This is a genomic window from Mangrovibrevibacter kandeliae, from assembly GCF_024519155.1.
GTDB classification, from domain to species: domain Bacteria; phylum Pseudomonadota; class Alphaproteobacteria; order Rhizobiales; family Rhizobiaceae; genus Mangrovibrevibacter; species Mangrovibrevibacter kandeliae.
Genome location: NZ_JANIFJ010000002.1, coordinates 452300 through 509209 on the forward strand (window position 1 = coordinate 452300; position 56910 = coordinate 509209).

The following is a 56910-nucleotide window of genomic DNA, read 5'->3' on the forward strand; positions in this document are numbered from 1 at the left end:
TCGGTGCAGCGCCGGCGCGAGATGAACGCCCGGCGCCTCGCGTCCTGATCCTCCCTCGCGCGCGGGTGCCGGCCGGAGTCCAGCGGCGGCAGGCATGCCGTCGGCGGGCGCAGTGAACATCCGGAGCCGGCCTCGCGTTGACACGGTGCGGCGCTATTTCTAGAAGGCGCCACCCGATCCCGACGCGGGATGGGTCGAGGATGGACGCGTCGCACGTGGCGCTGCGGCAGACGACAGGAGGACCGGCACGGCTTCCGCTCTCTTCGACGAAGCAGGCCCGATCCGCAGCGATCGGGACGCCGGCAACTATTCCAGGGAGATGTTCACATGAGCCTTCGCATTACCGGCAAGCACATGGATGTCGGCGACTCGCTCCGTGTGCGGATCCAGGATCGTCTCGATGAGTCGGTTGCGAAGTATTTCGATGGAAACTTCTCCGGCACCGTCGTCATGTCGAAGGACTCGAGCCGCTTCTCGACCGACTGCACGCTCCACCTCGACACGGGCGTCATCTTCCAGGCCACAGGCACCTCGCAGGATCCCGAAGCGAGCTTTAGCGACGCCGCCGAGCGCATCGAGAAGCGCCTGCGCCGTTACAAGCGCCGGCTGAAGGACCACCACGCCGGCCAGAACGGGCAGCAGCAGCCCGAAATCGCGTATGCCGTCGTCGAGGCCATCCCGGACGAGGACGAGGAGCTGCCGGAGGACTACGCGCCGGCGATCATCGCCGAGACGTCGCTGCGCATGTCGACGCTCAGCGTGGCCGGTGCGGTGATGGAGCTCGACCGGCGGGACAGCCCGGTGGTGGTGTTCCGCAACGCGGCAAGCGGTGCGGTGAACATCGTCTACCGCCGCAGCGACGGAAATTTCGGGTGGGTCGACCCCGCCACCTGTCGGGACGCTTGAGTCGCGACAGGTATCTGGGGTCTAAGCTGGTCGCGGCGACGGTCGGCGCGGCAGCACGAGGCGGGATGCGATGGATTTCGGCGACCTGATCGACCAGGAAGCGGTGCTTCCCGCCCTGAAGGCGAATTCGAAGAAGCAGGTGCTGCAGGAGCTGGCGGAGGCTGCGGCCGAGCGCACCGGCCTGCCCGAGCGCGACATCTTCGACACCATCTTGCAGCGCGAGCGGCTCGGCTCGACCGGCGTCGGCAACGGCATCGCGATCCCGCACGGCAAGCTAGAGGGTCTCGATCGTCTCTGGGGCATCTTTGCACGGCTGACCAAGCCGGTGGAGTTCGACGCGCTCGACGACCAGCCGGTCGATCTCGTGTTCCTGCTGCTGGCGCCCGAGAACGCCGGCGCTGATCACCTGAAGGCGCTCTCCAAGGTCGCGCGCCTGCTGCGCAATCCGGACATGGTGGAAAAGCTTCGCACCTCGCGGGACGCGAGCGCGATCTACGCGCTGATCACGCAGGCGGCGGCGACGCCGCCGCACGCTGCGTGAGGCTTGAGGAGGTCAGTCAGTGGAGACTGACGGTCTGAAGTTCGTTCTCGGAGGCACTGGCAAGGATGCTGCCCCGATCGTCGGACACGGCGAGCGGCGTCCCGTCGGCGGAGAACAGCGCCCACAGGCTGATGCCCGGGCGGATCGACTGCGCGGCGGGAAACTTCGCGCGGATGTCGTCGGAGGACATCTGGCGCAGATAGGCGATGTGGCCTTCCCCGAGCGCGGCGAAATCGGTGTGAGAGAAACTGGATTGATTACGCATACCTCGTCTCCTTGATAGGCAAACGCAGACCGTGTGTCATTCGACGACGTCGATCTGAATTTTCTTGACCACCCGCTCGGGCTCCGGCTTGGCCAAGTCGATGAAGAGAAGTCCGTTCTTGAGCTGCGCGCCGAGGATCCGCATGCCGTCGGCCAGAAGGAAGCACTTCTGGAACTGGCGCGCCGCGATGCCCCGGTAGAGGAACTCGCGCTCGCGGTCCTCGCTCTGCCGGCCGCGGATCACCAGCTGGTTCTCCTCGGTCGTCACGTCGAGATCGTCCGGCTGGAAGCCGGCGACGGCGAGCGTGATGCGCAGAAAGTCGCCCGGATCACCGTCGACGCCCGGCTCGCCGCCGCGCACCCGCTCGATGTTGTAGGGCGGATAGCCGTCCCCGCCCTTCCCGATGCGCTCCAGCGTCTTCTCGACGCTATCGAAGCCGAGAAGCAGCGGACTGGAAAACGGCGGCATTCGACTCATAGCAGCAAGCCCTTGAACAAGCGACTTTTTCGTCGGAGGCCCATGGCACGGCACCTCCGCTCTCTTCGCTCCTTCAGATGGGATGCGCCGGCGGGCAGTTCAATGGAATGAGCCGGGTAGCGGAGGGAGGCCGGGTGCGGGGACACCGAGGCAAGTGTCCGGCCGAATGATGAAGATTGTCTTCGCGTTCGCTCGCGCGGCAAGGCCCGCACGGCAACGGTCGGGGCAGCCTTATGTAAAGCGCCGCCGCCGCGGGGGAGCGGCCAGCGGAGCGGCGGCCGGCCCGAGCCTCTCAGGCGGCCGGCTTCACGAGGCGGCCGGCCCGGCCTTGAAGCTGAGTGCGACCCCGTTGATGCAGTGGCGCATGCCGGTCGGCTTCGGGCCGTCGTCGAAGACATGGCCGAGATGGCCGCCGCAGTTGGCACAGTGCACTTCGGTGCGCGGATAGAGCAGCTTGTAGTCGCTCGAGGTCCCGACCCCGCCCGCCACCGCCTCCCAGAAGCTCGGCCAGCCGGTGCCCGAATCGAACTTGGTGGCGGAGGAGTAGACCGGGTGGTCGCAGCCGGCGCACGTGTAGAGGCCGGCCTCCTTGTTGTGGTTCAGCGGGCTGGTGAAGGGCCGCTCGGTCCCCTCCTGGCGCAGCACGGCGTACTGCTCGGGCGTCAGCCGCTTCTTCCACTCCTCGTCCGGAAGGCTCAGCGGGAACTTGCCCTCCTTGCCCTGGGCCTGCCCGCCGCCGAAGAGCGAGCCGAAGCCGGCGGCGAGACCGGCGAACACCGTGCCGGCTGCGAGAATCTCACGACGCGTCATAAGGCACCTTTGCGATCGAGTCCGATGGGCTTCACATAAGCAGCCCAGGCGGCCGTGTGGGGTCACGTCGGCGCTTGCGCGCGCCACTTTTGCGTGACGAGCGCCAAGTCCGTGCTCCATACCGCGCGAGCACCCCGTGTCCCGAGGTGCTCAGTCGTCGATCCGGCCGCGCATCTTCTTGGTGTCGGCACGCCCACGCTTCTGCTTCAGCCGCCGCTCGATCGCCGAGCGGGTCGGACGGGTCGCCTTGCGCGGCGGGGGCGGCGGGACCAGCGCCCGGCGCACAAGCTCGGCCAGCCGGTCGCGCGCGTCCTCGCGGTTGCGCTCCTGGGTGCGGAAGCGCGAGGCTTCGATGAGGATCTCGCCGTCCTTCGTGGCGCGGCTGCCGGCAAGCTTGAGGAGGCGCTGCTTGACGTCATCCGACAGGGCGAGGGAGGCCGCCGCGAAAAAGCGCAGCTGGACGGCCGTCGCCACCTTGTTGACGTTCTGGCCGCCCGGCCCGGAGGCGCGGATGAACGCCTCCTCGAGCTCGGCATCGGGGATTATGACGCGGCGGCTGACGCGCAGGCCGGATGTTTCGCTCATGGAGGGATCGCGCGACCAGGTGAACGTTCCGGTCGAGGATGCAGCACGGCGCGCCACCCGGGCGCAAGAGCCGGCGCGGCGCGAGGGCGCCGCCTCTGCCTCCTTAAACAGGAATGGCCCGCGACCGGAGCCGCAGGCCTATTCCTCCCGAGGACGCCTGGTGACGGCTGGGCCCCGGGCGTCTACTCCGCCGCGAGGGCCGTGACCGGCGCCGCCTCGAGCACCTCGACGTCCACGTGCTCGGCGAACTTCTCGAAGTTGGCGCGGAACATCGAAACGAGCTTCTCGGCCTGCCGATCGTAGGCGTCCGGGTCCGCCCAGGTCGAACGCGGGTCGAGGATCGACGGATCGACGCCCTCCACCGCGACCGGCACGGAAAAGCCGAAATTCGGGTCGGCACGGAATTCGGCATCGGCGAGCGAACCGTCGAGCGCGGCACCGAGCAGCGCCCGCGTCACCTTGATCGGCATGCGCCGGCCGGTGCCGTAGGCGCCGCCGGTCCAGCCGGTGTTCACCAGCCAGCAGTCGACGCCGTAGGTCGCGATCAGGTCGCGCAGCAGGTTGCCGTATTCCGACGGGTGGCGCGGCATGAACGGCGCGCCAAAGCAGGTCGAGAAGGTCGCCTCCGGCTCGGTCACGCCCTTTTCGGTCCCGGCGACCTTGGCCGTGTAGCCGGACAGGAAGTGGTACATCGCCTCGGCCGGCGTCAGCCGGGCGATCGGCGGCAGCACGCCGAAGGCATCGGCGGTCAGCATGATGATGTTCTTCGGATGGCCGGCCCGGCCGCTGCGGCTGGCGTTCGGGATCACGTCGAGCGGATAGGCCGAGCGGGTGTTTTCGGTCAGGGAGCCGTCGTCGAAATCGGGCACGCGGTCGGCGTTCAGAACGACGTTCTCGAGCACCGTGCCGAAGTGGCGGCTCGCGGCATAAATTTCCGGCTCGGCTTCGGCCGACAGGCGGATCGTCTTGGCGTAGCAGCCGCCCTCGAAGTTGAAGACGCCGTTCTCGCTCCAGCCGTGCTCGTCGTCACCGACGAGGGTGCGGTTGGGATCGGCCGACAGCGTCGTCTTGCCGGTGCCGGACAGGCCGAAGAAGACCGCCGTGTCGCCATCTTGGCCGACGTTCGCCGAGCAGTGCATCGGCATTACGCCCGCCTCCGGCAGGAGGTAGTTCAGCATCGTGAAGACCGACTTCTTCATCTCGCCGGCATAGGAGGTGCCGCCGATCAGAACGATCTTGCGGGTGAGGTCGCAGGCGATGATCGTTTCGGTGCGGCTGCCGTGGCGCACCGTGTCGGCCTTCAGCGACGGCAGGTCGATGATTGTCATGTCCGGCACGAAGTCCGCCAGGTCCTCGACCGCCGGGCGGATCAGCAGGTTGCGGATGAACAGCGAGTGCCAGGCATATTCGGTGACGACGCGCACCTTTATGGCGTGCGCTCCGTCGGCGCCACCGATCAGGTCCTGGACGAAGAGGTTCTTGCCGTCGGCCGCCGCCTTGAAGTCGGCATAGAGGCGCTCGAAGGCCTCCGGCTCCATCGGCTTGTTGTTGTCCCACCAGACACGCGGGTCGGTGTTCTCGTCGCGCACGACGAACTTGTCCTTCGGCGAGCGCCCGGTGTGCTGACCGGTGGTGACACAGACGGCGCCGTCGGCGGTCAGGCGCGCCTCGCCGCGCCGGATGGCGATCTCGGTGAGTTCGGCCGCCTGCAGGTTCCAGCGCAGCGACGCCGGGCCGGCGAGCCCCGTCGATTCAATTCCGCAGTGCGGATTGCGGCTGCCGATTTCGTCCATTCTTCTTCCACCCGTTGATCGCGATGACCTGTCGCAGACCGAACTAAATACGGGTCATAAAACTGTGAGGCAAGCAGTTTCAAACGTAAAAGTTAAAGCCGCTCAATGTATTAATCGGTTTAAAACTGTCACGTAGCCTTTCAATCGGTTTGGTCTGCCTCTGATGCTTGACGTGGATCGAGCGTGCATCGGGTCTGGCACTTTTGCCGCAGCGCTGCATTTCAGCCGAAAGCGCGGCCCGGCCGCACAGCAGTGACGCGAAGGAGACTCCAAGCCGATGACGGAGAGCAACAGCCCCCAGCTGTTCTGGGACCTTGTGAAGGACTTCGACACCTCGATGGTCGTCACCCGCGACGCGGGGCGCATGCGGGCACGGCCGATGGCGCCGCGCATCTCCGCCGACCAGCGCGAGATCCTGTTCCTGACCGACCGCAACTCGCACAAGGTCGAGGAGATCGAGGCGAACAGCGAGGTCGTCTGCACCTTCGCCAAGCACGGCCGCTACGCTTCGGTGACGGGTCGAGCGCGGGTCAGCGGCGACCGCGACCTCGTCGCCAGCATCTGGAATGCGGAGGCCGAGGCCTGGATGCCGAAGGGCAAGGAGCATCCGGACGTCGTCGTCCTGGCGATCGCCCCCGAGCAGGCCGAACTCTGGGACGTGAAGACGAACTCGGTGACGAAGGCCTGGGAGTTCGCCAAGGCCTATCTCGGCGAGAAGCCGCAGCCCGACATCGGCGAGCACCGCAAGGTCGGCTTCTGAGTCTCACCGGTGAGCCGGGTCTCGGTCCGCGGCGGGGTGCCGCCTGTTTCGGCGCGAGGCGTCCCGGCTGGCCGCGGCCGCTGACCGAGCCGCTCACCGTTGCGATCCTGCCACATTCGCCGCCGATTGCTGTCCCGCGCGATTTGGCGCAAAGCTGGGGCAAAGCCCGCCGGTTCGGGCGCGCCGCGTTCGCCGCCGCCTTGCGCATCGGATGCCCGGGCCGCACATGCAGCCTGAAGGGCTGCCACCATCGGCGGCCGCGCCCTGCGCGGCCCCGGCCACAAGGAGAATGACGACATGCCCACCATCGCGCTGGTTGACGACGACCGGAACATCCTGGCGTCGGTCTCGATCGCGCTCGAGAACGAGGGGTATCGGGTCGAAACCTACACGGACGGCGCCTCGGCACTGGAAGGGCTGCAAACCCGCCCGCCGAACCTCGCCATCTTCGACATCAAGATGCCGCGCATGGACGGGATGGAGCTCCTGCGCCGGCTGCGCCAGCGCTCCGATCTGCCGGTGATCTTCCTGACCTCGAAGGACGAGGAGATCGACGAGCTGTTCGGGCTGAAGATGGGCGCCGACGACTATATCCGCAAACCCTTCTCCCAGCGCCTTCTGGTGGAGCGGGTGCGGGCGATCCTGCGGCGCAGCGCGGCGCGCGAAGCCGGGCCCGCTGCCGTCAAGGCCGGCCCCAACGTCGACACCTCGCTCGAGCGTGGCCAGCTGGTGATGGACCAGGAGCGTCACACCTGCACCTGGAAGAGCCATCCGGTGACTCTGACGGTGACCGAGTTCCTCATCCTCCACTCGCTGGCCCAGCGGCCGGGCGTGGTGAAGAGCCGCGACGCGCTGATGGACGCGGCCTATGACGAGCAGGTCTATGTCGACGACCGCACCATCGACAGCCACATCAAGCGGCTGCGCAAGAAGTTCAAGGCGATCGACGACGACTTCGACATGATCGAGACGCTCTACGGCGTCGGCTACCGGTTTCGCGAGATCTGACAGACGCTCGAATGGTCGCGAACGCGGAGATGGAGGCAGCCCACGGCGCGCCGGACCGGCGACGGCGGCGCGAGGCGGCGTTGCGCGCCCGGCGCTGGCGTCGCTTTCCGCTGATCCGCCTGACGCTGTCGCGCATCCGCTGGCTGCTCGGCCACACGATCTTCTCGTCGCTGACGCGGCGCATCGTCTTCCTCAACCTCGTCGCGCTGATCGTCCAGGTCTCGGGCATCCTCTACCTCAACCAGTTCCGCGCCGGACTCATCGACGCGCGGGTGGAGAGCCTGCTCACCCAGGGCGAGATCATCGCGAGCGCCATCGCCTCCTCGGCGACGGTCGAGACCAACTCGATCACGCTCGATCCTGAAAAGCTGCTCGAGCTGCAGGCCGGCGACACCCTGAGCCCTGGCGCGGAGACCTCCGACAGCCTCGACTTCCCGATCAATCCGGAGCGGGTCGCCCCGCTCCTGCGCCGGCTGATCTCCCCGACCCGCACCCGCGCCCGGCTCTACGACCGCGACGCCAACCTGATCCTCGACTCCCGCCACCTCTACTCGCGCGGCCAGATCCTGCGCTTCGACCTGCCGCCCGTCGCCGACGAGGAGCCGAGCCTCTTCGAGCGCGCCGAGGACTGGGTGCGCCGGCTGCTGCAGCGTGGGGACCTGCCGATCTACCGGGAGACGCCGGGCGGCTCGGGCACCACCTATCCTGAAGTGATGAACGCCCTCACCGGCGGGCCTGCGACGGTGGTGCGCGTCACCGAGCACGGCGAGCTGATCGTCTCGGTGGCGGTGCCGATCCAGCGCTTCCGGGCGGTGCTGGGCGTGCTTCTCCTGTCCACCCAGGGCGGTGACATCGACAAGATCGTGCAGGCGGAGCGCATGGCGATCATGCGCGTCTTCGCCGTCGCCTCGCTGGTGACGATCGTGCTCTCGATCCTCCTCGCCTCGACCATCGCGACGCCGCTGCGGCGGCTGTCGGCCGCCGCCATCCGCGTGCGGCGCGGCGTCAAGGCACGCGAGGAGATCCCCGACTTCGGCGAGCGCGCCGACGAGGTCGGCAATCTCGGCAGTGCGCTGAAGGAGATGACCAACGCGCTCTATGCGCGGATGGACGCGATCGAGTCCTTCGCCGCGGACGTCAGCCACGAGTTGAAGAATCCGCTGACCTCGCTGCGCAGCGCCGTCGAGACGCTGCCGCTGGCCCGCAACGAGACCTCGAAGACACGGCTCCTCGAGATCATCGAGCACGACGTGCGCCGGCTCGACCGGCTGATCACCGACATCTCCGACGCCTCGCGGCTCGATGCCGAGCTGGCACGGGAGGACGCGCAGAAGGTCGACCTCGCGCCACTGCTCGCCTCGCTGCTCGATGCCGCCCGGAGCCACGCCAAGAGCGGACGCCGGCCGGAGATCAGGCTCGAGGTCGCGCCGGCGGCTGCCGCCGGCGCACGGCCCTACCTCGTCTCCGGCCACGACCTGCGGCTGACCCAGGTCTTCACCAACCTCGTCGAGAACGCCCGCTCCTTCGTGCCGGAGGACGGCGGGCGCATCCAGGTGCGGATGCGCCGGCGGGCGAGCGTCGTCGTGGTGACCGTCGAGGACAACGGACCCGGCATCCAGGCCGAAAAGGTCGAGCGGATCTTCGAGCGCTTCTATACCGACCGACCGTCGAACGAGAGCTTCGGCCAGAACTCCGGCCTCGGCCTGTCGATCAGCCGCCAGATCGTCGAGGCGCACGGCGGCACGCTGACCGCCGAGAACATCGTCGACCCCGCCGCGCCGGGCGGGGTGTCCGGCGCCCGCTTCACCGTCACCCTGCCGGCCGAATGAGCTCGTTCGTCAACGTCCACGCCACCGCGATCCGGCTCGGCGGCTTCGGCATCCTGATCCGCGGGCCGGCCCGCAGCGGCAAGTCCGCGCTGGCGCTCGCGGCGCTGCGCCGGGCCGAGGCGGCCGGCCTGACGGCGGCGCTCGTCTCCGACGACCAGGTGTTCGTCGAGGCGGAGGGCGACGCGCTCCTCGCCCGCGCGCCGGAGACGATCCGGGGCCTCATCGAGGTCTCGGGGGTCGGCATCCTGCGCCAGCCGACGGTCGACGGCGCCCGGATCGAGCTTCTCGCCGACCTCGTCCCGACCGAGACGATCGACCGCCTGCCCGATCAAACCCATGTGCACGTCTGCGGCATCATGCTGCGGCGCATCCTCCTGCCGGCCCGCGAAGCCGCCTTTGCCGCCGACGTGCTCGTAACCCTGACGCAGGAATTTTGTGCGACAGCGAGAGCGACGCGTTGAATCCGCTTGCCTATCGCGCCGGCGATGACAAGATGCGGCCCTTGAAAGTATGTATGCCGTTGGCAGGACACCCGCATGATCTCGACCGGCGCTGCGGCGACGGCAGTGCCCCCCGATGGGCACAGGCTCCGGCAAGATGCGGAGGCGATACTGTGCCTCGTCGGCTTTCCTGTTTGATCGGAGCGTTCACCGTATGATCGGACTGGTGCTCGTCACCCATGGCCAGCTCGCACGCGAGTTTCTCCATGCCGTCGAGCATGTCGTCGGCCCCCAGGAGGCGTTCGAGACCATCTCGATCGGCCCGGACGACGACATGGAACAGCGCAGGATGGACATCCTCGCGGCGGTGAAGCGCGCCGAGCGCGGCGACGGCGTGATCATCCTCACCGACATGTTCGGCGGCACCCCGTCAAATCTCGCCATCTCGGTGATGGACGGGGAGCGGGTCGATGTGCTCGCCGGCGTCAACCTGCCGATGCTGATCAAGCTGACCAAGGTGCGCGACGACAAGCCGCTCGCCGAGGCGCTCACCTTCGCACAGGAGGCCGGGCGCAAGTACATCAACGTCGCCAGCCAGATCCTCACCGGCAAATGACTGTTCGACCTTCGGACGTCCCTCCGTCCCCCGACCTTTCGAGCAGCGTCGAGCGATGACCGCAGACGCCTCCGCCGTGGTCGAGCGGACTCTCACCATCGTCAACAAGCGCGGCCTGCATGCGCGGGCTTCGGCGAAGTTCGTCCAGGTGGCCGAGCGCTTCGACGCCGAGATGACCATCGTGCGCGACGGGCTGTCGGTCGGCGGCCAGTCGATCATGGGTCTGATGATGCTGGCGGCGGCTCAGGGCTCGAACATCCACGTCAGCGCCACCGGCCCGGAGGCGGCCGCTGCGGTGGAGGCCATCGCCGCGCTCGTTGCCGACCGCTTCGGCGAAGAGGCCTGAGCCGGCAGCGCCGCCGTGTCGCGCTCGACACCTCCGACGCACCGTCCGGCCCATGCGTCCTACTGCGCCGGTGCGGCCGGCGTCGGCGCCTGCGGCTCGGCGTGTCCCGCATCGGCGGGGGCCGGCGCCACGGCCGCGTCCTGCTTCAGGATCAGCGCCCACAGGCCATTGGCGATCACCCGCGCCCGGGTCACCGGCAGATCGATGCGGCCGTCGCTGGCCGCCTGGTTGAGGTCGTCGCGCAATGCCGTCGCCGCCGCATCGCCGCCAGCGGCCGCGATCAGCGACCAGCCATAGGCGCGCGTCAGGTTGCGCGGCACGGCGTCGCCCTCGTAATAGGCGAAGGCGAGCTTGCCGATCGTCGACCAGTTCCGCGCCGCCAGGGCCTCGGCCTCCTGCCGGCGATGCGCCTGGCCCGCGTCCGTCTTCATCCAGGCGTCGAGCGCCTCGTCCTCGGCCGCCGCGGCCGCCTCGCCGCCGATGCTGGCCCGCAGGCCCGACAGGAGATCCTCGGGCAGTGCGACGCCGTCGGCATGGGCGAGGAGCAGCGTCACGTAGGAGCGCTGGCCCGCACCGTCGGCCACCGCGAGCGCCGGCTGGCGCGACAGCGCGTCAGAGACGAGGCGGAGCGCGGCGTTGTCGCCCTTCGCCGCCTCGGGCAGCGCCAGTTCGAGGCCGCGGGCGACGTCCTGCGGAACGCCGACGCCCTCGATCAGCTGGCGCGCCGCGGCCACGGCCTCGCTGCCCGAGGCGGCGGCCGGAAAGCTGTCGGCCGCGACGAGCGGAACGCTCGGCGCCGCTTCGAGCCCGACCTGCGGGTTCAGCGCCGCGATCGCCGCCTCGACGTCCGGCTCGCCCTGCAGCCAGCTGAGCTCGACCGGCTCGGGCGGCGCCAGTGTGACCTCCAGATGCGACGGATGGGCGATGAAGGTCTGCAGCGTGCTCGCCCAGCCCTGCGCCCGCGCCTGGAGCGCCGGGGAGACCTTGCCCGCCGCGTCGCCGAAGGCGCCTGCGATCCCGGCGGTCGCCAGCATCGACGCCATGCCGGCGAACTGCGTACCGCTCAGCCCCTGCTGGGCCCCGTAGACCTCGAACACCGCCGGCAGAAGGCCCTTGTCGTCATAGGCGATCCGCCCGCTCTGGAGCCGCCCGGCGACCACCGGCTCGTCGCTCGCGCCGCCGGCCGGGTCCGCCTCGTGGAGCGGCATCAGGATGTGGAAGCCGGCAACGTCGAGGCTGACGGCGAGATCGGCGATCCCATCGAGCTGCAGACCGAGATCGAGACGATAGTCGGCCGCCGCCGCGTTGCCGCCGGCCGATGACAGCGAGACGTCGCCGGTGACGGTCTCCCGTCCGAGCTTCTGGAGCGTCTGGCGCACCGCGGGATCGAGCGGAAGCGCCCGCGTGTCGACCGCCACGCCCTCGAGCCGTTGCACGCCGCCGCCGATCCGGATGCGTGCGATCGTCGCGGAGAAGGCGTCGCGGTGAATGGCGACGCCGGTCGCCACGAAGTCGCGCGTCACCGGATCGTAGCGGCGCGAGGCGTAGGTGACCTCGGCGAAGTTGCGCCCGCTCAGCACCGCGAGGTCGAACAGGTAGGGTGCGTAAGGCATCAGGAGGTCGGCCAGCGTCTGCGGCGCGGCATCGACATGCGGCACCGCACCGGCCGGAGCCGGAGCCGGAGCGGCCGGCACCGCCACCGACGTCAGCAACAGCGCAAGCGATGCGATCGCGCACGTGCACCCCCGTCGCGCTTGCCGCGACCCGCTCGATCCCTGTGCCATGACGTCCTCCACCCCGCGCTCGGCTCAACTTAAACCACTCGTTTGCCACCGCGAAGACAATCCGCGCCAAGGGACATAAAGAAATGTTTATGTCTTCTTGTCTCCCGCTTCTTGGACTGGTAGAGCGGCGGCAATGCGCCGAGCCGGCGCCTGAGCGGAAGGACACGATCAATGGCAGTCGAACAGGATTACCTCGTCCGGGATCTGTCCCTGGCGGACTGGGGCCGCAAGGAGATCACCATCGCCGAGACCGAGATGCCGGGCCTGATGGCCTGTCGGGAGGAGTTCGGCGCCGATCAGCCGCTGAAGGGCGCGCGCATCACCGGCTCGCTGCACATGACGATCCAGACCGCGGTGCTGATCGAGACGCTGCAGGCGCTCGGGGCCGACGTGCGCTGGGCGTCCTGCAACATCTTCTCGACGCAGGACCATGCCGCCGCGGCGATCGCCGCCAAGGGCACGCCGGTCTTCGCCGTGAAGGGCGAGACGCTGGACGACTACTGGACCTACACCGACAAGATCTTCCAGTGGCCGGACGGCCAGCCGTCCAACATGATCCTCGACGACGGCGGCGATGCCACGATGTACATCCTGCTCGGCGCGCGGGCCGAGGCCGGCGAGGACGTCCTGTCGAACCCCGGCAACGAGGAGGAGGAGATCCTCTTCGCCCAGATCAAGAAGCGCATGGCGGCGACGCCCGGCTTCTTTGCCCGCCAGCGGGACGCCATCAAGGGCGTGACAGAGGAAACCACCACCGGCGTCAACCGGCTCTACCAGTTGCAGAAGAAGGGCCTGCTGCCCTTCCCGGCGATCAACGTCAACGACTCGGTGACCAAGTCGAAGTTCGACAACAAGTACGGCTGCAAGGAATCGCTGGTCGACGGCATCCGCCGCGCCACCGACGTGATGATGGCCGGCAAGGTCGCCGTGGTCTGCGGCTATGGCGACGTCGGCAAGGGCTCGGCCGCCTCGCTCGCCGGCGCCGGCGCCCGCGTGAAGGTCACCGAGGTCGATCCGATCTGCGCGCTGCAGGCGGCGATGGACGGCTTCGAGGTGGTGACGCTCGAGGATGCGGCGCCGACCGCCGACATCTTCATCACCACCACCGGCAACAAGGACGTCATCCGCATCGAGCACATGCGCGCGATGAAGGACATGGCGATCGTCGGCAACATCGGTCACTTCGACAACGAGATCCAGGTCGGCGCGCTGCGCAACCTGAAGTGGGACAACATCAAGCCGCAGGTCGACATGATCGAGTTTCCGGGCGGCAACCGGATGATCCTGCTCTCCGAGGGGCGCCTGCTCAACCTCGGCAATGCCACCGGCCATCCGAGCTTCGTGATGTCGGCGTCCTTCACCAACCAGACGCTGGCGCAGATCGAGCTCTTCACCAAGAGCCAGAACTACTCCAACCAGGTCTACGTCCTGCCCAAGCACCTCGACGAGAAGGTGGCGCGCCTGCATCTCGGCAAGCTCGGCGCGACGCTGACCGAACTCTCGACGGAACAGGCCGCCTATATCGGCGTCACACCGCATGGCCCCTACAAGCCGGAGCACTATCGCTACTGACCGGTTCGCCGGTCGGCGCGGGACCTTCGAGGCTGCGGCAGGCTGAAGCTTGCCGCAGCCTTTTCTTTCGGGCGCCCGACGCAAACGCATCCTTGCCGCCGATTCACCAATGCTTACAGTTGCCGAATCACGTCCGGCTAGGCTTGGACGGGACTGCGGGGACGGGCGGTCTTCTCTCGAAGCGGCTGAGAAGGACAGGCATTTGCGCGATCTGGCCAAGGATTGCAGGCGGCGCACGGGCGCCGACGGCCGTGAGCGGCGGGCGCCGCCGCGGGGGCGGCGCGCGGGGGCAGCGCGACCCGCTGTGCTGCCGCTTCTCCTGACGGTCGTTTGCTTCTTCATGTGGCGCGGCGTGGCATTTTCAGCGCCCGGCGAGCCCGCCGACACGCTCGCGCTTCGCCCGGAAGAGCTGCTCTATCTGTCGCTGCTCGCCCTGACCATCGGCAGCGCGATGCTCGCCGCGGTGTGGCTGATGCGACAGCGCGCGCGCATCGCGGCGGAGAACGAGAGCCTGCGGGCCGAACTCGCCGAACGCTCGGACGAGCTTCATCTGCGCACCGCCATGCTGCGCGCCGAGGAACAGCGCTTCGTCGTCTACGCGGCGCACCGCGCGCCGGAGGTCGTCGGCACCCTGCCGCTGTCGAGCGGCGTGCCGAATGCGCCGGACCGCTTTCTCGCCTTTGACGAGTGGCTGACCCTGACATCGGCGAGTGCGCTGGTGCAGGCGATCGAGCGGCTGATCGGACGGGCCGAAGCCTTCCATCTCCTGCTCGAGCTGCCGAACGGCGAGAGCCTGGAGGTCACCGGACGCACGCTCGGCGCGATCGCCTTCGTGCGCTTCGCCGCGCTCGAGGGCATCCAGAGCGAATTCGCAACGCTTCAGAACGATCATGCGCGCGTCGTCTCGACGCTGGAGACCGTCCAGAGCCTGTTCGACGCGATGCCGATGCCGGTCTGGCTGCGTGACGCCGAGCATCGGCTGGTCTGGGTGAACACCGCCTATGCCGACGCCGTGGACGCGGCCGGGGTCGGCGATGCGACCGAGCGGCAAATGGAGTTCCTGAACCAGGCCGACCGCGCGCGCATCGCGGCTGCGACGGCCGGGGGAGAGGTCTATCGCGAGCGGCTGACGGCGGTCGTCTCGGCCGATCGCCGCAACTTCGAGGTCATCGACGCGGCGGGTCCGCTCGGGTCCGCCGGCATCGCGACCGACGTCTCGGAGGCCGAGGCGATCCGCATGGAGCTGCGCCACACCATCCAGAGCCACTCGGAGACGCTCGACCACCTGACAACGGCGGTGGCGCGTTTCGACGAGAAGACGCAGCTGCGCTACTACAACGCCGCCTTCCAGAAGCTCTTCGACTTCTCCTCGAGCTTCCTCGACGGTGCGCCCGACCATCTGTCGCTGCTCGACCAGCTGCGCTCGCGTGGTGTGATGGCCGAGGACCGGCCGCTGCGCGACCTCAAGGACGAGCTCCTGCGCGCCTACCGCGCGACCGAGCCGACCGACACGATGCTGCACCTGGCCGACGGCCGCACGCTCCACGTCTTCGCCAGCCCGCAACCGCAGGGCGGCGCGACCTGGGTCTACGAGGACCTGACCGAGAAGCTGCAGCTGGAAAGCCGGCTGAACGCGCTGGTCCGCCTGCAGGGCGAGACGCTCGACTGCCTCAACGAGGCTGTCGCCGTGTTCGGCCCCGACGGCCGCCTGCGTCTCTCCAACCCGGCCTTCAGCGAGATGTGGGCGCTGACAGACGAGTTCCTCAAGGCCAAGCCGCACATCCGCACGCTGCAGGAGCATGCCGGCGTCGGCTTCAAGCCGGCCCGCCTGGACGAGGGCATCACCGGCACCGACTGGCTGACCCTGACCCGCGCCGTCACCGCCTTCGACGACGGCCCGCGCGAGCCGCTGTCCGGCGAAGCCGACCTGTCGAACGGCAACGTCGTCAGCTACGGCGTGGTGCCGCTGCCGAACGGCCAGACGATGCTGACCTTCATCGACGTCTCCGACTCGCGTCAGGCCGAGCGGATGCTGCGCGAGCGCAACGATGCGCTGGAGGAGGCGGACCGGATCAAGACCGACTTCGTCAAGCACGTGAACTACGAGCTGCGTTCGCCGCTGACCAACATCATCGGCTTCTCGGCGCTGCTGCGCTCGGTCGACACCGGGCCGCTCAACGAGCGCCAGAGCGAGTATCTGAACTACATCTCGACCTCGACGGCCGCGCTGATGACGATCGTCAACGACATTCTCGACCTCGCCTCGGTCGATGCCGGAACGATGGAGCTGGAGCCGTCCGAGGTCGACATCGCCAAGGCGACGGAGACGGCGGCCGAGGCGATCCGCGACCGGCTGCAGGAGAACGACGTCGCGCTGCACGTGGACGTCGCCGCGGCGGGCCCGCGCTTCCGGGCCGACGAGCACCGGCTGACGCAGGTGCTGTTCAACCTTCTGTCCAACGCCGTGAATTTCGCGCCCGGTGGCTCGACCGTCGAGCTGAAGGCCTGGCGCGATGCGGAGTGGGTGTGCTTCTCCGTAGCGGACAAGGGGCCCGGGATTTCGTCCGAGCAGCTCGCCCGGGTATTCGACCGTTTCGAGGCCGATGCGGCGGGCGGACGCCAGTCCGGCGCCGGTCTCGGCCTTTCGATCGTCAAGACCTTCGTCGAACTGCACCAGGGCCGGGTCGAGATCGACAGTCGACCCGGTGGGGGCACCACAGTCACCTGCCGCTTCCCGTCCCACCGCGCCGACTACGAAGACGCCGCGGAATGACGCCGAAACTCTCCGCAAAGGCGCTGGCAGGCGGTCCTTCGGGCGCAGCGACGTCAACCGCTCCGTCTCTCGTCCTGCCCCTCGCCGACGATGCCGCGACACGCCGGCTCGGCGAGGACCTCGCGATGGCCGTCCGGCCGGGCGAGGTGGTGGCGCTCGCGGGCGATCTCGGCGCCGGCAAGTCGACGCTCGCCCGGGCGCTGATCCGCACCCTCGCCGCCGATCCCGAACTCGAGGTGCCCTCGCCGACTTACACGCTCGTGCAGAGCTACGACACCCTGCCGCCGGTCGCCCACTTCGACCTGTATCGCCTCAGCGAGCCTTCGGAGCTCGACGAACTCGGTTTCGAGGAAGCGGCGCAGGCGAGCGTCGTGCTGGTCGAGTGGCCCGAGCGGGCGGAGGCAGTCCAGACGCGGGCGGACCTGCGCGTCGCGCTGGAGATCGAGGGCGACGGACGCCGTGCCACCATCACCGGCGACGACGCGCCGATGCAGCGTCTCTCCCGCTCGCTGGCGATCCGCGCCTTCCTCGAGCGCAGCGGCATCCCCGTCGCCAACCGGCGGCGTTTCCAGAACGACGCCTCGCCGCGCCGCTACGAGACCGTCGAGCGAGACGGGCGGACGGCGATCGTCATGGACGCCCCGCGGCTGCCGGCGGGCGTGCCGGTACGCGACGGCCTGCCCTACACGCGTGTCGCCCACATCGCGGAGGACGTCCTGCCCTTCGTGGCGCTGGCGACGGCGCTGCGCGAGCGCGGCTTCGCCGCGCCGCGGATCTTCGATGCCGATCTCGACGCGGGGCTGGTGCTGCTCGAGCATCTCGGCGCGGACGGACCGCTCGACGCCGAACGTCGACCGCTTACGGAGCGCTACCGCCAAGCCGCCGTTGTCCTCGCCGAGTTGCACGCCACCGCATGGCCGCGGGACCACCTCCTGCCGGGCGGCCTCACCCATCGCGTGCCGGACTTCGACCGCGGCGCGCTGACAATCGAGGTCGAGCTGATGCTCGAGTGGTACTGCCCGTTCGGCTTTGGCCGTCCGGCGACGGCCGCCGAGCGCGAGGCCTTCGCGGCGGTGTGGTCGAGCCTCTTCGACCGGCTGGAGACGGCCGACCGGAGCCTCGTCCTGCGCGACTATCACTCACCCAACATCATCTGGCGGCCGGCGGAGAGCGGGCGGGAGCGCATCGGAATCCTCGACTTCCAGGACTCCATGATCGGACCATCCGCCTACGATCTCGCCTCGCTGGCCCAGGACGCGCGCGTCGACATGCCGCCCGAGCTCGAGGCCACGCTCTATGCCGACTATGTCGCCGCGCGCACGGCCGCCGGCGTCTTCGACCCGGCCGGGTTCGCCGAAGCCTACGCGATCACGGCGGCACAGCGCGCCACAAAGCTCCTCGGGATCTTCGTGCGATTGAAGCTGCGGGACGGCAAACCGCAATATCTCGGTCACATTCCCCGGATTAAGGGCTATCTCGACCGCACGCTCGGTCATCCGGTGCTTGCCGAGCTCCGCGCGCTCTACCGCGCCTGGGGCATCGTCGAGCGCGACGCTCGTTAGAGGATCAGCACCGCCCGCCATGACGCACGATGCGAACACGCCCTCCTTCCGCCCGACACGGGCGATCGTTCTGGCGGCCGGCCTCGGCAAGCGGATGCGCCCGATCACCTCGACCATCCCGAAGCCGCTGATCGAGGTGCGCGGCAAGGCGCTGATCGACTACGGCCTCGACGCGCTGGCGCGCAACGGCGTCGAGACGGTCGTGGTCAACGTCCACTACCTCGCCGACCTGATGCAGGCGCATCTGAGGAAGCGCCGCGACATGGAGATCCTGATCTCGGACGAGCGCGACGCGCTCCTGGACTCCGGCGGCGGCGTGGTGAAGGCGCTGCCGCTGCTCGGGTCCGACCCCTTCTACCTCCTCAACGCCGACACCTTCTGGATCGACGGCTACCGCGACAATCTCGACCTGATGCACCAGCACTGGGATCCCCGGCGCATGGACATGCTGATGCTGATCGCCGACATGCGCCAGGCGACCGGCTACGAGGGCCGCGGCGACTTCGTGATGGACGCCGACGGGCGGCTCGCGCGTGTGGCCGAGCGCAACATGTCGCCCTTCATCTATGCCGGTGCGGCCATCGTGAAGCCCGAACTCTTCGCCGGGCTGCCCGTCGAGAAATTCTCGCTCAACCGCGTCTTCGACCAGCTGATCGAGGCCGGCCGCCTCCACGGCGTTCGGCTGGGCGGCCTCTGGCTCACCGTCGGCACGCCGGCGGCGATCGCCGAGGCGGAGGCCGCCTTCGTCGCCAGCGCGGCGTAGGGGGCTTGCGCCTGTTCTGCGTCGGCCCGTACGCATAAGCGGTTGCGAGAGCAGCACCGATGTTCCGTCATAGACCTCGCACTGGCGGTCAATGTCGAGCCCTCCGTCTCGTCATCCCGGCCTTGAGCCGGGATCCATGCCTCGGCGGATCAACCGGTAGCCCGGCTGCGGAAAAAGGGCGGCGAGCGTATGGCCGTTTTCGCCTCACAACTTCCCTTATGCTGATGATTGCTCGTTCAGCGGCTTGGCATGGATCCCGGCTCAAGGCCGGGATGACGACTATAAAGTCGAGCCCGGTGCAACGGCGTCCGAATCCCGCTAGATCATCGCCATGCCCCGCGCCTCCGTAGTCTCGATCCCGCCCGGCCTGCCCTTCCTGCCGACGCTGGCGGACAGCCTGATCGCCGGGCGCGTGGTCAAGGGCTTCCATCCCGAAGGCGATCCCCTCGCGCTCGCGAGCCTCACCGTCTACGTGCCGACCCGGCGTGCCGCGCGCGGCCTCGCCAGCGCCTTCGGCCAGGCGCTCGGCGGTGTCAGCGCGATCCTTCCAGCGATCCGCACGCTCGGCGAGGAGGACGAGACCGCCCTGTTCCGCGCCGAGGGCGCGCTGGACGGCCTGACGCCGGTGGCCGATCCGGTCGAGCAGCGGTTGCTGATCGCGAGCCTGGTGCGCCAGTGGCGCCGGCAGATCCGCGAGGAGACGCTGCGCGCCATCGGCAGCGAGGCCCTGAGCCTGCCGGCCTCGGCGGCCGACGCGGTCTGGCTCGCCGGCGATCTCGTGCGCCTGCTCGCCGAGATCGAGACCGAGGAAGCCGAGATCGCCGGCCTCGCCGGCCTCGCGCCTGATCGGCTGGCGCACTGGTGGCAGCTGACGCTGACCTTCCTCCAGATCCTCACCGAGCACTGGCCGCAGATCCTCGCCGAGCGCGGCCATGTCAGCGACACCGAGGCGCGCAACCGTCGCCTGCGGCGGCTGGCGGCGCAGTATCGGCAGGAGGGCGCGCCGGGACCGGTGGTGATCGCCGGCTCGACCGCGACCGCGCCCGCGGTCGCCGAGCTGATGCGCGCGGTCGCCGGGCTGCCGAACGGCGCGCTGGTGCTGCCGGGACTCGACCGCCACCTCTCCGACGAGGACTTCGCGACCATCGACGCGGCCCGCTCGCTCGCGACCGTCGGCCATCCTCAGCATGGCCTGAAGCGCATCCTCGCCCGGCTGCAGCTGCCGCGCGAGGCGGTGGATCACCTCGACCTCGGTCTCGACCCGGTGCTCGCCGCCCGCGAGGCCTTCGTCGCCGACGCCCTGCGTCCGGCCGAGACGACTGCCGCCTGGGGCGACAGCCGCAACGCACATCCGCCGGCGGCGCTCGACGGGCTGGCGCTGATCGAGGCGGACGACGAGCGCGAGGAGGCGCTGGCGATCGCCTGCGCGATGCGCGCCGCGCTCGCCGATCCCGAGAAGACCGTCGCGCTGACGACCCCGGACCGCAAACTCGCGCGCCGCGTCACCGTCGAGCTGAAGCGCTTCGGCATCGAGGCGAACGACTCGGCCGGCCGGCCGCTGACGGGCACGGCGCCCGGCACCCTGATGCTGACGGCGGCTGAGGTGGCGCTGCGCCCCGGCGACCCGGTGCGGCTCGTCGCGCTCCTCAAACACCCGCTGCTGCGGCTCGGCCGGACGGCCGGCGAGGCCCGACGCGCGGCGCGCACGATCGAGATGGTGGCGCTGCGCGGTGGCGTCGGCCGAGCCGACCTCGTCGGCCTTGCCGCGCTCTACGGGCAGCGCCGACGCGCCTTCGAGGGGAAGGACGCGGAAACCGGCGAGCGCGTCTTCGTCGCCCGCCCGGTGCAGCTGCTGCCCGAGGAAGATCGCGATCTTGCCGCCGACGTCGCCGAAGCGCTGGAGAAAGCCTTCGCGCCGCTCACCGCGCTGCGCGGCGCGCCCGCGGCGGAGATCGGCGCCTACGCGACGGCATTGACGCAGGTGCTGGAGGCGCTGTGCCGCGATCCCGAGGGCGATGCGTCCGAGCTCTATGCCCAGGAGGCCGGCGGCTCGCTCGCCGCCTTCCTGTCGGGCCTCGTCGCCTGTCCGCCGACCGGCTTCGCCTTCGACGCCGTCGAACTGCCCGACGTCCTCGTCGCGCTCGCGGCCGGCGAGACGGTGAAGCCGCGCGGCGGCCTCTCGGCCCGCGCCTTCGTCTGGGGCGCGCTCGAGGCGCGGCTGCAGAGCGTCGACACCATGGTGCTCGCCGGCCTCAACGAGGGCACCTGGCCGGGCGCCGCGCGGTCGGACGCGTTCCTGTCGCGCATCATGCGGGCCGAGATCGCGCTCGATCCACCGGAGCGGCGCATCGGGCTCGCCGCGCACGACCTTCAGATGGCGCTCGGCAGCCGGCGTGTGATCCTGACCCGCTCCCGGCGCTCCGGCGGCGCGCCGAGCGTCGCCTCGCGCTGGCTGCAGCGGTTGCTGACCGTGGCCGGCGCGTCGGGCGAGGCACAGATGCGGGCGGAGGGCGACGTCTACCGCGCCCATGCGCGCGCGCTCGACCGTGGACCGACGGAGTCCTACGCACTCGATCGGACGCCGGCGACGGACCGCGGTCGACCGTTCCCGCGCCCGCCGCTTTCGCTGCGCCCGCGCCAGGTCTCGGTGACCGAGGTCGAGCGGCTGATCCGCGATCCCTACGCGGTCTACGCCCGCCGCATCCTGAAGCTCGAGAAGCTGCCGCCGCTGCTGCGCGACCCCGGCGCGGCGGAGCGCGGCACCCTCTACCACCGCATCCTCGCCCGCTACGTCCTCGACGGCAACGACCCGACCGTCGCGGACGCGATCGCCCGGCTGATCGACGTTGCGGCGCAGGAGTTCGAGCGCGAGGCGCTGCCGCCGGAGGTTCACGCCGTCTGGTGGCCACGGATGGAGACGCTGGCACAGAACTACATCGCCTGGGAGCGCGAGCGCGATGCCGGCATCCGCGCCCGCATCGCCGAATGCCGCGGCGAATGGGATTTTCCAGACATCGCCACGCGCCTCACCGGCTATGCCGACCGCATCGACGTGACCGTCGACGGGCGGCTGCAGATCATCGACTTCAAGACCGGCACGGAGCCTTCGGTGAAGCAGGCGCGCGCCCTGCTCGCCCCGCAGCTGCCGCTGGAGGGCGCGATGGCGCGGCTCGGCGCCTTCGCCGGCGACCTTGCGACGCCCGGGCCGCTCGCCGACCTCCTCTATGTCCGGCTGCGCGAGAAGGCGTTCAAGGAGGACGGGCTCGCCGGGACTGAGAAGGGTGGGCTGGACTACACCGCCGACGGGCTCGCCGATGCCGCGCTCGAGAAGTTCCGGCAGCTCGTCGCCGCCTACAAGGACGAGCAGATGGGCTACCGGTCTCGTGCGCGGCCCTTCAAGGCCGGCGACTTCTCCGGGGACTACGACCATCTCGCCCGGGCCCGCGAATGGTCGATCGGCCTCGACGCCGCGGAGGACGCGCCGTGACGAGCTTCACCATCTCGGAGACGACCCGCCGCGCGCAGGGACTGGCCTCGGACCCGCGCCATTCGGCCTTCGTCGCCGCCAATGCCGGCTCCGGCAAGACGCACGTGTTGACCGAGCGGGTGCTGCGCCTGCTGCTCGCCGGCGCGGTGCCCTCGAAGATCCTGTGCCTGACCTACACCAAGGCGGCCGCCGCCGAGATGGCGAACCGGGTCTTCGCCCGGTTGTCCGCCTGGGCGGTGATGGAGGAGACGGCGCTCGCCGCCGAGCTCGCCCGCTTCGACGGGCGCCGTCCCGATGCGGATAGAATTGCCGCCGCGCGACGGCTGTTCGCCGAGGCGCTGGAAACGCCGGGCGGCCTGAATATCCAGACCATCCACGCCTTCTGCGAGGCGATCCTGCACCAGTTCCCGCTCGAGGCGGACGTGCCCGGGCATTTCGAGGTTCTGGCCGACGCGGAAAGCGCCCTCCTCCTCGCCGAAGCCAAGCGCCTGCTGATTACCGGCGCCAGCGCCACCGGCGAAGACGACTCCCGCCGCGTGCTGCCCGCCTTCGAGACGGCGCTGGATCTTGCCGGGGAATGGGGGCTCGACGCGCTGCTCTCCGAGATCGTCGCCCGACGCGACGCGATCCGCCGCTACCTCGTCGAGGCCGGCGGCCTCGACCCGGCGCTCGACCGCCTGCGCGCGGCGCTGGAGCTCCTGCCGCACGAGGACAGCGCCGACAGTCTGCTTGCTTCCCTGTGGCCCTGCCCACATCTGACCGAGGCGGTCTGCCGCAGCCTCCTCGCCGCCGCGCGTGCTGCCGCCGGGCCGACAGACGCCAAATTCGCGACCCGACTGACGGCGCTCCTCGAGGCGCCGAGCGCAGCGCTGCGGCTGGAGGCCTTTCAGGCGATCGTCTTCGATTCCAAGGGCAACCCGCGCAGCGCCTACAAGGGGCTGTGTACCAAAGCGGTCGCCGAGAGCGTGCCCGATCTCGACGTCCGGCTCGCCCGCTCGGCCGAACGCGTCGCCGAAAGCGCCGAGCGGCTGGCGACGCTGCGGCTCTACGAGGCGAGCGCCGCCGCGCTCACCATCGCCGACCGGCTGGAGCGCGACTACGCGACGCTGAAGCGACGGCGCGGCCGGCTCGACTTCGAGGACCTGATCGTGCGCACCGCCGACCTGCTGCTGCGCTCGGAGGCAGCGGACTGGGTGCATTACAAGCTCGACAAGGGCATCGACCATGTCCTGATCGACGAGGCGCAGGACACCAGCCCGCGCCAGTGGCAGGTCGTGCGGGCGCTGATCGAGGAGTTCTTCACCGGCGAGAGTGCCCGCGACACCCTCCGCACGGTGTTTGCCGTCGGCGACGAGAAGCAGTCGATCTACTCCTTCCAGGGCGCCTCGCCGGCAATGTTCGCGCAGGAGCGGCGGCGGATCGAGCGGCAGGCCGAGGCCGGCAGCCTCAGTTTCCACCGGCTCGAGCTGCACCAGTCCTTCCGCTCGGTGACACACGTGCTGCAGGCGGTCGACCACGTCTTCGCCGATCCGGACAACCGGCGCGGCCTGTCGAGCGGCGACGAGCCGCCGGTGCACGAATCGGCCCGCGCCGCCGAGCCCGGTCTCGTCGAGGTGTGGCCGCCGGTCCGCGCTGAACAGGCACCGCAGGACGAGGACTGGCTGAAGCCGATCGACCACCAGCCGGAAACTTCGCCGGCTAATCGACTGGCGCGGCGCATTGCCGCGCAGATCGCCAGCTGGATCGGCCAGCCGCTGACCGTGAAGGGCGTCACCCGCCCGCTCGGTGCCGGCGACGTCCTGATCCTGGTGCGCAAGCGCTCCGGCTTCGTCGAGGCGATGGGTGCCGCGCTGCGGAGCGCCTGCATTCCGGTGGCCGGGGCCGACCGTCTGGTGATCACTGACCACATCGCCGTACAGGATCTGATGGCCCTCGGCCGCGTCGTCTCCAATGCCGAAGACGACCTGTCGCTCGGCGAGGTGCTGAAGAGCCCGCTCTTCGACTTCTCGGACGACGACCTGATGGCGCTCGCGCTGTCGCGCGGCGACGCCGACACCCTCTATTTCGCGCTGCGGCGGCTGGCGCGGCCCGGCGGCGAGGAGCGGCTGCCGGACTTCGTGCCCCACGGCGAACGGGGGCGTCTGCGTGAGCGAGGCGCCCTTGCCTTCGACCGGCTGGAGGAGCTGCGGCGCCGGAGCGGCTTCGAGGGCGTCTTTGCCTTTTATGCCCGCGTCCTTGGCCCGGAGGGTGGACGCGCCCGGCTGACGGCTCGGCTCGGCGAGGATGTCGGCGAGGTGGTGGACGCGTTCCTGGATCTCGCCCTGGCTGAGGAGAGCGCGGCCGATCCCGGCCTCGACGCCTTTCTCGCCACGCTCGAGGCCACCTCGCCCGAGCTGAAGCGGGAGATGGAGCATGGCCGCAGCGAGGTGCGGATCATGACCGTGCACGCCTCCAAGGGGCTGGAGGCGCCAGTCGTCTTTCTGGTCGATCCCGGCTCGGCGCCTTTCTCGCACAGCCACGCCGCCCGTCTCGTCACCTGGGAGGACATGCCGGGGCTGGTGCCCGGCCAGGCGCCGGCCATCCTGTGGCGGGTCGGCAAGGAGACCGAGAATGCCGTCCTCGCGCGCCTGAAGGAGCTCGAGAAGGCGCGCGCCGAGGAAGAGTATCGGCGGCTTCTCTATGTCGGCATGACCCGCGCGGCCGACCGTCTCGTCGTCTGCGGCACGGCCGGGCTGCGCGCGCCGCACGAAGATGCCTGGCTGCAGCGCGTGCAGGCGGCGCTCGGACCGGTCTCCGTCGAGGTGAAGGACGAGGCGGACGCCGTGATCGCCTGGCGCTTCGGTACGGCCCCCGATTCACGTGAGACGTCGGACTCCGCACCAGCGGCGGCGGCGGCTGCACCAACGGCGGTGCTGGACCTGTCGCCCCTGCCGCCCGAGCCGCCGCCGCCGCGCCCCCTCTCCCCGTCCACGGCCGGCCGTGCGCACGAGGTGGAGCGGCTGGACGAGGAGCCCTCGCCGGCGTCGGGCTTCGTCTCGCCGGTGCTCGCGGGCGGCGCCGAGCCCTCGCAGGCGCTGCGCCGAGGCTCGGTGACGCACCGGCTGCTGCAGGTCCTGCCCGACCTTCCCTTCGACGAGCGCGAGGCGGCCGGCCGCCGCTATCTCGACGGCGTGCCGGAACTGCCGACGCCGGTGCGTGAGGCGGCGCTCACCGCGGCGCTTCGGGTGCTGTCGGATCCGGCGTATGCCGATATCTTCGCGCCCGGCAGCCGCGCCGAAGTGGCTCTGGCCGGCACCATCGACTTCGGCGGCAAGCCCTGGCGGATCAGCGGCCTCGTCGATCGCCTGGTGGTGACCGACACGGTGGTCACGATCCTCGACTACAAGACCAACCGCCCAGCCCCGAGCGCCATCGCCGAGGTGCCGGGCGCTTATGTCCTGCAGCTCGCGCTCTACCGCGAGCTCCTGCGCCCGCTCTATCCGGAGCACGCGATCGTAGCGGCGCTCCTCTTCACCGAGACGCCCGTGCTCATCCCGGTCGAAGCCGCGGCGATGGACGCCGCGCTCGCCAACCGCCTGAACCCGCCGGAGCCCGCCCCGGCGCCTGCGCCGGACGAGGGCTCGGCTTGATTTCGCGCGTGGCGGTTTCTACCTATCGGACGACGTGTTTGAAGGAGCCGATCATGGCCACCAAGAAGATCGACAGCAGCAATTTCGAGTCCGATGTCCTGCAGAGCGCCAAGCCGGTCGTCGTCGACTTCTGGGCCGAGTGGTGCGGCCCGTGCAAGATGATCGCCCCGAGCCTGGAAGAGATCGCCAACGAGATGGACTCGATCGAGATCGCCAAGCTCAACATCGATGAGAATCCGGAGCTCGCCGCGCAGTTCGGCGTGCGCTCGATCCCGACGCTGATGCTGTTCAAGGACGGCCAGCCGGCCTCCGTTCAGGTGGGTGCCGCGCCGAAGTCGAAGCTCGTCGACTGGATCAAGGGCGCCGCCTAAGCCCTATCCGATCGTCGATCGAGATCATCGAGCCCGGGCTTGCCCGGGCTTTTTCGTGTCTGCGCGTCGCCTGGACGGGGAACGAAAAAAACCGCCGGACCACGGGGATCCGGCGGTGGGTAATCAGGACCAGAGCCTCGTTCTAACGGGTGGGGGATGAAGAGTTGGTTGCGCGCCTCGTCCTTTGCCGGCGGATGCTGAACGAAGCGTCGCCGGTTCTTCCTCGTGACCGTCAGCTCGGCGCGAGGCCGCTGAACGCAAGGACGTCGCCGACGAGATAGAGCGAGCCGCAGATCAGGAAGCGCGGAACGGGCTCGCTCTGCCAGTTGGTCGACACGAGCCGGATGGCCTCTTCGACGCTGTCGCAGGGCTCGGCGTCGAGCCCCGCCTCGATCGCCGCGTCGGCGAGGTCGTCGGGATCGAGCCCGGCCTCCGAGGAGGCGATCGGCACGGTGAAGACATGCCGCACCAGCCCGCCGAAGGCCTTGAAGAAGCCGAGCGGGTCCTTGGTGTTGAGCATGCCGACGATCAGGAAGAGCGGGCGCTGCACCCGGTCTTCCATGTCCGCGATGGCCTCCGCGATGGCGACGCCTGCGCCCGGATTGTGCCCGCCGTCGAGCCACAGCTCGGCGCCCGGGACGGCCGCGGCGACGAGCGGCCCCGAGGTGATCTGCTGCAGCCGACCCGGCCAGTCGGCGTTCGCGATGCCGGTCTCACAGGCGGCCTCACTCGGCTCGAAGCCCCCGTGACGCAACGCGGCGATGGCGGTCGCGGCGTTGAACAGCTGGTGGCGGCCCGGCAGGCGCGGCGTCGGCAGGTCGAGCAGCCCGCGCTCGTCCTGGTAGACCAGGCGCCCGTGCTCCTCGTAGGCGAGGAAATCCTCGCCATAGACGAGCAGCGGCGCCGACACCCGGTCGGCCGCGGCCTTCAGCACCTCGAGCGCCACGTCCTCGGTCTGATGCCCGATCACCGCCGGCACGCCACGCTTGAAGATCCCGGCCTTCTCGGCCGCGATGAGCTCGACGCGGTCGCCGAGATAGGCCTCATGATCGAGCGAGATCGTGCCGACGACGCTGACATCAGGGCGTTCGATCACGTTGGTGGCGTCGAAGCGCCCACCGAGCCCGACCTCGATCAGGGCGGCGTCGGCCGGATGCTCGCTGAACAGCAGGAAGGTCACCGCGGTCAGGATCTCGAACACGGTGATCGGCGCGTCGCCGTTGGCCTCCGCGGCCCGGGCCACCGCCCGCGCCAGCACCTCGTCCTCGACCAGCCGCCCCGGTTGGCCGTGCCGCCCGAGCCGGTAGCGTTCGTGCCAGGAAACGAGATGCGGCGAGGTGTGGACGTGCACGGCGCGCCCGTCGGCTTCCAGGATCGCGCGCGCGAAGGCGATGATCGAGCCTTTGCCGTTGGTGCCGGCGACGTGCATCACCGGCGGCAGCCGCAAATGCGGGTTGCCGAGGGTGGCGAGCAGGGTGCGGATGCGGTCGAGCGCGAGGTCGAAGCCCTTGGGATGCCGCAGCATCAGCCGGTCGATCTCGGTGCCTGCGAGGCTGGTAACGGTCATGATCCTGTGCCGCTGTGGCGCCGGCGCGCGGCGAGACGCCTCACTGCGCGGCTTCGGCGACGGGTTCGTCTTCGTTATCGATGATCGCCGGGACCGGCTTCTTGGCCGACGTGGCCGGGGTCCGCGCCACGGCCGATGCCGGAGTCTTCGTCAGGAGCTTCAGAAGATTGGCGATGGTGCCCTTCAGCTCGTGGCGATGGACGACCATGTCCACCATGCCGTGCTCCATCAGGTATTCCGAGCGCTGGAAGCCCTCCGGCAACTTCTCGCGGATGGTCTGCTCGATGACGCGCGGTCCGGCAAAGCCGATGAGCGCACCGGGCTCGGCGATGTGGACGTCGCCGAGCATCGCGTAGGATGCGGTGACGCCACCGGTCGTCGGATTGGTCAGGACGACGATGTAGGGAAGACCCGCCTCCTTGACGAGCTGCACCGCAACGGTCGTGCGCGGCAGCTGCATGAGAGACAGGATGCCCTCCTGCATGCGCGCGCCGCCGGACCCAGCGAAGAGCACCAGCGGCCGGCGCTCGGCGACCGCGCGCTCGCAGGCGGTGACGATCGCCTCGCCTGCGGCCATGCCGAGCGAGCCGCCCATGAAGGAGAAGTCCTGCACCGCGGCGACGATCGGCAGCGCGTCGATGGCGCCGGTTGCAACGAGCACCGAATCCTCGAGCCCGGTCTTCGCCTTGGCATCCTTCAGGCGCTCGGTGTAGCGCCTCTCGTCACGGAACTTCAGCGGGTCGAGCGGCACCTTGGCGAACTCGATCTCCTCGAAGGCGCCGTCGTCGAAGAAGTGCTTCAGTCGCTCCTTCGCGGTGATGCGCATGTGGTGGCCGGACGAGGGGATGACCCACTGGTTGGCCTCGAGGTCCTTGTGGAAGACCATCTCCCCGGTCTCCGGACACTTGATCCAGAGATTCTCGGGCACCTCGCGCGGGGCGAGGAGGCTCGAAATCTTCGGGCGGACGTAGTTGGTGATCCAGTTCAAGACGGCGTCCCGTGTTGGATGGCGCGGTGCGGCGGTGTTTTCCCGCCGGCTCTCTCAAGGCCCTAATTGGCCCGGAAATCAGGCCTCTGCAAGGCGTGCGGCTCGAACGCCGGCGGCAAGGGCCTCGACCAGCCCCGTCACCGCGCCCACCGTGGCCGGGCCTGCGCGACCCTCGGCATCCAGCGTTTCGGCGATCGCGTTGACCAGCGCCGAGCCGACGACGACGCCGTCCGCGCCGCTACCGATCGCGCGCGCCTGCTCGGGCGAGCGTACGCCGAAGCCGACGCAGACCGGCAGGTCGGTGTGACGCTTGATCCGTCCGACCGCCGCCTCGACCTTGCCGGCATCCGGTGCGGCCGAGCCGGTGATGCCGGTGATCGAGACGTAGTAGACGAAACCCGAGGTGTTCTTCAGCACCGCCGGCAGGCGGCGGTCGTCGGTTGTCGGCGTCGCCAGGCGAACGAAGGCGATATCGCTCGCCAGGGCCGGCAGGCAGAGCTCGTCGTCCATCTCGGGCGGCAGGTCGACGACGATCAGCCCGTCGACGCCGGCCGCCTTCGCCGCCTGCAGGAACACGTCGACGCCATAGACGTAGATCGGGTTGAAGTAGCCCATCAGGATGACCGGCGTCGCCTGATCGCCCTCCCGGAAGCGGCGGACGGTATTGAGCGTCTTGGCCAGCGTCTGCCCCGCGTGAAGCGCGCGCAGGCCCGCCTTCTGGATCGCCGGGCCGTCGGCCATCGGGTCGGAGAAGGGCATACCGAGTTCGATGAGGTCGGCACCGGCGGCCGGCAGCGCCGTCATGATCTCGAGCGCCGTCTCCATGTCGGGGTCGCCGGCCATGACGAAGGTCACGAGCGCCGGACGGTTTTCGGCTTTCAGCGCGGCGAAGCGGGCGTCGATACGTGCGGTCATGCGAGCTCTTCGGTTCGGGTGGTTTCGTCCAGCCACGCGCTCGTCGCCGCGTCCGTAAGGGCGACGGCATGGCCGAAGATGGCAGGCGTGTCATAGGGATGATGGGTGCGGATCAGCTCGGCCGCGGCATCGAACAACGCGGCGCGGGTCTTGATCGCGAGGACGACCTCGCTCGCTGTCTCCACCGCGCCGTGCCAGACATAGCGGCTCTCGACGGGGCCGGAGACGGTGCAGCAGGCGGCGAGGTGCCCGGCGAGCAGCGCGTCGGCGATGGCACGCGCCACGCCGTCATCCGGGCAGCTGACGGTGATCTCCAGCGCCTCGATCATGGCGTCGCGGGGGCGGGTGTCGTTACCGCAGCGGGTCGCTGCGCAAGCGCTTCGATCTGGGACTGGAACGCAAACATGCCAGCGATGACGGCGAGCGCCAGGAGGACGACGGAGACGATGAAGCCCTTGCTCGGAAGATGAGAGACCTTCTCCTCAAGACGCGTGAGGCGATCACGAACATCGCGCATGTCGGTGCGCAGTTCCGAAACGTCGCGCTCGAGATGGGCCACCCCCGCTTCGAGATGAGCGACACGCGGCTCCATCCCATCGCCCGAGCCGCCGCCGCTGCCGCGCGAGCGCAGGACGGAGCGCAGGTTCGAGGGCGCATCGTTCGCCGGAAAGAGATGCCTCAGGGCATCGCGCTCACTCACTTTGGGCCGGCTCCTTCAGCAGCTCTTCCAGGAAACGCAGAAGCGTGCGGTCCGACAATTCGGACGCCTTGAGCATCTTCTCCACGTCTTCCAGATCGATCGCGCCTGCAGACAAATCCGCGAAGGCCTTTATCGCACGCTCCTGAAACGAGATGTTCGATCGAAGATGCGCCGCCAGAAGCGCCAGCGCAGCCGGCTGAACCTCGATGCTCTCGCGGTCGAGGAGATGATTGAACGCCTGTTGCGTCGCGTCGTATCTGCCGGCCTCCTCGTCCCCCATCCTCAGAGCTCCATGCCCATTGAGGCGGCGACCGTGTGCACGTCCTTGTCGCCCCGGCCGGAGAGGCAGAGGACGATCGACTGGTCCTGGCTCATCGTCGGCGCGAGCTTGAGGACATGCGCCAGCCCGTGTGCCGACTCCAGCGCCGGGATGATGCCCTCGAACCTCGTGCAGGTGTGGAAGGCGTCGAGCGCCTCGGCGTCGGTCACCGGCACGTAGTTCACCCGCCCGGCATCCTTCAGCCAGGAGTGCTGCGGGCCGACGCCGGGATAGTCGAGACCGGCGGAGATCGAGTGGCCTTCGAGGATCTGCCCGTCGGCATCCTGCAGGAGGTAGGTGCGGTTGCCGTGGAGGACGCCCGGCCGCCCGCCGCTCATCGAGGCGGCGTGACCGTTCTCCACCTCCAGCCCGTGGCCGCCGGCCTCGGTGCCGTAGATCGCGACGTCGCGGTCGTCGAGAAAGGCGTCGAACATGCCGATGGCGTTGGAGCCGCCGCCGACGCAGGCGACGACCGCGTCGGGCAGCTTGCCGGTCGCGTCCAGCATCTGCTGGCGCGCCTCGGCGCCGATCACCGACTGGAACTCGCGCACCATCTGCGGATAGGGGTGCGGGCCGGCCGCCGTGCCGATGAGGTAGTAGGTGTCGGCGACGTTGGTCACCCAGTCGCGCAGCGCCTCGTTCATCGCATCCTTCAGCGTGCCGGCGCCGGAGGTCACCGCGCGCACCTCCGCGCCGAGGAGCTTCATGCGGAAGACGTTCGGCTTCTGCCGCTCGACGTCGGTCGCGCCCATGTAGACGACGCAGGGCAGGCCGAAGCGGGCGCAGACCGTCGCCGCCGCGACGCCGTGCTGGCCCGCGCCGGTCTCGGCGATGATGCGGGTCTTTCCCATGCGCTTGGCGAGCAGGATCTGGCCGACGCAGTTGTTGATCTTGTGCGAGCCGGTGTGGTTCAGCTCCTCGCGCTTGAACCAGATCTGTGCGCCGCCGAGATGCTGGCTCAGGCGCTCGGCGTGGTAGAGCGGCGACGGCCGGCCGATATAGTGCGTGCCGAGATCGCCGAGCTCGGCCGCGAAGGCCGGATCCTCTTTCGCCGCCTTCCACGCCGCCTCGAGGTCGAGGATCAGCGGCATCAGCGTCTCGGCGACGAAGCGGCCGCCGTAATTGCCGAAGCGGCCGTCCTCATCCGGGCCGGAGCGATAGGAATTGAGCGGGAGCGACTGATTCACGGGCTCGGTCTTTCGCTTGGATATGGCATTTGCCTAGCGTCTGGCGCCGGCTTTCACAATGCCGGGTGCGGCGGGGCTCGCCGCGACGGGGCCGACCGTGAGGCGGCCAGGCCGCGGCGGGGTCGGCTGCGCCAGCCGGGCGGCCTCCACCGCGTCGAAGAAGGCGTGGATCAGCGCCGCGTCCTTCACGCCGGGCGCGCTCTCGATGCCCGAGGAGACGTCGAGCCCGCCCGGTCGCACGGAGGCGATCGCTTCGCCCACATTGCCGGCATGGATGCCGCCGGAGAGCATGAAGTCGAACCGGGCCGACAGATCGCCGAGCAGTCTCCAGTCGAAGGCGATGCCGTTGCCGCCCGGCAGTTCGGAGCCTTTCGGCTTCTTGGCGTCGAGAAGAATGCGGTCCGCGACGTTTTCATAGCGGGCGATGGCGTCGAGATCTGCCGCGACGCCGACGCTGAGCGCCTTCATGACGGCCGCTGGATAGCGCGCGGCGATCTCCGCCGTCCGCTCGGGCGTCTCCCGGCCATGAAGCTGCAGGATGTCGGGCCTTACCGCTTCGGCCAGCGCATCGAGCAGCCGGTCGTCCGGATCGACCAGCACCACCGCCACGAGGGCGCGCCCGCCGACATGGGCGCGCAGCGGCGCGATCTCCGCCACCTCCAGATGCCGCGGGCTCCGCGCGAAGTGCACGAAGCCGACATGACTCGCGCCGCGCGCAAGCGCCACGTCGACCGTCTCGCGATCTTTCAGGCCACAGGTCTTGATGTGCATCGCCGACGTTCCGCTTGCCGCCATCGCGGCTTTCACCGTCATGTAAGGCAGGTCGCCATTTCAGCCAAACCGGATGGCGTGGAGCGCGCCGCCCTCGCTGCGCAGCCAGTCGCGGCCGGCGTCCATCCCCGGGCAGAGCTCGCGACAGAGTGCCCAGAATTTCGGGCCGTGGTTCATCTCGCGCAGATGCGCCACCTCGTGCGCGGCGAGATAGTCGAGCACCTCCGGCGGGGCCATGACGATGCGCCACGAGAAGGCGAGCCGACGATCATGGCTGCAGGAGCCCCAGCGACTGCGGGTGTCTTTCAGCGTCAGCGCCGCCGGCTTGATGCCGACGGCGGCCGCATGGCGATCCACCGCCGCCTGCAGGTCCTTGCGCGCCTCGCGCTTCAGGGCATCCATGACCCGGCGGCCCACCGCAGCCGGTTCGCCGCCCACATGCAGCACCGCTTCGCCGGCCGCGCCCCGTTCGATCAGCGTCGCCCGCCGTCCGGGCGCGTGCCGGACGCGCAAGGTGCCATCCCGGAACGGCAGCACCGCGTCATGCTCCACGACCAGGCCCACCGGGCGCGCTGCAACGCGGGCTTCGGCCCAGCCGCGATTGCGTTCGAGGAAGTCGAGGATGGTGGCGACCGATGCCGACTGCGGCGCCGTGACGATCAAGCCGTCGGCGCCCGGCGCCAGCCGCAGGATCAGGCGCTTCGCCCGCGGGTTGCGCCGCACCGTCAGCGGCACCGGGCCACGAGCAAGCGTCAGCGTGTCCGGTAGAAGCGGAGCGGACGGGCGGGAGGACGATTTGCGGAGAAGGCGGCGCATCGGTCGAGTCGGCAGGTCGACCCTGTATGACGCGTCCGTGCGAGCAAGTCACGCCGACGGTTCGATCGCGGGAACCGCTCGGACTTCTTCTACACCGGCCGCCCCCACCACGATCCGGTTGCGGGAGCGCGGCCCGACTGACTGCTGCGAACATGAGGACGGCGGCCCTGAGGCCGCCGTCCTGCGATTTCGGCTTTAGCCGTCGACCACCGAGCCACCCGCGGCCCGGCTCCGGGCCCGCTCGCTCATGAAGCGGTCGAACTCCTCCTGGTCCTTGGCGCGGCGCAGCTCGCGGCTGTAGGCCTCGAACTCGGCGCTCGCCTCCTGCAGCTTGCGACGCTCCGCGTCGAGCCGGGCGAGTTCGGCCTCGCGCCAGTCGTCGAAGGCGACGTTGCCGGTCCGCTCGGCGCCGAAGTTCATCCGCGCCGTCGAGCGGCGGAACCCGGACATCAGCCGGTCGGTGCCGCGGTTGACGTCACGCCGGAAGGTTTCGAGCCGATCGCCCCACAGGATGTAGGCGAGCATGGCGAGGCCGAGGGGCCAGAACGCCATGAAGCCGAGAACCATCAGCGCGATCGTCGCCGGCGTCCAGGCCGGCCGGATCAATGCCTGCGAAGTCACCATCGTGCTTCCCTTTCAAAAGCCCACGATGCTCCGTGCATCGCTTAACCATGACATGGGAATCGCAACAACGCGGTTCAATCATCGACGAGTGAAAATTCACTCTACTGACGCAGCAGCAGATGATCTTTCGGATCAGCCGGAGTCTCATGCTACCCGAAGATGCGGGCCTGGATGGACTTCAGCTGCTGCTGTCGTCTGCTTTGCGTGAAGCAGCGCCGCCACGTGGCCGCCGCGGCGCCGGCTCGGATGTCGCCTTGCCGGCGGCCCCGAACTTGACGGCGCCCCCAGCCTTTGCCGCGATCCTGCCCTTGGCCGCCGCCTTGCCCGGTCCGCCCTCCTCCGGCGTTTCGTGCAGGATGGCACCGGCCAGCGCGGGCGACGCGGCGAAGCCGCCCTGCTCCGGCTTGCGGACGAACGGCTTGGACTTCTTTGCGGCCGGTGCCGGCGTGTCGTCGTCCGGTTTGACCTTGTGCTTGACGAGACCGGGCACGGGCGCGGCCGGAATCGCCGCGGCGGTGCCGGCCGTGCTTTTCAGGACCGGGGTCTTCCGGAGGAAAGACGTCGGGGCTGCTGTGGTCGGTTGCGACACCGGTGCGGGCGCAACGGCAGGCTCGACGGCCGGCGCGGCGTCCTGCTTGACCGCGGCGTCCACCACCGCGGCTTCGACGGAGAGCGTCGGTGCCTTCTCCTCGCGCGACGCCACGGCGCCCTCACGTGCCGGCGCGGCCGCAGGGCCGCGCTTCTTCGGCAGGGCCGCGGCCGAGTGGGTGGTGCCGTGTGTGAGTGCGAAGTCGACCATGCGCGGGCAGATCTCGGAGCGGAAGCGCGAGCCGTTGAACACGCCGTAATGGCCGACCTTCGGCTGGACGTAATGCACCTTCTTGTCGGCCGGGATCGACGAACAGAGGTGCTGCGCCGCCTCGGTCTGGCCGACGCCGGAGATGTCGTCGTTTTCGCCCTCGATGGTCAGGAGCGCGACGCGCTTGATCGCCGTCAGGTCGACCGGCTTGCCGCGGTGGGTCATCGTTCCCCGCGGCAGCGCGTGCTCGATGAAGACCTTCTCCACCGTCTGCAGGTAGAACTCGGCGGTCAGGTCCATCACCGCCAGATACTCGTCGTAGAACTCGCGGTGCTTGTCGGCGCCGTCGCCGTCGTCCTTCACGAGATGGAAGAAGAAGTCCCTGTGGGCGTTCATGTGCCGGTCGAGGTTCATCGACATGAACCCCGTCAGCTGCAGGAAACCCGGATAGACGTCGCGCATGAAGCCCGGCTGCGGAAACGGCACCTTCATGATGACGTTGTTGCGGAACCAGTCGATGCCCTTCTCGAGCGCCAGACGGTTCACCGCCGTCGGATTGACGCGGGTGTCGATCGGGCCGCCCATCAGCGTCATCGACGCCGGTACGGCGGCGTCGGCCTCGGCTTCCATGCGCGCCACCGCCATCAGCACCGGCACGGCCGGCTGGCAGACGCCGACGACGTGCACGTCCGGCCCGAGGTGGTGGTGGATCTCGATCAGGTAATCGACGTAATCGTCGAGGTCGAACCGTCCCTTGGCGACGGGAACCGTCCGCGCGTCGACCCAGTCGGTGATGTAGACCTCACCATAGGGCAGAAGCGCGTCGACGGTGCCGCGCAAGAGCGTCGCGTAGTGGCCGGACATCGGCGCGACCAGCAGGAACTTCGGGTCGCGGCCGTGCTTCTTCGGCAGCGCGCGCTCGAAATGGATCAGACGGCAGAACGGCTTTTCCCACACCACCTTGTCGATCACCGGAATGCGCTGACCGCCGACCACCGTCTCGTGGAGCCGCCACTCCGGCTTGCCATAGACGCGGGTGGTGCGCTCGAAGAGCTCGGCCATCGCGGCGATCGTGCGGCCGGTATAGGTCTGCGCGAAGGGATTGAGCGGGTTCTGGCAGATCAGCTTCGTCGCATCGGCGACCGCGCGAAGGGGAGCGAGCGCGGCGTGGTTCCACTCGAAGAATTGGTACAACATCAACTCCCGCTTTCGGTTTGGTCGAAACTAGCACCGGCTGTTGCAGCGCACAAATAGCGGGCCTGCTTGACGGGTCAAAGTTCGGCCGGCTTACCGTCAAGTGCGGTCGCAAGATCTGCCGCATGAGGCGGCATGGGGTCCTCGGCACCGTTGGCCGCCGCTGCGAGACTACGACCGCAATGCTTACCCGGTGCTTTCGCGGGAAGGGTCGGGCGCGCGGCGCCCGGAAGCAGGCGTGGTTGCCGGGCCCAAGCTGTCGGCACGGCCGCGCGCGGTTGGCGTCACAGCCGGCGGATCATCACCACCCGGTCGCTGCCGTCGGACCCCGGCGGCGCCTCCTCGCGCCGCCGGGCCTCCGCCCAGGGCGGGACGTCCTTCGGGGCCAGTGGGTGGAAGCCGATGCGCTCGTAAAACGGCACGCCGCAGGGCAGATCGGCAAAGGTCGAGAGCGCGACGGCCGGGTGCCGGAACCAGCCGGCGCGCGCTGCGACGGCTCGCACCATCGCGGTCCCGAGACCGCGGCGGCCATGGTCCGGATCGACGCCGAGCTCCGCCAGCCAGTAGACCTCGTGGAACGGGGCGCCCGCGGCGAAGCCCGCCGGCGCGCCGTCATGCTCCTGCGCGGCAACGAGCACGTCGTGCCGCAGAAGGAAGTGCACGAAGCGGTCGAGCGGGTTTGAGACGAGGTCCGGCTTGCCCGCGCCGGCGAGCATGAGGGTCGCCCGCGTGTCGATCCGGTGCAGCGCTTCCGCCTCGCCGGGCTCCATCATCCGGATGCGATAACCGGCCGGCGCAAATCCGTCGAACGCGGTGCGGCCGGCCTTCCGCCCCTTCGGTGGCTCAGGCGTCATGCCCCGCGACGATCACGATCTCGCCCTCGGCGACCTCCTGCCGGATCGCCGCAGCCTTCTGGTATTGCGCGCTGGCGTGGCAGTCGAGCGCGGCCTGCAGCGTCGGAAATTCGATGACGACATTGCGCGCCCGCGCCGGACCCTCGACGGCGTGATGCTCGCCGCCGCGCACCAGGAACTTCGCGCCATACTCTTCGAAAGCCGGACGCGCCGTCTCGACATAGTCCTTGTAGCGCTCCGGGTTCTGCGCATCGATGCGCGCGATCCAGTATCCCTTGGGCATGCGTCTCTCCTCCCTGTCGGTGTTCAAAGGACGGCGGTCATCTCGGCGAGGATCGCCTGCGCGGCGGCACGCCGGTCCGGCGCCGCCACGATCGGCCGGGCGACGACGAGATGCGACGCGCCGGCCGCCAGGGCGTCGCCCGGCGTCATGACGCGCTTCTGGTCGCCGGCGGCGGATCCGGCCGGCCGGATGCCCGGCGTCACCACCGCCATGTCCGGCCCGACGATGCCGCGCACCGCCGAAGCCTCGGCCGCCGAGGCGACAATGCCGCCAAGGCCGGCCTCGCGGGCCTGGCGCGCGCGCATCGCAACGAGATCCTCGACGCTCGACGCGTAGCCCGCCGCCTTCAGGTCCGCGGCGTCGAGCGAGGTCAGGACGGTCACGCCGAGCAGCGTCAGGCCGGTGCCCTCGGCCGCCTTCGCCGCGGCGCGCATGGCCTGCGGGTAGGCGTGCAGCGTCGTCATCGTCGCGCCGAGGCGGGCGATGCTCTCGATGCCCTTCTCGACCGTGTTGGCGATGTCGAGGAGCTTGAGGTCGAGGAAGACTTCCTTGCCGGCGCGGGCGAGCTCCTCGACCAGCGGCAGACCGCCGGCGAAGGCAAGCTGGTAGCCGATCTTGTAGAAGGCGACGGCCTCGCCCAGTTCGGCGACGATCGCCTCGGCCTCCGCCCGGCCGTCGACGTCGAGGCCGACGATCAGCCGGTTGCGGGCGCTGTCCTGCGGCAGTGTCATCGTCAGTGCGCCTCGTCCCAGTTGAAGGCGGCGCGCGCGTCGACGACGAGCGGCACCGACAGCTCGACGACCGGCGCCGCCGCGCCCTCCATGACACCGCGGATCACCGGGATCGTCGCCTCCACCTCGTCCTCCTCGACCTCGAAGATCAGCTCGTCATGCACCTGCAGGAGCATCTTCGCCGACAGGCCGGCGGCCGCGAGCGCCGCTTCCATGCGGATCATCGCCCGGCGGATGATGTCCGCCGCGGTGCCCTGGATCGGCGCGTTGATCGCGGCGCGTTCCAGCGCCGCGCGCACCGACGGGTTGGAGTGCCTGATGTCCGGATAGTGCGCGCGCCGGCCGAACAGGGTCTCGACATAGCCCTTGTCGCGGCAGAAGGCCTTGGTCTCGTCCATGTAGCCGCGGATGCCGGGAAAGCGTTCGAAGTAGCGGCGGATGTAGAGGCCCGCCTCCTCCCGCGGGATCGACAGCTGGTTGGCGAGGCCGAAGGCGGAGATGCCGTAGACGATGCCGAAGTTGATCGCCTTGGCGCGCCGGCGCACCGAGGGGTCCATGCCCTCGACGGGCACGCCGAACATCTCCGACGCGGTGCGGGCATGGATGTCCTCGCCGCGCTGGAAGGCCGCCTTCAGCTGCGGAATGTCGGCCATGTGGGCGAGAATGCGCAGCTCGATCTGGCTGTAGTCGGCCGACAGCAGCCGCTTTCCCTCCGGCGCGACGAAGGCGGTTCGGATCGCCCGGCCCTCTTCGGTGCGCACCGGGATGTTCTGCAGGTTCGGCTCGGACGAGGACAGGCGACCCGTCGTGGTGGAAGCCATCGAGTAGGAGGTGTGGATGCGCGCGTTGGCGTCCATGTAGGTCGGCAGCGCGTCGGTGTAGGTCCCCTTCAGCTTGGTCAGCTGCCGCCAGTCGACGATGCGGCGCGGCAGCTCGTGACCCTCGGCCGCCAGATCCTCCAGCACCTTGGCGTCGGTCGACCACTGGCCGGTCTTGGTCTTCTTTCCGCCGGGCAGCCCGAGCTTGCCGAACAGGATCTCGCCGAGCTGCTTCGGCGAGCCGGGGTTGAAGCTTTCGCCCGCATAGTCGGAGATTTCAGCCTCCAGTGCCGCCGCCTTCTGGGCGAAGCGGCCGGACAGCCGGGAGAGAATGTCGCGGTCGGCGCGGATGCCGCGCTGCTCCATGCGCGCCAGCACCGGCATCAGCGGCCGCTCCAGCCGCTCGTAGACCGCCGCGAGCCCCTCCGCCGCAAGCCGGGGCTTCAGCACGCGCCACAGCCGCAGCGTCACGTCGGCGTCCTCGCCGGCATAGTGCGTGACGCTCTCGATCGAGCAGTGCGCCAGCTCCTTGCGCGACTTGCCGGAGCCGCAGAGGTCCTTGTAGGTCATCGGCTTGTGGCCGAGATAGCGCTCCGACAACTCGTCCATGCCGTGCCCGTCGAGCGAGGACGAGGCGTCGAGCGCGTAGGAGATCAGCATCGTGTCGTCGAAGGGCGCGATGGCGATGCCGTGCTCCAGCATCACCAGGTAGTCGTATTTGAGGTTGTGGCCGACCTTCAGGACGGCCGGGTCCTCCAGGATCGGCTTCAGGAGCGCCAGCACCTCGTCGAGCGGGATCTGCGGTCCGACGCCGCCCTCGGCCTCGCCCTCGCCCGGCTCGGCCCAGAGATCGCGGGTCTCCGACGAGCTGTGGCCGATCGGCACATAGGCGGCCCGGCCCGGCCGGGTGGCGAAGGACAGGCCGATCAGCCGTGCGTTCATCGCCGTCAGCGAGTCGGTCTCGACGTCGAACGCCATCACGCCGGCGTCACGCGCCTCGACCATCCAGGCCGCCAGCGTCGCCGCGTCGCGGACGGTGTCGTAGGCGGAGAGGTCGAAGCTGCTCGCGAGCGCGGCTTCGAGCAGGGCCTGCGAATGTGCCTTGGGGGACAGCGCCAGCAGCGCGCCGTTCGCCGATGCCGCCTTGGCTGCGGGTTCGACGGGATAGTCAGGGTCGAGATCCGGTCCATGCACCGGCCCGTCCACCTCCACGGCGGCCGCCTCCACGGCGCTCGCGTCGGTGCCGAGCTTGCCCGAGACGCGCCGGGTGAGCGTCGTGAACTCCATCGCCTTGAGGAAGCCGATCAGCTTCTCGCCGTCGGGCTCGTGGATGAAGAGGTCGTCGAGCGGCACGTCGAGCGGGGTGTTCTGGTCGAGCGTCACCAGCCGCTTCGACAGCCGCGCCTGCTCGGCATAGGCAAGGAGGTTCTCCCGGCGCTTGGCCTGCTTGATCTCGCCGGCCCGCTCCAGCAGCGCCTCCAGCGTCCCGTACTCGTCGAGAAGTTGCGCGGCCGTCTTGGCGCCGATGCCGGGCACGCCCGGCACGTTGTCGGAGGTGTCGCCGCACAGCGCCTGCAGGTCGATCATCTTGTCCGGATAGACGCCGAACTTCTCCTTCACCTCGTCCGGACCGAGGCGCTTGTCCTTCATCTGGTCGTAAAGCGTGACGCAGGGACCGACGAGCTGCATCAGGTCCTTGTCGGAGGAGACGATGGTGACGTCGCCGCCGGCCGCCAGCGCCTCCCGGGTGTAGGTCGCGATGAGGTCGTCGGCCTCGAACCCCTGCTTCTCGATGCAGGGCAGGTCGAAGGCCCGCACCGCCTCGCGGATCAGCGGAAACTGCGGCCTGAGGTCCTCCGGCGGGGCCGAGCGGTTGGCCTTGTATTCGCTGTAGAAGTCGTTGCGGAAGGTGCTGGCCGAGTGGTCGAAGATCACCGCGAAATGCGTCGGCGCGACGCCGACCGAGGTGTCGCGCGACTCCTCGATCAGCTTCCACAGCATGTTGCAGAAGCCGGCGACCGCGCCGACCGGCAGGCCGTCCGACTTGCGGGTGAGCGGCGGGAGCGCGTGATAGGCTCGGAAGATGTAGGCCGACCCGTCGACCAGGAAGAGGTGATCGCCCTTTTGCATGGGTCCGCTCGTAGCGCGGCGCAGGCGGCGAGTCCATCAAGCTGCGAGGTGCGGCGGCTTGCCCTGCCAGAGGCGGCGTCGCGCCGGCTTCGCAGCACCCGGCGAAGCAAAGAGGCGCAGACCATCGGCCTTACTTGCGTATCGATCAGTAGCCACGCAGGTTGCGGAAGATGTTACCGATCGTTCAGGCGGTTCTCACACCGATGTGACAGCTTACCGCAACCGCCCTGCTTGAACCGACCGAATCGAAAGCGCAGATATGGACCAACGGCGCACGACAGAGCGCCGCGTTCGGCCCGAAGCTTGTCCCCCGCTCTCGCGCCGGAGAAAGAAAGCGGCAGTCCCCGACCCCCCCCTCTTCGGGACGTCGCTGATCAGTAAGAGCCGTTGCGGTAGATCCCCCTCCAGGCCGCAACGGCTCTTTTTTATTGCCGGATTTGCCGTCCCCGACGCCCCCGTCGACGCAATCTGAGCTGCCGGATTACGGTTTCTTCATGGCGCGGATCCTGCCACGGCAGGCTGCGTCCGACGATGTTGCAACCCTGCCACGGCAGGGACAGGCCCACCCCACCGCCGCGAGACTTGATCCAAGGGCCGCCGCGTGGTCCTAAGGGAGACGGACGAGCCCGAGCGCCCGTCGATCCTGTCCCTCCCACAGCGGTGCGTCTCATGGCTTCCCTCGACAGCGTCCTCGCCTGCCTCGACCTCAATCTCGACCGCTCGGTCGAGCGGTTGAAGGACCTGCTGCGTATCCCGTCGATCTCGACCGATCCGGCCTATGCGGCGGACTGCCGGCGGGCGGCCGAATGGCTCGCGGGTGACCTGTCGGCCATCGGCTTCGAGGCGGCGGTGCGCGACACTGCTGGCCATCCGATGGTCGTGGCGCATCGCGACGGCCCGGCCGGCGCGCCGCATGTCCTGTTCTATGGCCACTACGACGTGCAGCCGGTCGATCCGCTCGAGCTCTGGGACAGCGAGCCCTTCGATCCGCAGATCGTCACCCAGCCGGACGGCAGCCGCCGCATCACCGGGCGCGGCTCGGCCGACGACAAGGGCCAGCTGATGACCTTCATCGAGGCCTGCCGGGCCTACATCGCCGAGACCGGCGGCCTACCCTGCCGCGTGACGATCTTCCTCGAGGGCGAGGAGGAGTCGGGCTCGCCGTCGCTGCTGCCCTTCCTCGACGAGTTCAAGCAGGAGCTCTCGGCCGACGTCGCCCTGATCTGCGACACCAACATGTGGGACAAGCAGACGCCGGCGATCTCCACCGGCCTGCGCGGTCTCGTCGGCGAGGAGATCACCATCAAGGCCGCCTCGCGCGACCTCCACTCCGGCTATTACGGCGGCGCCGCCGCGAACCCGATCCGCATCCTGTCGAAGATCCTGGCCGACCTGCACGACGCCGACGGGCGCGTGACGCTGCCGGGCTTCTACGACGGCGTGCCGGAGCTGCCCGAGGAGATCCGCAAGGTCTGGGACGGGCTCGACTTCGATCCGTCCGAGTTCCTCGGCGAGGTCGGGCTCTCGGTGCCGGCCGGCGAAACGGGGCGCTCGGTGCTGGAGCAGACCTGGTCGCGTCCGACCGCGGAGATCAACGGCATAACGGGCGGCTACACCGGCGAGGGCTTCAAGACGGTGATCGCCGCCGAGGCCCATGCGAAAGTCTCCTTCCGCCTCGTCTTCGACCAGGACCCGGACAAGATCCGCGCGGCCTTCCGCGCCTTCGTCGAGGCGCGGCTGCCGGCCGACTGCCGCGTCGAGTTCCACCCGCATGGCGGCTCGCCGGCGATCCAGTTGCCCTTCGACTCGCCGATCCTCGAGCGCGCCCGCCAGGCGCTCTCGGACGAGTGGCCGAAGCCGGCGGTGATGATCTCGATGGGCGGCTCGATCCCGGTGGTCGGCGAGTTCAAGCGCCGGCTCGGCATGGAATCGCTGCTGATCGGCTTCGGCCTCGGCGACGACCGGATCCACTCGCCGAACGAGAAATACGAGATGAGCTCGTTCCACCAGGGGCAGCGCTCCTGGGCGCGTGTTCTGGCGGCGCTCGGAACGGACGCCGGCTGAGCGGCTGGAGACGGTGGGTCGGAAAAAATGAAGGGAAGCGCGGCAAGAGGGGTGTGAAGGTGCCGCGCCCCCTACCTGAAACGTCAGGTCAGACCTGCTGCTTATCGCGCACGCCGTGCTCTGGCAAGATCTTTCCTTGCGTCAACCCTACGATCAGCCGGTCGGCGATCCCTTAGCATCCCGTTAATTCGCCGCATTTAGCCTGCAGGGAACACCTGACGCGAGGGGGCTCGACGTCGCGATCGCAGTTCCGACATGAACGTGCCGGCGGCGGGTGCAACACCGGCCGGCAGCCCCCTTGATGAAGGGGTGCCGGCGGATCCGGCACGATCACGAGGCAGGACTGGATGGCCACACGGCGCGGACGCGAGCGGATCGAACCGACCTTCGGTGGTGAAAGGAGCGGGGACGATCTGCGCCTGTCGGCGGAGGACCGAGCCGTCCCCGACGCCGGAGACGTGCGCAAGCCGACAGTCAAGCGGCAGCGGCGGCGCGAGGAGCGGGACGCCGCGCCCGAGACGGTGCGCTCGGCCGCCGAGGCGCGGCGCCAATCCCGCGCCGGTCGCCCGCGACGGCGCCGCAGCCTTCTTGGCCGCCTCGTCTATCTTGCCGTTCTTTGCGCGCTGTGGGGCGGCATCGCGGTCGCCGGCGTCGCCGGCTACTTCGCCATCAAGCTGCCGCAGGAGGCGTGGGCGATCCCGGAACGGCCGCCCAACGTCAAGATCGTTGCCGTCGATGGCCAGATGCTGGCCAATCGCGGCGTGACCGGGGGCGAGGCCGTCTCGCTCGACGAGATGTCGCCCTACATCCCGAAGGCGGTGGTCGCCATCGAGGATCGCCGCTTCTACTCCCACTGGGGCGTCGACCCGCTCGGCATCCTGCGCGCGGCCTTCGAGAACGTCACCGCCGGCCAGACCGTGCAGGGCGGCTCGACGCTGACCCAGCAGCTCGCCAAGAACATCTTCCTCAATCCCGAGCAGACGCTGGAGCGCAAGGTGCAGGAGGCGGTGCTGGCGCTCTGGCTGGAGAGCAAGTTCACCAAGGACCAGATCCTCGAGATGTATCTCAACCGGGTCTATTTCGGCTCGGGGGCGACGGGCGTCGAAGCGGCGTCGCGCCGGTATTTCAACAAATCGGCCAAGGATGTCTCGCTCGACGAGGCCGCGCTCCTCGCCGGCCTTCTCAAGGCGCCCTCCCGCCTGTCGCCGGCCCGCGATCCGCAGGCCGCCAAGGATCGCGCGGACGTCGTGCTCGACGCCATGCGCGCCGAGGGCATGATCAGCGAGGCCGAATACACGGACGCCAAGGCCGCCAAGCCGACCAAGGCCAAGAGCTACTGGACGGGCGCCGAGAACTACGCGGCCGATCTCGTGATGAAGGACCTCAAGGGCCTCATCGGGGACGTGCACCAGGACGTCGTGGTGGAGACGACCATTGACAAAGGCCTGGAGAAGGAGGCCGAGAGCGCCATCCGCACGACGATCGACGAGGCCAAGCAGAACGTCTCCCAGGGCGCCCTCGTCTCGATCGACGGCACCGGCGCGATCCGGGCGATGGTCGGCGGGCGCGACTACGCCGAGAGCCAGTTCAACCGTGCGGTGGACGCCAGGCGCCAGCCCGGCTCGACCTTCAAGCCCTTCGTCTACGAGACCGCGATGGAGTTCGGCTGGAAGCCGGAGTCGGTGGTGGTGGACGGGCCGGTGAAGATCGGCAACTGGACGCCCGAAAACTACGATCGCCGCTATCGCGGGCCGGTGATGCTGGCCGATGCCCTCGCTCACTCGCTGAACACCGTCTCGGCCAAGCTGACCGACAGCGTCGGCTCGACCGCGGTGATCCAGACCGCCCACCGGCTTGGCATCGCTTCCGACCTCGCCGACAACGTATCGATCGCGCTCGGAACGTCGGAGGTGTCGCTGATGGAGCTGACCGGCGCCTTCGCGCCCTTCGCCAATGGCGGCTATCTCGCCAAGCCCCACCTCATCAACCGCGTCACCACGACCGACGGCAAGGTGCTCTACGAGCGCGGTGCCGAGGTGCCGCCGGTGGTCGTCGACCCGACCGTGCTCGGCGAGATGAACGCGATGCTGGAGCGGGTCGTCACCTCCGGTACCGGTCGCGCGGCGCAGTTGAAGGGCTGGCAGGTGGCGGGCAAGAGCGGCACGACGCAAGACTTCAAGGACGCCTGGTTCCTCGGCTACACCTCCAATCTCACCACCGGCGTCTGGTTTGGCAACGACAACGGCAAGCCGATGAAGAAGGTGACCGGCGGCGGACTTCCCGCCCAGGCCTGGCACAGCTTCATGGAAGCGGCCCACAAGGGCCTGCCGGCGATGCCGCTGCCGGGCGACTACCGGATCGGCCAGCCCCAGGAGCCGCTGACGGCCGACGTCTCCAACGACTATGGCGACGGGGAACTGCCACCGGAGGATACCTACGCACCGGGAGACGACCGAGGCGGCGCCAACGTTGCGCACACCGTTCAGCCGGTCGATCCGCAGTCCGGCCAGCCTTACTCGGCGGATCCCTACGACCGGGGATCGCGCCGTGACCAGCGCTATGCCGATCAGCCGGACGACGAAGATCCGTACCCGGGCGACCCGTATTCGAGCGATCCCTACGGCAACGCGCGGTACTACAGCCGGAGCCGGGACGACCGCCGTCTGCCGGAAGCCGCTGGTCGGCCGCGTTATGTCGGGCGCGAAGATCTTCCGCCCGACGCGGTGCTCGAGGGCCCGGTGGGTGGTGGGCGTGCCGTCGACCGGTCGATCTTCCACCGCCTGTTCGGCGGCTGAACTCTTTGGCGGGCCTGCGAGTCCGCCCTCAGTGCTTCTTCGGCTGACCCTTCGCGCCCTTCGGCGCGTCGCTTGAGCCTGCGTCCGCCCCGACCTTGCCCGGGTGGGCCGGCGTGCCGAAGCCGCTGCTGGTCAGCTGCGAACCCTGTCCGACGTCGCCGGCGATTTCCGTCTTGGTCGAGCGGCTCGCCGAGGGCGCCGGTGTCGTGGACGCAGGTGTCACTTGACCGTCGCCGACCGCCGGCGCGCCGGTCTTCCCGCCGTTGTGGCGCTTCGCCTCGTTGGGCTGTCCGGAACCGGCGGCCGGGGACGGCGTGCCGGTCGTCGTCTGCTTCGGGTCCGGTCCCGACTTCGATTGCCGGGTCATGACCGGATGCCTCAGGCCAGGCCGAGGAACGACAGGACGGCGACGACGACGACGACGAGGCCGACGAGGTAAATGATGCTGTTCATGACGGGTCTCCTTGTTGGGCGGACACCGCCCCCGCGCATCCCGCGCGCGACCGGGCGGCCTGATGTGCGGTAGAAGTGCGAAAGAAGGCCGCGGGTTCCCTGATCGTCAGGATGGCCGATCGCACCGGCCACGCCGTTCCGGGGCCGCCTGTCTTGCGCGTCCACAGGGCCCTTCATATATAGCCGACAGCCCCGCAGCCTCGGCCCGAGCCGGCCGGCGCAGCGGTTTTTCAAACGAAGCACGCGGGAGCTCCCAGAAGGAACGCCTCTTCGAGGGTCCGGGCAGCTCGCTACGAGAGGAGAGATTTGATGGCGAAGGTTATCGGTATCGACCTTGGCACCACCAATTCCTGCGTTGCCGTCATGGACGGCAAGAACGCGAAGGTGATCGAGAACGCCGAGGGCGCACGCACGACCCCGTCCATGGTCGCCTTCACCGATGACGACGAGCGGCTGGTGGGCCAGCCGGCCAAGCGCCAGGCGGTCACCAACCCCGAGAACACGCTGTTCGCCGTCAAGCGCCTGATCGGCCGCCGCTACGAGGACCCGACCGTCAACAAGGACAAGGGTCTCGTCCCCTACAAGATCGTGCGCGCCGACAACGGCGACGCTTGGGTCGAGGCGCATGGCGACAAGTTCTCGCCCTCGCAGATCTCGGCGATGATCCTGCAGAAGATGAAGGAGACCGCCGAGTCCTATCTCGGCGAGAAGGTCGAGAAGGCGGTCATCACCGTCCCGGCCTACTTCAACGACGCCCAGCGCCAGGCGACCAAGGACGCCGGCAAGATCGCCGGTCTCGAGGTGCTGCGCATCATCAACGAGCCGACCGCGGCCGCCCTCGCCTACGGCCTCGAGAAGAACGAGGGCAAGACGATCGCGGTCTACGACCTCGGCGGCGGCACCTTCGACGTCTCCGTGCTGGAGATCGGCGACGGCGTCTTCGAGGTGAAGTCGACCAATGGCGACACGTTCCTCGGCGGCGAGGACTTCGACATGCGCCTCGTCGACTACCTCGCGGCGGAGTTCAAGAAGGACCAGGGCATCGACCTGAAGAACGACAAGCTCGCCCTGCAGCGCCTCAAGGAGGCTGCCGAAAAGGCCAAGATCGAGCTGTCCTCGGCAAGCCAGACCGAGATCAACCTGCCCTTCATCACCGCCGACCAGTCCGGGCCAAAGCACCTGACGATGAAGCTGACGCGCTCCAAGTTCGAGAGCCTCGTCGACGACCTCGTCCAGCGCACCGTTGACCCGTGCAAGGCGGCGCTCAAGGATGCCGGTCTGTCGGCTGCGGACATCGACGAGGTCGTCCTCGTCGGCGGCATGACCCGCATGCCGAAGGTGCAGGAGGTCGTGAAGAACCTGTTCGGCAAGGAGCCGCACAAGGGCGTCAACCCGGACGAGGTCGTCGCCATGGGCGCGGCCATCCAGGCCGGCGTGCTGCAGGGTGACGTCAAGGACGTCCTGCTGCTCGACGTGACCCCGCTGTCGCTCGGCATCGAAACGCTGGGCGGCGTCTTCACTCGCCTGATCGACCGCAACACGACGATCCCGACCAAGAAGAGCCAGGTGTTCTCGACCGCCGAGGACTCGCAGAACGCCGTGACCATCCAGGTCTACCAGGGCGAGCGCGAGATGGCGGCCGACAACAAGTCGCTTGGTCGCTTCAACCTCGAGGGCATCCCGCCGGCACCGCGCGGCGTGCCGCAGATCGAGGTGACCTTCGACATCGACGCCAACGGCATCGTCAATGTCTCGGCCAAGGACAAGGGCACCAACAAGGAGCAGCGCATCACCATCCAGGCGTCGGGCGGCCTTTCGGACGCCGACATCGAGAAGATGGTGCAGGAGGCCGAGGCCAACGCCGAAGCCGACAAGAAGCGTCGTGCCTCGGTGGAAGCCAAGAACCAGGGCGAGGCGCTGGTGCATTCGGCCGAGAAGTCGCTCGCCGAGTATGGCGATAAGGTCTCCGAGGCCGATCGTGCGGCGATCGCCGACGCCATCGCCGGGCTGAAGGCCGAACTCGAGGCGGCCGACCCCGATGCCGAAGCGATCAAGACCAAGAGCGACGCGCTCGCTCAGGCGTCCATGAAGCTCGGCCAGGCGATGTACGAGGCCTCGCAGGCCGAGACCGCCGCGGGCGAGGGCGCTCAGGCCAGCGCCGGCGGACCGCAGGACGACGTCGTCGACGCCGACTTCGAGGAAGTCGACGAGGACGAGCGCAAGCGCTCCGCCTGATCCGACAGCGCATCGTGCAACTGGAACGCCCGGGCAGCGACTGCCCGGGCGTTCTGCTTTGCGAGCTCGCGTCCGGCGAGGTGAAGGGCGGCGGCATCGATCATGGCCTGCGCGGCGCGCGGCGTGGTGACGCGGCCGACAGACCGACTGCGACGCGCCGTCGAGGCTTTCAGGCGGGTGCCTTCGGTCAACCGGGCAAGGACGCGGTGCGTCACGCCCGCAAGCGTCCGAACCGTCTGGCCGCCGCCAGGATCAGGGGATGAGCGTCAGGGCCTCCGGCCGGAGGGCAAGGAGACGCAGGCGGGTCGGAAAGACTGACCGATCCGTTCGATGTCGGAAGCAACCGTCACGCGGCAGCCAGCCTGCATTAAGACTAACGTAAGCCTTCGATTGAACAATGGCCGGATTCGGTCAGATGTGGATGCCAAGCGTCCACCGGGCGTCACCGACTTGGGCCTGTGGCCTCAGGAGTGAGCCGTGCACTTTCGCGTCTTCGACTGCTGGCGACTGACCGCCGCCATGCTGATCATGGCCTACCACTTCCTGTTCTCCGCGCCGCCCAGCGGCGAGGCCGGGCTCGAGGTGCTGCATCGGCTGCTGCCGTTGCTGGATATGTTCTTCATGATCTCCGGCTTCCTCATCACCGGGCGCTACCGCTCCCGCCTGACCTCGCCGCAGGCCTTCGGCGGCTTCTTCCTGCGGCGGATCGCCCGGCTCTATCCGCTGCATCTCCTGACCCTGGCCTTTTTCGCCGCGATCGCGGTGCTCATCGCCCTCGGCGTGATCGGCACCGGCGCACCGCAGCGCTGGAACCTCGCCGACCTGCCCTTCAACGTTCTCGCCGTCCAGGCTTGGGGAACGACCGACGTGCTGGAGTTCAATTACGCCTCCTGGTCGGTCAGCGCCGAGTTCTTCTGCTACATGCTGTTTCCGCTGATCGTCGTCGCCTACGGCCGGGCGGGGCTGAAGGGCCTCGTCGCGCTCCTGGCCCTCTGGGTCGGGGGCCTGGAGGTCGCCTCGGCCCACGGCGTCTTCCCCGGCGGCCACTGGACCACCGCCGATACGCTCGGCGCCTGGCGGGCCTTCCCGGACTTCGTCCTCGGGGGCATCGTCGCGATTCTCGTGGAACGGCGCGTGGTGGATCTGCGCTCCCATCTGCCGGGGCTCGTCTGCCTCGGCTTCGCCGTGGCGGCGATGCTTCTCAAGTGGCACGTCTACCTGGCGCTCGGGGGCTTCGCCGCGGCGATGCTCTTCACCGCCCTCGCCGAGACCGCCCGCCCGGACTCCACCCGGATGCTGGCGCCGCTGATGCCGCTCGCCCGCGTCTCCTTCGGCATCTATCTCTGGCACCCGGTGATGGAGACGCTGTTCTTCACCCTCCTGTGGGAGCGCGTGCTGCAGCCGGCGGGCTTCACCGGCTTCTACCTCTACTGGTTGTTGCCGATGGCGGCGACGATCGCGGTGGCCCTCCTGTCGGAGCGGTACTTCGAGCGGCCGGCCGGTGCGGTGATCGCCGGACGGGGCCGCGACCGGAGCGCGCCGACCGCCCTCCTCGCCTGAGCGACGTCCTGCTTCGCCGGCCGCCCAGGCGGCGGCCGGAACGAGGGCAGCGCCTTTCATGCCGGCGCGGCCTATGGTAACGCCCGACCTCGATACTTACATCGCGCTCGTGGACGAACTCGAAGGTTGCAGCTGCCGCAACCGGAACCGCCGCGACACTTCTGCGAAACATCAACGGGTCGGTCTCGATGAAAATCGATTACTACGAGGTTCTCGGCGTCGCCAAGGGCTGCGACGAAAAGGTCCTCAAGTCCGCGTTCCGCAAGCTCGCGATGCAGTACCACCCCGACCGCAATCCCGAAAATGCCGAGGCCGAGGTCAAGTTCAAGGAGATCAACGAGGCCTACGAGGTCCTGAAGGACCCGCAGAAGCGGGCCGCCTACGACCGCTTCGGCCATGCCGCCTTCCAGAACGGCGGCGGTGCCGGCGGCTTCCGCGGTGACTTCTCCTCCTCGATGGCCGACATCTTCGACGACATCTTCGGCGAGATGATGGGCCAGCGGCGCGGCCGCGCCGGGGCCGGCGGCTCGGGGCGCGAGCGGGGCTCGGACCTGCGCTACAACATGGAGATCTCGCTGGAGGAAGCCTTTGCCGGCCGGACCGCAGAGATCAAGGTGCCGACCACCATCCAGTGCGACGAATGCTCAGGCACCGGGGCGCGGCCCGGCAGCGCGCCGAAGCCCTGCCCGACCTGCGGCGGCGTCGGGCGCGTGCGGGCCGCACAGGGCTTCTTCTCGATCGAGCGCACCTGCCCCAACTGCCAGGGCCGCGGCGAGATCATCGCCGATCCCTGCGGCAAGTGCGGCGGCGACGGCCGGTTGCCGGAGGAGCGCAACCTGTCGGTCAACATCCCAGCCGGCATCGAGGACGGCACCCGCATCCGCCTCGCGGGCGAAGGCGAGGCCGGTCTGCGCGGCGGCCCGGCGGGCGACCTCTACATCTTCCTGTCGGTGCGCCCGCACGAGTTCTTCCAGCGCGACGGCGCGGACCTCTTCTGCAAGATCCCGGTGTCGATGACGACCGCCGCGCTCGGCGGCTCCTTCGAGGTGACGACGCTGGACGGGGCCAAGACGCGGGTGAAGGTGCCGGACGGCACGCAGACCGGCAAGCAGTTCCGGGTGCGCGGCAAGGGCATGCCGGTGCTGCGCACACAGCAGTCGGGCGACCTCTTCATCCAGGTCACGATCGAGACGCCGCAGAGCCTGTCGCGGCGCCAGCGCGAGCTCCTGGAGGAGTTCGAACAGATCTCGTCCTCCGAGAATTCGCCGCAGTCGACGGGCTTCTTCGCCCGCATGAAGGACTTCTTCGAGGGCTTGAGCGAGAGCTGAGCCGCGTTACTTCGGTTGCGCATGGGCTGTCGCACCGATGGCATGATAGTCAGGCTATCCTGCCATCGGTGCGGTTGGCGCCTCTTGCGCAGCGGGAGCGAGGGCAGATGAATCTCCAGGTGCCGCGGCTGAAGAGCAAGCCGCCTGCCGGCGACGACGCCCGCTTCCTGAGGAACTGGCTGCAGCGGCCGCTGATCACCGGCGCCGTCTCGCCGTCCTCGCGCTGGCTCGGCAGGATGATGGCGGGCTACGTCTCGATGGACGCGGTGGCAGAGGGGCGCCGGGTGCTCGAGCTCGGCCCCGGCACGGGCGCCGTGACGCGCTGCCTGATCGAGGCGGGTATCCCGGAAGAGCAACTCGTGCTCGTCGAGTATTCCCCGGAGTTCGTGCGCCTGCTGCGTGCGCGCCATCCGCGCGCGCACGTCATCGAGGGCGATGCCTATCACCCAGGCGAGGCGGTCGATGCATTGGCCGGTCCGGGCTTTGCCGCGGTGGTGTCGAGCCTGCCGCTGTTCACCAGGCCCGAGGTGCTGCGCGAGACGCTGCTTGGCGCCGCCTTCGACCGGATGCCGCCCGGCAACCCCTTCATCCAGTTTTCCTACGCGCTGACGCTGCCGGTGAAGCCGGACCGGGTCGGCGCCCGGATCGAGACGAGCCCGTGGGTGCGGCGCAACCTGCCGCCCGCGCGGGTGCTGGTCTATCGGCGCGGCTGACGGCCCGACCGTCGTCGATCCGCGTCCCGTCGGTCGCCCCGAAGCGTAGAGGAGCAGTCGCATGGCAGGCACGAGCGAAGAACGGCACAAGCAGGCCAGCGAGACGCGCGGTGGCGACTTCGCCCGCTTCTTCGGGACCTGGGTCCGTCATCCCCTGAAGATGGGCGCGGTGGCGCCGTCTTCGCCGGCATACTGCCGCACGATGGTCGAGAGCGCGACGACGCATCTCGACGGGCCGGTCCTCGAACTCGGGCCGGGACTTGGCGTCGTCACCCGCAGCCTGATCGAGAAGGGCGTCGCGCCCGAACGGATCACCTCGATCGAGTACGATCCGGAGTTCGCCCGCGAGCTGCAGCGCCGCTTTCCGCGGGTCGACGTGATTTGCGGCGACGGCCTCGACCTGTCGAAGACGCTGGCAGACCGGCTGGGCCTCAGATATGCGGCGGTGCTCTTCGCCATCCCCATCCTCAACATGCCACAGAAGCAACGCCAGGCCCTGTTCACGCGCTATTTCGACCGGCTGCTGCCGGGCGGCAACGTCACCCAGCTCTCCTATCTCTGGACCCCGCCGGTGAAGCCGGTGGAAGGGCTGTTCGAGGTCTCACACTCGCCGATCGTCTGGGACAACATCCCGCCGGCGCGCGTCTGGATCTACGAGCGCCGCACCGCGCCGAGCGGCCACGCCTGAGAGCACGGTGAGCGCCCGCATCCTCGTCCTGCCGGGCTCGGTTCGAACCGGCTCGCTCAACGCCCTCCTCGCTGCGGAAGCGGCGCGCCGGCTGGCGCTGACCTCGGCGAGCGTCACCCTGCTCAGCCTGGCCGACTACCCGCTGCCCCTGCTCGACGCCGATCTGGAGGCAAGCGATGGGCTGCCCGAGAACGCCGTCAAGCTCGCCGAGCGGATCGCGGCGCAGGACGCGCTCCTTCTCGTCAGCCCGGAATACAACGCCTCGCTGCCGCCGCTTCTGAAGAACGCAGTGGACTGGATGAGCCGCGTCACCCGCATCGGCGGCCGGCCGGTGCAACCCTTCCGCCGGCTGATCGTCGGCTTCGCCGCGGCCTCGCCGCGCCCAGGCGGCGGCGCGCGAAGCCTGGCGGCGTGGCGGCTGGTGTTCCAGGACCTCGGCGCCGATCTCCTGACGCCGCAGTGCACGGTGGGCGAGGCGGGCACCGCGTTCGACGAGAGCGGCCGGCTCTCGAGCGAGCGCGCGAACCTTGCTCTCGACACGCTGGTCGAGACGCTGGTCGGCCAAGCCTCGGCGCTCGGCCGGCACGGGTTTTGACGAGCCGCGCGAGCGCCGCGCGGCGGGCGCCATCACACGTGCTGGCCGCCATTGATGTGGATCTCGGCGCCGTTGACGTAGGACGCCTGACCCGAGCAGAGGAAGAAGATCGTGTCGGCCACCTCGGAGGTGAGGCCGAGCCGGCGCAGCGGGATGTTCTCGACGATCTTCTCGGTGCCCGGCGACAGGATCGCCGTGTCGATCTCGCCGGGCGCGATCGCGTTGACGCGGATGCCCGAGCGGCCGAAATCGGCGGCCATCTCGCGCGTCAGGGCCGCGAGCGCCGCCTTCGACGTCGCATAGGCGGTGCCGGCGAAGGGATGCACGCGGCTGCCGGCGATCGAGGAGACGTTGACGACCGAGCCGCCGGCCTTGGCGAGCTCCTTGAACAGCCCGCGCGCCAGGATGATCGGGGCGAAGAAGTTCACCTGGAAGACGTCGCGCCACATGTGCATCGGCGTGCGGATCGAATCGAGCCGTGAGCCGCCCTCGCCCTTCGGCGAGATTGCGGCGTTGTTGACGAGCGCATGCAACTGCGAGCCGTTCGCCTCGAGCCGCCGCCGGATCTCGGAGACGGCATAGCCGACATCCTCCTGGTCGGAGAGGTCGACCCGGATGTGGTCCTCCGGCCCGGCCGGCCAGGGGCAGTCGTCGGAGAAGTCCTGCCGCGAGCAGGTGATGACGCGCCAGCCCTCGCGCGAGAAGCGCTTGACGGTGGCATGGCCGATGCCGCGCGAGGCGCCGGTCAACACCAGCGTCCTGCGCTCGTCCCTGGTCTCGTCCGCCATCCCACCGCCCTTTCGTTTCGCGCGGAGCCGCGAGCTCGAAGACCCGCCGCTTCACGCCTCGCACACGCTTCGGTCAGTCGCGACGGCGCCCGATTGCCTTCGTGTCCAACCCCAGTCCATGTAATGGCTCGCGCGGCGCCTGTCGCGTTCAACCTGTTCTAAACTGAAGGTTTCTGCCGCATGCCATCGGTTGCCGCCCGCCTGCTCCCGCTTCTCCTTGCCGCTCTTGCCGGGGTGGCCGGCGCTCGTGCCGAGGAGGCTTCGACCGCGGGCTGGCCGGCGGTGCTGAGCGAAGCGAAGGGCGAGACGGTCTATTTCGACGCCTGGGGCGGCTCGGACAACATCAACGCCTATATCGGCTGGGTGGGCGGTGAGGTTCGAAAGCGCTACGGCATCACGCTGAAGCAGGTGAAGCTCGACGACACGGCGTCGGCCGTCGCGACCGTGCTCGCCGAAAAGGCGGCCGGCAAGGACGACCACGGGTCGGTCGATCTCATCTGGATCAACGGCGAGAACTTCGCCTCGATGCAGCGGCAGGGCCTGCTCGCCGAGGGCTTTGCGACCGAGCTGCCGAACTGGCGCTACGTTGACACCGCGAACCCGACGATCGAAACCGACTTCACGCTCCCGACGAACGGACAGGAATCGCCCTGGGGCGGCGCCAAGCTCGTCTTCTTCTCCGACACCGCCCGCAGCGGGCCGGCGGCCGACATGCCGAAATCGGCGGACGAGCTGCTCGCCTGGGCGAAGGCGCATCCGGGCCGCTTCGCCTATCCGGCCCCGCCGGACTTCGTCGGCACGAGCTTCCTGAAGCAGGTGCTGTCGGAGACGGTCTCCGATCCCGCGCTCCTCCTGAAGCCGGTGGACGACGCGCGTTTCGCCGAGGAGACCAAGCCGCTCTGGGACTATCTCGACGCGCTGAAGCCGGCGCTCTGGCGGCAGGGCCGCGCCTATCCGCGCAACTATCCGCAGCTGAAACAGCTCCTGGCCGACGGCGAGCTCGACGTCACCTTCGCCTTCAATCCCGGCGAGGCCTCGGCCGGCATCGCGGCGGGCGAGCTGCCGGACACGGTGCGCTCCTTCACCTTTCCCGGCGGCACGCTCGGCAACACCCATTTCGTCGCGATTCCCTACAACTCCGCCAGCAAGGCGGCGGCGAAGGTGGTCGCCAACTTCCTGCTGTCGCCCGAGGCGCAGGCGCGCAAGGAGGACCCGACGGTCTGGGGCGACCCGACGGTGCTGGCGCTGGACAAGCTGTCGCCCGAGGATCGCGCCCGCTTCGCCGCGATCGACCGCGGCGTCGCCACCCTCGCGCCGGATGAGCTCGGCCCGGTGCTGCCGGAGCCGGACCCCTCCTGGACCGACCGACTGGAGCAGGAATGGCTGAAGCGCTACGGGAGTTGATCTGGCCTCGAAGATCGGGATCGTCGGCAGCACATTTGGCGAGAAATGATGAAGGCGACATTGCTCCTCCGGGAGCGTCGACAGATCGCGTCGAACGCCTTCACCGAGGCCAAGATCTGGCATGTGCCGCAATCGCTGCGCGGCTCTGGTCATCGGCTGAAATATTCGCTTGCGCTCGTCGTCGATGGCGTTTGCGTTCTGCGCTATGACAATGAGGCTGGCAAAGGCGATCACAGGCATGTCGGATCGAGCGAAACGGCCTATGTTTTCGAGACGCCAGAGCGGTTGATGCAGGACTTTCTGAAGGATTGCCGGACATGGCTCGCGAACAGCGAAAGGTGACCTTTTCGGTCTCGTCCGACACGGATTTCATAGCGCGAGCCACCGCCGCCTTCGGTGGGGGGAATGCTGGGCATTTCATTACCTTCGCAACCCCTGAACTGCTTTGGGCGACCTTGTCTCCAGCGCGCTGGAACATCCTGAAGCTCCTCGCAGGCCAGGGTGGGCTGACACTCGATGAAATTGGCCGCCACGTCTCCGGCGAACCGCATGCCCTTGCCGGCGATCTCGACGCGCTGTGCAATGCAGGGGTCATCGACCGCGCCGAAGACGGGCGCTTCGCATTTCCTTATGACTCGATCCACGTCGATTTCGTCCTCGAGGCGGCGTAGCGCGAAGCGCCTGCCGGCTCGCACTTGCGCCTGATGCGCTCCATCCTCATCGCCGGCATCGCGGCGCTGCTGGCCGCGCCCGTCCTCATCGGCCTCGCCGGCGTCGTCCTGCCGGCCGTCGGCTACTTCCCGGCGCTCGGCGGCGATGCCCTGTCGCTGCAGCCGTTTCGCGACCTCCTCGCCGTTCCCGGGATCATCCCGTCGGCCCTGCTCTCGCTTGCCACCGGCCTGGCCGCCACCCTCCTGTCCGTGCTCGTCGTCGTTGGCTTTTGCGCCGCCAGCTGGGGCACCGCGAGCTTCGCCGCGATGCGCCGCCTGCTGGCGCCGTTGCTGGCGATCCCGCACGCGGCCGCCGCGCTTGGCCTCGCGCTCCTGATCGCCCCGTCCGGGCCGCTGTTCCGGCTCGCCGCGCTGCCGCTCGGGCTTGACCGCCCGCCCGATCTCCTCGTCGTGGGCGACCCGCTCGGCCTGTCGCTGACCGCCGGGCTGGTGGCGAAGGAGGCGCCGTTCCTGCTGCTGGTCGCGCTGGCCGCTCTGCCGCAGGCCAAACCGGCGCGACGGCTGCGGCTCGCGCGTGCGCTCGGCTACGGGCGCGTCGTCGCG

General features: G+C 69.2%; 52 protein-coding genes and 1 pseudogene (2 of these 53 only partly in view). 29 read left to right on the forward strand and 24 right to left on the reverse strand.

Annotated elements, in window-relative coordinates:
• The 3 genes from rpoN to ptsN all read left to right on the forward strand — a co-directional run.
• A protein-coding gene (rpoN, locus tag NPA30_RS08415; protein WP_256802177.1) for an RNA polymerase factor sigma-54 crosses the window boundary here: on the forward strand, positions 1-48 show its final stretch. The gene continues 1395 nt to the left of window position 1, outside the view; 48 of the gene's 1443 nt are visible here — the last part of the coding sequence; its start codon lies beyond the left edge, outside the window; its stop codon occupies positions 46-48.
• A gap of 279 nt (positions 49-327) precedes the next feature.
• The gene (gene hpf / locus NPA30_RS08420) at positions 328-906 is read left to right on the forward strand and encodes a ribosome hibernation-promoting factor, HPF/YfiA family (protein WP_256802178.1); all 579 of its coding nucleotides are present in this window, start codon (positions 328-330) and stop codon (positions 904-906) included.
• A gap of 70 nt (positions 907-976) precedes the next feature.
• Entirely contained in the window at positions 977-1447 is a 471-nt protein-coding gene (gene ptsN / locus NPA30_RS08425) for a PTS IIA-like nitrogen regulatory protein PtsN (RefSeq protein ID WP_256802179.1), read from the forward strand.
• 16 nt (positions 1448-1463) lie between these two features.
• On the opposite strand, the gene NPA30_RS08430 is transcribed toward ptsN, so the two are convergent.
• The 5 genes from NPA30_RS08430 to NPA30_RS08450 all read right to left on the reverse strand — a co-directional run bounded on the left by NPA30_RS08430 (position 1464) and on the right by NPA30_RS08450 (position 5377).
• Positions 1464-1712: a BQ00720 family protein gene (locus tag NPA30_RS08430; RefSeq protein WP_256802180.1), complete on the reverse strand. Its 249-nt coding sequence runs from the start codon at positions 1710-1712 to the stop codon at positions 1464-1466.
• Between the two features lie 36 nt (positions 1713-1748).
• Positions 1749-2189: an Hsp20 family protein gene (locus NPA30_RS08435; RefSeq protein WP_256802181.1), complete on the reverse strand. Its 441-nt coding sequence runs from the start codon at positions 2187-2189 to the stop codon at positions 1749-1751.
• A gap of 306 nt (positions 2190-2495) precedes the next feature.
• On the reverse strand, positions 2496-2999 hold the full coding sequence (msrB, locus tag NPA30_RS08440) for a peptide-methionine (R)-S-oxide reductase MsrB (protein WP_256802182.1): 504 nt from the start codon (positions 2997-2999) through the stop codon (positions 2496-2498).
• 150 nt (positions 3000-3149) lie between these two features.
• Positions 3150-3584 (reverse strand): alternative ribosome rescue aminoacyl-tRNA hydrolase ArfB, encoded by a 435-nt coding sequence (arfB, locus tag NPA30_RS08445; protein WP_256802183.1) that lies wholly within the window; start codon positions 3582-3584, stop codon positions 3150-3152.
• Between the two features lie 182 nt (positions 3585-3766).
• Positions 3767-5377, reverse strand: coding sequence for a phosphoenolpyruvate carboxykinase (locus tag NPA30_RS08450; protein WP_256802184.1), 1611 nt, complete (start codon positions 5375-5377; stop codon positions 3767-3769).
• Positions 5378-5654: 277 nt separating this feature from the next.
• On the opposite strand from NPA30_RS08450, the gene NPA30_RS08455 reads away from it, so the two are divergent.
• From NPA30_RS08455 to NPA30_RS08480, 6 genes are all read left to right on the forward strand, one after another.
• Positions 5655-6137 (forward strand): pyridoxamine 5'-phosphate oxidase family protein, encoded by a 483-nt coding sequence (locus tag NPA30_RS08455; protein ID WP_256802185.1) that lies wholly within the window; start codon positions 5655-5657, stop codon positions 6135-6137.
• 297 nt (positions 6138-6434) lie between these two features.
• Positions 6435-7145: a response regulator transcription factor gene (locus tag NPA30_RS08460; RefSeq protein WP_256802186.1), complete on the forward strand. Its 711-nt coding sequence runs from the start codon at positions 6435-6437 to the stop codon at positions 7143-7145.
• 11 nt (positions 7146-7156) lie between these two features.
• On the forward strand, positions 7157-8974 hold the full coding sequence (locus tag NPA30_RS08465) for a sensor histidine kinase (protein WP_256802187.1): 1818 nt from the start codon (positions 7157-7159) through the stop codon (positions 8972-8974).
• Positions 8971-9435 carry an HPr kinase/phosphorylase gene (locus tag NPA30_RS08470; protein WP_256802188.1) on the forward strand — a complete coding sequence of 155 codons (465 nt, stop codon included), beginning with the start codon at positions 8971-8973 and terminating at the stop codon, positions 9433-9435. Before NPA30_RS08465 ends, NPA30_RS08470 begins: the two co-directional genes overlap by 4 nt.
• 193 nt (positions 9436-9628) lie before the next feature.
• The gene (locus tag NPA30_RS08475) at positions 9629-10030 is read left to right on the forward strand and encodes a PTS sugar transporter subunit IIA (protein ID WP_256802189.1); all 402 of its coding nucleotides are present in this window, start codon (positions 9629-9631) and stop codon (positions 10028-10030) included.
• Positions 10031-10085: 55 nt separating this feature from the next.
• The gene (locus NPA30_RS08480) at positions 10086-10376 is read left to right on the forward strand and encodes an HPr family phosphocarrier protein (protein WP_256802190.1); all 291 of its coding nucleotides are present in this window, start codon (positions 10086-10088) and stop codon (positions 10374-10376) included.
• A gap of 59 nt (positions 10377-10435) precedes the next feature.
• Here NPA30_RS08480 and NPA30_RS08485 read toward each other — a convergent pair whose 3' ends face one another.
• On the reverse strand, positions 10436-12088 hold the full coding sequence (locus NPA30_RS08485; RefSeq protein ID WP_256802191.1) for a hypothetical protein: 1653 nt from the start codon (positions 12086-12088) through the stop codon (positions 10436-10438).
• Between the two features lie 243 nt (positions 12089-12331).
• Here NPA30_RS08485 and ahcY point away from each other — a divergent pair, with 243 nt between their 5' ends.
• From ahcY to trxA, 7 genes and pseudogenes are all read left to right on the forward strand, one after another.
• Positions 12332-13732, forward strand: coding sequence for an adenosylhomocysteinase (gene ahcY, locus NPA30_RS08490; protein ID WP_256802192.1), 1401 nt, complete (start codon positions 12332-12334; stop codon positions 13730-13732).
• A gap of 352 nt (positions 13733-14084) precedes the next feature.
• Entirely contained in the window at positions 14085-16505 is a 2421-nt protein-coding gene (locus NPA30_RS08495; protein ID WP_256802193.1) for a sensor histidine kinase, read from the forward strand.
• Positions 16502-18067, forward strand: coding sequence for a tRNA (adenosine(37)-N6)-threonylcarbamoyltransferase complex ATPase subunit type 1 TsaE (gene tsaE, locus NPA30_RS08500; protein WP_256802194.1), 1566 nt, complete (start codon positions 16502-16504; stop codon positions 18065-18067). The genes NPA30_RS08495 and tsaE overlap by 4 nt, the downstream gene beginning before the upstream one ends.
• A 19-nt stretch (positions 18068-18086) precedes the next feature.
• Positions 18087-18797: pseudogene (locus tag NPA30_RS08505) on the forward strand (nucleotidyltransferase family protein); the annotation flags it as partial.
• A gap of 364 nt (positions 18798-19161) precedes the next feature.
• The gene (addB, locus tag NPA30_RS08510; RefSeq protein WP_256802196.1) at positions 19162-22317 is read left to right on the forward strand and encodes a double-strand break repair protein AddB; all 3156 of its coding nucleotides are present in this window, start codon (positions 19162-19164) and stop codon (positions 22315-22317) included.
• Positions 22314-25946 carry a double-strand break repair helicase AddA gene (addA, locus tag NPA30_RS08515; protein WP_256802197.1) on the forward strand — a complete coding sequence of 1211 codons (3633 nt, stop codon included), beginning with the start codon at positions 22314-22316 and terminating at the stop codon, positions 25944-25946. Before addB ends, addA begins: the two co-directional genes overlap by 4 nt.
• 53 nt (positions 25947-25999) lie before the next feature.
• Entirely contained in the window at positions 26000-26317 is a 318-nt protein-coding gene (gene trxA, locus NPA30_RS08520; protein WP_256802198.1) for a thioredoxin, read from the forward strand.
• A 232-nt stretch (positions 26318-26549) separates the two neighbouring features.
• Here trxA and NPA30_RS08525 read toward each other — a convergent pair whose 3' ends face one another.
• The 15 genes from NPA30_RS08525 to polA form a co-directional block, all read right to left on the reverse strand.
• The gene (locus tag NPA30_RS08525) at positions 26550-27884 is read right to left on the reverse strand and encodes a bifunctional folylpolyglutamate synthase/dihydrofolate synthase (protein ID WP_256802199.1); all 1335 of its coding nucleotides are present in this window, start codon (positions 27882-27884) and stop codon (positions 26550-26552) included.
• Between the two features lie 40 nt (positions 27885-27924).
• On the reverse strand, positions 27925-28872 hold the full coding sequence (gene accD, locus NPA30_RS08530; protein ID WP_256802200.1) for an acetyl-CoA carboxylase, carboxyltransferase subunit beta: 948 nt from the start codon (positions 28870-28872) through the stop codon (positions 27925-27927).
• 78 nt (positions 28873-28950) lie between these two features.
• Positions 28951-29787, reverse strand: a complete 837-nt coding sequence (trpA, locus tag NPA30_RS08535; protein WP_256802201.1) for a tryptophan synthase subunit alpha — start codon at positions 29785-29787, stop codon at positions 28951-28953.
• Positions 29784-30116: a divalent-cation tolerance protein CutA gene (cutA, locus tag NPA30_RS08540; RefSeq protein ID WP_256802202.1), complete on the reverse strand. Its 333-nt coding sequence runs from the start codon at positions 30114-30116 to the stop codon at positions 29784-29786. Before cutA ends, trpA begins: the two co-directional genes overlap by 4 nt.
• Positions 30113-30487 (reverse strand): hypothetical protein, encoded by a 375-nt coding sequence (locus NPA30_RS08545; RefSeq protein WP_256802203.1) that lies wholly within the window; start codon positions 30485-30487, stop codon positions 30113-30115. The genes cutA and NPA30_RS08545 overlap by 4 nt, the downstream gene beginning before the upstream one ends.
• Positions 30480-30767: a hypothetical protein gene (locus NPA30_RS08550; RefSeq protein ID WP_256802204.1), complete on the reverse strand. Its 288-nt coding sequence runs from the start codon at positions 30765-30767 to the stop codon at positions 30480-30482. The genes NPA30_RS08545 and NPA30_RS08550 overlap by 8 nt, the downstream gene beginning before the upstream one ends.
• Positions 30768-30769: 2 nt before the next feature.
• Positions 30770-31993 (reverse strand): tryptophan synthase subunit beta, encoded by a 1224-nt coding sequence (gene trpB, locus NPA30_RS08555; protein ID WP_256802205.1) that lies wholly within the window; start codon positions 31991-31993, stop codon positions 30770-30772.
• A gap of 33 nt (positions 31994-32026) precedes the next feature.
• Entirely contained in the window at positions 32027-32764 is a 738-nt protein-coding gene (locus NPA30_RS08560) for a phosphoribosylanthranilate isomerase (RefSeq protein WP_256802206.1), read from the reverse strand.
• Positions 32765-32824: 60 nt separating this feature from the next.
• Positions 32825-33580 carry a M48 family metallopeptidase gene (locus NPA30_RS08565; protein ID WP_256802207.1) on the reverse strand — a complete coding sequence of 252 codons (756 nt, stop codon included), beginning with the start codon at positions 33578-33580 and terminating at the stop codon, positions 32825-32827.
• Positions 33581-33775: 195 nt separating this feature from the next.
• Complete coding sequence (locus NPA30_RS08570) at positions 33776-34201, reverse strand: DUF2852 domain-containing protein (protein ID WP_256802417.1); 426 nt, start codon at positions 34199-34201, stop codon at positions 33776-33778.
• A gap of 181 nt (positions 34202-34382) precedes the next feature.
• Entirely contained in the window at positions 34383-36200 is a 1818-nt protein-coding gene (locus NPA30_RS08575) for a polyhydroxyalkanoate depolymerase (RefSeq protein WP_256802208.1), read from the reverse strand.
• Positions 36201-36481: 281 nt separating this feature from the next.
• The gene (locus NPA30_RS08580; RefSeq protein WP_256802209.1) at positions 36482-37051 is read right to left on the reverse strand and encodes a GNAT family N-acetyltransferase; all 570 of its coding nucleotides are present in this window, start codon (positions 37049-37051) and stop codon (positions 36482-36484) included.
• Entirely contained in the window at positions 37041-37334 is a 294-nt protein-coding gene (locus NPA30_RS08585; RefSeq protein WP_256802210.1) for a DUF1330 domain-containing protein, read from the reverse strand. Before NPA30_RS08585 ends, NPA30_RS08580 begins: the two co-directional genes overlap by 11 nt.
• Before the next feature lie 23 nt (positions 37335-37357).
• On the reverse strand, positions 37358-38065 hold the full coding sequence (gene pyrF / locus NPA30_RS08590; RefSeq protein ID WP_256802211.1) for an orotidine-5'-phosphate decarboxylase: 708 nt from the start codon (positions 38063-38065) through the stop codon (positions 37358-37360).
• 2 nt (positions 38066-38067) lie between these two features.
• Positions 38068-41013, reverse strand: coding sequence for a DNA polymerase I (gene polA / locus NPA30_RS08595; RefSeq protein WP_256802212.1), 2946 nt, complete (start codon positions 41011-41013; stop codon positions 38068-38070).
• Between the two features lie 669 nt (positions 41014-41682).
• On the opposite strand from polA, the gene NPA30_RS08600 reads away from it, so the two are divergent.
• Positions 41683-43077, forward strand: coding sequence for a dipeptidase (locus tag NPA30_RS08600; protein ID WP_256802213.1), 1395 nt, complete (start codon positions 41683-41685; stop codon positions 43075-43077).
• Positions 43078-43424: 347 nt separating this feature from the next.
• The gene (locus tag NPA30_RS08605; protein ID WP_256802214.1) at positions 43425-45872 is read left to right on the forward strand and encodes a transglycosylase domain-containing protein; all 2448 of its coding nucleotides are present in this window, start codon (positions 43425-43427) and stop codon (positions 45870-45872) included.
• Between the two features lie 28 nt (positions 45873-45900).
• Here the strand turns inward: NPA30_RS08605 and NPA30_RS08610 are convergent, their stop codons facing one another.
• Positions 45901-46239 carry a hypothetical protein gene (locus NPA30_RS08610; protein WP_256802215.1) on the reverse strand — a complete coding sequence of 113 codons (339 nt, stop codon included), beginning with the start codon at positions 46237-46239 and terminating at the stop codon, positions 45901-45903.
• 11 nt (positions 46240-46250) lie between these two features.
• On the reverse strand, positions 46251-46457 hold the full coding sequence (locus NPA30_RS08615; RefSeq protein WP_256802216.1) for a hypothetical protein: 207 nt from the start codon (positions 46455-46457) through the stop codon (positions 46251-46253).
• A gap of 177 nt (positions 46458-46634) precedes the next feature.
• Here NPA30_RS08615 and dnaK point away from each other — a divergent pair, with 177 nt between their 5' ends.
• The 7 genes from dnaK to NPA30_RS08650 all read left to right on the forward strand — a co-directional run bounded on the left by dnaK (position 46635) and on the right by NPA30_RS08650 (position 53444).
• Positions 46635-48560, forward strand: coding sequence for a molecular chaperone DnaK (dnaK, locus tag NPA30_RS08620; protein WP_256802217.1), 1926 nt, complete (start codon positions 46635-46637; stop codon positions 48558-48560).
• A 14-nt stretch (positions 48561-48574) separates the two neighbouring features.
• Positions 48575-48823: a hypothetical protein gene (locus NPA30_RS08625; RefSeq protein ID WP_256802218.1), complete on the forward strand. Its 249-nt coding sequence runs from the start codon at positions 48575-48577 to the stop codon at positions 48821-48823.
• Positions 48824-49037: 214 nt separating this feature from the next.
• A complete protein-coding gene (locus NPA30_RS08630; RefSeq protein WP_256802219.1) occupies positions 49038-50120 on the forward strand; it encodes an acyltransferase family protein in 1083 nt (360 codons plus the stop codon).
• Between the two features lie 188 nt (positions 50121-50308).
• Positions 50309-51448 (forward strand): molecular chaperone DnaJ, encoded by a 1140-nt coding sequence (gene dnaJ, locus NPA30_RS08635; RefSeq protein WP_256802220.1) that lies wholly within the window; start codon positions 50309-50311, stop codon positions 51446-51448.
• Positions 51449-51555: 107 nt separating this feature from the next.
• Positions 51556-52161: a class I SAM-dependent methyltransferase gene (locus tag NPA30_RS08640; protein WP_256802221.1), complete on the forward strand. Its 606-nt coding sequence runs from the start codon at positions 51556-51558 to the stop codon at positions 52159-52161.
• A 61-nt stretch (positions 52162-52222) separates the two neighbouring features.
• Positions 52223-52849 (forward strand): class I SAM-dependent methyltransferase, encoded by a 627-nt coding sequence (locus tag NPA30_RS08645; protein WP_256802222.1) that lies wholly within the window; start codon positions 52223-52225, stop codon positions 52847-52849.
• A 7-nt stretch (positions 52850-52856) separates the two neighbouring features.
• Complete coding sequence (locus NPA30_RS08650; protein ID WP_256802223.1) at positions 52857-53444, forward strand: NADPH-dependent FMN reductase; 588 nt, start codon at positions 52857-52859, stop codon at positions 53442-53444.
• 32 nt (positions 53445-53476) lie between these two features.
• On the opposite strand, the gene NPA30_RS08655 is transcribed toward NPA30_RS08650, so the two are convergent.
• The gene (locus tag NPA30_RS08655) at positions 53477-54232 is read right to left on the reverse strand and encodes an SDR family NAD(P)-dependent oxidoreductase (protein ID WP_256802224.1); all 756 of its coding nucleotides are present in this window, start codon (positions 54230-54232) and stop codon (positions 53477-53479) included.
• A gap of 180 nt (positions 54233-54412) precedes the next feature.
• On the opposite strand from NPA30_RS08655, the gene NPA30_RS08660 reads away from it, so the two are divergent.
• The 4 genes in view from NPA30_RS08660 to NPA30_RS08675 are tightly spaced (at most 48 nt apart) and all read left to right on the forward strand, a layout consistent with a single transcriptional unit that may run on beyond the window.
• Positions 54413-55636, forward strand: a complete 1224-nt coding sequence (locus NPA30_RS08660; RefSeq protein WP_256802225.1) for an ABC transporter substrate-binding protein — start codon at positions 54413-54415, stop codon at positions 55634-55636.
• A 48-nt stretch (positions 55637-55684) separates the two neighbouring features.
• Positions 55685-55978, forward strand: a complete 294-nt coding sequence (locus NPA30_RS08665) for a toxin-antitoxin system TumE family protein (RefSeq protein ID WP_256802226.1) — start codon at positions 55685-55687, stop codon at positions 55976-55978.
• On the forward strand, positions 55954-56307 hold the full coding sequence (locus tag NPA30_RS08670) for an HVO_A0114 family putative DNA-binding protein (RefSeq protein ID WP_256802227.1): 354 nt from the start codon (positions 55954-55956) through the stop codon (positions 56305-56307). Before NPA30_RS08665 ends, NPA30_RS08670 begins: the two co-directional genes overlap by 25 nt.
• A gap of 33 nt (positions 56308-56340) precedes the next feature.
• Positions 56341-56910, forward strand: the 5' portion of a protein-coding gene (locus NPA30_RS08675; protein WP_256802228.1) for an ABC transporter permease. It continues 1125 nt past the right edge of the window; only the first 570 of its 1695 coding nucleotides appear in the window; the start codon lies at positions 56341-56343; its stop codon lies off the right edge, out of view.

Bases quoted from the DNA above. Each gene is read 5' to 3' on its own strand.
- hpf (WP_256802178.1), top strand. From the start codon at position 328: ATGAGCCTTCGCATTACCGGCAAGCACATGGATGTCGGCGACTCGCTC.
- ptsN (WP_256802179.1), top strand. From the start codon at position 977: ATGGATTTCGGCGACCTGATCGACCAGGAAGCGGTGCTTCCCGCCCTG.
- NPA30_RS08430 (WP_256802180.1), bottom strand. From the start codon at position 1,712: ATGCGTAATCAATCCAGTTTCTCTCACACCGATTTCGCCGCGCTCGGG.
- NPA30_RS08435 (WP_256802181.1), bottom strand. From the start codon at position 2,189: ATGAGTCGAATGCCGCCGTTTTCCAGTCCGCTGCTTCTCGGCTTCGAT.
- msrB (WP_256802182.1), bottom strand. From the start codon at position 2,999: ATGACGCGTCGTGAGATTCTCGCAGCCGGCACGGTGTTCGCCGGTCTC.
- arfB (WP_256802183.1), bottom strand. From the start codon at position 3,584: ATGAGCGAAACATCCGGCCTGCGCGTCAGCCGCCGCGTCATAATCCCC.
- NPA30_RS08450 (WP_256802184.1), bottom strand. From the start codon at position 5,377: ATGGACGAAATCGGCAGCCGCAATCCGCACTGCGGAATTGAATCGACG.
- NPA30_RS08455 (WP_256802185.1), top strand. From the start codon at position 5,655: ATGACGGAGAGCAACAGCCCCCAGCTGTTCTGGGACCTTGTGAAGGAC.
- NPA30_RS08460 (WP_256802186.1), top strand. From the start codon at position 6,435: ATGCCCACCATCGCGCTGGTTGACGACGACCGGAACATCCTGGCGTCG.
- NPA30_RS08465 (WP_256802187.1), top strand. From the start codon at position 7,157: ATGGTCGCGAACGCGGAGATGGAGGCAGCCCACGGCGCGCCGGACCGG.
- NPA30_RS08470 (WP_256802188.1), top strand. From the start codon at position 8,971: ATGAGCTCGTTCGTCAACGTCCACGCCACCGCGATCCGGCTCGGCGGC.
- NPA30_RS08475 (WP_256802189.1), top strand. From the start codon at position 9,629: ATGATCGGACTGGTGCTCGTCACCCATGGCCAGCTCGCACGCGAGTTT.
- NPA30_RS08480 (WP_256802190.1), top strand. From the start codon at position 10,086: ATGACCGCAGACGCCTCCGCCGTGGTCGAGCGGACTCTCACCATCGTC.
- ahcY (WP_256802192.1), top strand. From the start codon at position 12,332: ATGGCAGTCGAACAGGATTACCTCGTCCGGGATCTGTCCCTGGCGGAC.
- tsaE (WP_256802194.1), top strand. From the start codon at position 16,502: ATGACGCCGAAACTCTCCGCAAAGGCGCTGGCAGGCGGTCCTTCGGGC.
- addB (WP_256802196.1), top strand. From the start codon at position 19,162: ATGCCCCGCGCCTCCGTAGTCTCGATCCCGCCCGGCCTGCCCTTCCTG.
- trxA (WP_256802198.1), top strand. From the start codon at position 26,000: ATGGCCACCAAGAAGATCGACAGCAGCAATTTCGAGTCCGATGTCCTG.
- NPA30_RS08525 (WP_256802199.1), bottom strand. From the start codon at position 27,884: ATGACCGTTACCAGCCTCGCAGGCACCGAGATCGACCGGCTGATGCTG.
- trpA (WP_256802201.1), bottom strand. From the start codon at position 29,787: ATGACCGCACGTATCGACGCCCGCTTCGCCGCGCTGAAAGCCGAAAAC.
- cutA (WP_256802202.1), bottom strand. From the start codon at position 30,116: ATGATCGAGGCGCTGGAGATCACCGTCAGCTGCCCGGATGACGGCGTG.
- NPA30_RS08550 (WP_256802204.1), bottom strand. From the start codon at position 30,767: ATGGGGGACGAGGAGGCCGGCAGATACGACGCGACGCAACAGGCGTTC.
- NPA30_RS08560 (WP_256802206.1), bottom strand. From the start codon at position 32,764: ATGCACATCAAGACCTGTGGCCTGAAAGATCGCGAGACGGTCGACGTG.
- NPA30_RS08565 (WP_256802207.1), bottom strand. From the start codon at position 33,580: ATGCGCCGCCTTCTCCGCAAATCGTCCTCCCGCCCGTCCGCTCCGCTT.
- NPA30_RS08575 (WP_256802208.1), bottom strand. From the start codon at position 36,200: ATGTTGTACCAATTCTTCGAGTGGAACCACGCCGCGCTCGCTCCCCTT.
- NPA30_RS08580 (WP_256802209.1), bottom strand. From the start codon at position 37,051: ATGACGCCTGAGCCACCGAAGGGGCGGAAGGCCGGCCGCACCGCGTTC.
- NPA30_RS08585 (WP_256802210.1), bottom strand. From the start codon at position 37,334: ATGCCCAAGGGATACTGGATCGCGCGCATCGATGCGCAGAACCCGGAG.
- pyrF (WP_256802211.1), bottom strand. From the start codon at position 38,065: ATGACACTGCCGCAGGACAGCGCCCGCAACCGGCTGATCGTCGGCCTC.
- polA (WP_256802212.1), bottom strand. From the start codon at position 41,013: ATGCAAAAGGGCGATCACCTCTTCCTGGTCGACGGGTCGGCCTACATC.
- NPA30_RS08600 (WP_256802213.1), top strand. From the start codon at position 41,683: ATGGCTTCCCTCGACAGCGTCCTCGCCTGCCTCGACCTCAATCTCGAC.
- NPA30_RS08605 (WP_256802214.1), top strand. From the start codon at position 43,425: ATGGCCACACGGCGCGGACGCGAGCGGATCGAACCGACCTTCGGTGGT.
- NPA30_RS08610 (WP_256802215.1), bottom strand. From the start codon at position 46,239: ATGACCCGGCAATCGAAGTCGGGACCGGACCCGAAGCAGACGACGACC.
- dnaK (WP_256802217.1), top strand. From the start codon at position 46,635: ATGGCGAAGGTTATCGGTATCGACCTTGGCACCACCAATTCCTGCGTT.
- dnaJ (WP_256802220.1), top strand. From the start codon at position 50,309: ATGAAAATCGATTACTACGAGGTTCTCGGCGTCGCCAAGGGCTGCGAC.
- NPA30_RS08640 (WP_256802221.1), top strand. From the start codon at position 51,556: ATGAATCTCCAGGTGCCGCGGCTGAAGAGCAAGCCGCCTGCCGGCGAC.
- NPA30_RS08645 (WP_256802222.1), top strand. From the start codon at position 52,223: ATGGCAGGCACGAGCGAAGAACGGCACAAGCAGGCCAGCGAGACGCGC.
- NPA30_RS08655 (WP_256802224.1), bottom strand. From the start codon at position 54,232: ATGGCGGACGAGACCAGGGACGAGCGCAGGACGCTGGTGTTGACCGGC.
- NPA30_RS08660 (WP_256802225.1), top strand. From the start codon at position 54,413: ATGCCATCGGTTGCCGCCCGCCTGCTCCCGCTTCTCCTTGCCGCTCTT.
- NPA30_RS08665 (WP_256802226.1), top strand. From the start codon at position 55,685: ATGAAGGCGACATTGCTCCTCCGGGAGCGTCGACAGATCGCGTCGAAC.
- NPA30_RS08670 (WP_256802227.1), top strand. From the start codon at position 55,954: ATGGCTCGCGAACAGCGAAAGGTGACCTTTTCGGTCTCGTCCGACACG.